This is a genomic window from Candidatus Pseudoscillospira sp. SGI.172 (assembly GCF_050313575.1).
In the GTDB taxonomy this organism is placed as follows: Bacteria; Bacillota; Clostridia; order Oscillospirales; family Oscillospiraceae; genus Vermiculatibacterium.
In genome coordinates this window covers 1-57369 of sequence record NZ_JBNPLQ010000017.1, presented here as the reverse complement: position 1 = coordinate 57369, position 57369 = coordinate 1, and the positions used below count along the sequence as shown (strand labels likewise).

The window sequence follows — 57369 nt, the reverse complement described above, 5'->3', positions numbered from 1 at the left end:
CGGCCGCAGAATACAACGTCCCCCTTCTCCAGCCCAAGCTTGTGAATGGCCGCAGCCAAAATTTGAGACGTAGCGAAGGTATCGGATCCGCCAAACTCACGGGCAGAAACCAGTACAGCCTCATCCGCCCCCATGGCCAGCATCTCCCGAAGCATTCCCTCGGCGGGGGGCGGCCCCATGGTGATCACCACGACCTTGCAGCCGGTATCGTCCTTAAGCTGGAGCGCCGCTTCCAGCGCATTCATGTCATCCGGGTTGGAAATGGTTGGCATAGAAGCCCGGTTCAGCGTCCCATCAGGATTGACCGCCACTTTACCGGATGTATCCGGAACCTGCTTTACACAAACAATTGCTTTCATTCTCTTCTCCTCCCTTATTTCCCAATCACAGCACGGGAAATGACCACCTTGTGGATCTCAGAGGTGCCTTCGTAGATCTCGGTGATCTTGGCGTCCCGGTACATCCGTTCCAGCGGATAATCCTTCATGTAGCCATAACCGCCGTGGATCTGCATCGCCAGGTTGGTGACAAAGCGGGCGTTTTCAGAGGCATTGAGCTTACACATGGCCGCCTCTTTGCTGAAAGGCTTTCCTGCCTCCTCCAGATACGCCGCATAATAGACAAGCCACTTGGCGGCCTCGGTCTTCGTGGCCATATCGGCAATGTACCACTGAATGCCCTGAAGTACGGCAATGGGCTTGCCAAACTGCACGCGCTCATGTACGTATTTTACAGACAAGTCGATTGCGCCCTCGGCAATTCCAATCGCTTGCGCACCCACGCCGATACGGGCTCCGTCCAGCGCCGCCATAGCGATATTGAAGCCCTTCCCTTCCGCACCCAGAAGGTTTTCCGCCGGAACGCGGCAGTCCTCGAAGATGAGCTCCGCTGTCTCAGATCCGCCCAAACCCATTTTTTCTTCAATCTTACCGATGCTGAAGCCGGGAGTGCCCTTCTCCACCAGGATGGCGGACATTCCCTTGAGCCCCTTGGCAGGGTTGGTCAGTGCGAAGATGATAAACACTTCGGCTCGGCTGCCACCAGAAATAAAGCATTTCGTGCCGTTGAGCACGTATTCATTGGTCTCCTTGTCCAGTATCGCTGTGGTGGAGGCAGAGCCGGCGTCAGAGCCGGCATTGGGCTCCGTCAGAGCAAAGGCGCCCAGGCAGCCCCCCTCGGTAAGCTTGCGCAGGTACTTTTCCTTCTGTGCCTCCGTTCCCAGATGGTAAATTGTCTGGGGGCAGATCAGATGAATGGAGAGGATGGCTGCGGAGGCCAGACAGTGTCTGGCAAACTCAGATACCGCGATGACCTTCTCCACCGGCCCGCCGCCGGATCCACCGTACGCCTCCGGAACTCCGATTCCGGTCAAGCCGACGGCCGCCATTTTTTTAAAATTCTCTTCCGGGAAGGAATGCGTGCGGTCCACTTCAGCAGCTACCGGCTCAAGCTCGTTTTCAGCAAACTGCCGACACATTTTTTGGAACATTTCCTGCTCTCGGGTGAGAGAAAAATCCATAAGTCAAACTTCCTTTCTTGCACGTTTTATCTTCTGCAGTAAGCAGCCAGCCGGGATAGGGGCAGAGAGAGACTCTCCCTCCGCCCCATCCCGCCACGCCCGCGTTCCATCTATTTATTTGAATGCAGTCACTACGCCGCTGTCCAGAAATCCGGCGATCTGATCGTCGGTATAGCCGTACTCCTTCAGCACTTCTACGGTATGCTCACCGATTTTAGGCGCCTGGCGGTCCACTGTGGGAGCGATATCCTCAATGCAGGTCGGCTCGCTCAGGGCAAAACGGATGGGGGTCATGGGCTGCTTTGTCACCGTTCCGTCATTGTTCTTGACCGGCACAAGGTACAGGTTCTCCAGGGCCTGGGGATCATCCAGCACCTCTTTGATATGCTGGACACAGTCATAGGCGATATCCGCGCGGGCGAACATGCCGCGGATTTCATCCATGGTGTGCTTGCCAAATTCAGCGCTGAGGATCTCGACCATTTCAGCGCTGTGGGCCTTAGAGGCGGCGGCGGTACAGTATCTGGGATCTCCCACCAGATCATCCCGTCCCAGTTCCTTCATCAAGGCGTCATTGTAGCGGTCCGGCTCCAGGATGCTCATATAGAACCACTTGTTATCAGAACTCCGGAACGTATCCATGACAGGGGAGCCTGGGTTCAGGCGGGTTTTGGGATACTCATCGCCATACTGGGTGGAGACCATCCCGGCGCTCTCGCTCCAAATAGCCTGAGCGAAGAGCGAAACCATGACCTTGCAGCCTTTTCCCGTTTTGGCCTTTTGATAAAGAGCCGCGGCAATACCGCCGGAAAGAGAGCAGGAGGTGGTGGCATCGCCAAAGCCAATGAGGGGATTGACGGGAGAGGTATCTTTTTCCGTAATGTCGATCATGGCGCCGGAGCGGGCCCAGAAAGCCACTGTGTCGAAACCGGCGTTATCCTTGGCCGGTCCAAAGTCGCCAAAGCCGTTGATCTGCGCCCAAACAATGTGGGGATGCTTTTCACTCAGGGACTTGTAATCCAGGCCCAGCCGCTTGAGCGCGCCAGTGCGGTAGCTGGTGAGAAACACATCGGCTGTCTCCAGCATCTTGTCCAGGATTGCAGTGCCCTCCGCACTCTTCAGGTTAAGGGATATCCCGCGTTTGTTGGCATTATAAGCGGTATAGAAGGGGTTGCAGTCAGGCTCGGTCGGGGTAGACATGGTAGCTCCGGTGCTGCGGCCGGGATCTCCAAAGCTGGGCTCCACCTTAATGACATCGGCACCCCAGTCAGCCAGAATTTTTGCTGTGCCGGGGCCCGCAATAAAATAAGTAAGGTCAATGACTTTTACGCCTTTCAGGGGCTGAAACATAAGAAATTACCTCCATTAATGTTTGTCTTTGCCAAAGAAATCACTGTGATTGCAGGAAACGTCAAAAGCGGATCTCCCGTCAATTAGGGCAATGCCGGGAACAACGTAAAGAGAAGTACGCCGACCAGGGAGCCCAGGAATGGAATCACCACCGTCAGGGCAAAGGTCAGCCCGTAAGAGGCCTTGTGGGTCTCGTTGCACAGGCCGTTGGTGACAGTGACGATGTAGCCGTTGTGGGGCAGCGAGTCAAGAGCGGAGGAAGAGAGTGCCATCACACGGTGAATGATGCTGGGTGCAATCCCCATCTGGGTATATACCGGCCCGAGGATGGGCACGGCGATGCCCAGGCCTCCGGAAGCAGAGCCGCAGATACCGGCAATGACCGTAGTGCCGATCACCAGGCCCAGCAGCTTGGGGCCTGGAATATTCACCATGGCGTCCGTGATGGTGGAGAACACAGGGCTGTTGGATGCCACACCGCCGAAACCGTTGACGGCACAGGTATTGGTGATGGACAGCAGCGCCATGGCAGCGCCGTCGGCAAAGTGCCTGGGCAGATCTTTGAGCACGATGTGCTTGTGCATCAGGAGAATCGCAGACACGGCGCCCGCAAACACGCCCACCTCAACAGGAGCCACGACCACCCCGTTCACTTTGATGTTCACCAGGCAGATCGTAACGATCAGGGGCACCAGTGCCAGCACGGGATTGGGCAGGGCTTCATCAGTCTCCTCACTGAAGTCATCCACACTCTTGGCCACAAAGTGCTCGCCATTACTCTTTGCCTTTTTCAGCCAGAAGCGCAGATAGATAATGCCGACTACAAGCATAAAGCCGCAGGCGATGAAGCCATTGACCGCACCGGCCATATAGGTCGTGCCCAGGTTGGTGGAGGGAACGGCATTGTGGATCTGGACTGCGCCGGGGGCAATCATGGCAAAGGTGGAGCAGCCAAAACACAGCGCGCCCGGAATCCCCCGGCGGGGAAGATCGGCAGCCCGGAATACCTGGAGGGCAATGGGGAACACGCAGAAGGAACATACGAAAGCGGAGACGCCGCCATAGCACAGCACGCCGCAGGCCAGAGGGACGGAGACGAAGGCCCATTCGGTGCCCATAATTTTGATGATGTACTTGGCGATGGCCTTGGCACCGCCGGTAATTTCCATAGCTTTGGCCATCAAAGTGCCGGTGAGGAAGACAAGATAATAATTCTTGAAAAAGTTTGTAAAGCCGGTCATGAAATGCACTTTATAGGCATCGTAAACATTCATCTGGCTGGTAAGGGCCACCACCAGGGTACAAACAAACACCGTCAGATAGATGTTGACGCCCTTCATGATCATGTACATCAGCAGACAGAACGCTGCAATGATCCCGATAATACCCAATGCCGTCATTGGATTTCCTCCTACTTTTTTGTAATTGCCTTTTCAGGCAGAAATGTATGGGAGAGAGACCTATGGACACAGACGCGATGAGATTACCTGTTTTGGAAATTCGCCGGACGCTTTTCCAGGAAAGCGGTGGTACCTTCCTTAGCATCGTCAGAGGCAAACGCCAATGCGCTCAAGTCATTCTCCAGCTCCAGCGCATTCATCAGATCCAAGTTGACGCCCCGGGTAATGGCCACCTTGGCATAACGCACAGCGATCGGGGCTTTCCCAATAATTGTGGTCAACATGGCTTTCGCCTCGTACATCAGATCCTCAGCGGGAACCACCTTGTTGACCAGTCCGATTGCTTTGGCCTCCTCCGGCTTTACGTTGCGAGCCGTGAAAATAAGTTCCTTGGCAAGCCCTGTACCGACCAGGCGGCTCAGACGCTGCGTTCCGCCAAAGCAGGGGATCAGGCCCAGGTTGACCTCGGGCTGGCCAAAAACAGCCTTTTCAGAGGCAATCCGAATGTCACAGCTCATGCTCAGTTCACAGCCGCCGCCCAGGGCATAGCCATTGACCGCCGCAATCACAGGCTTTTCCAAGCCTTCAATGCGATTGAACACTCCCTGCGCTTTTGCAGCATAAGCACGTCCCTCTTCCGGACCATAGCCGCACATCTGGCTAATGTCGGCCCCGGCCACAAACGCTTTCCCTTCGCCGGTGATAATGACGCCCCGAATCTCCGGGTCCGCGGCAAAAGCGCTGATCGCGGCGCTGAGCTCATCCAGTGTCTGATCGTTCAGGGCATTCATTGCTTTGGGGCGGGCCATCGTGACAATGGCCATCATCCCCTCCTGCTCAATACGAATGTTCTGCACAGAAGATGCCAGGGTCTTAAGCGCTTCGTTCATTACAATACCTCCCATAATTTGCGGCCCCGTGAAGGCCCTAAAATTCCCCATGCTAAATCCGGGATAACACGCAGCAGGACATCCCAAATTTCCTGCTGCTAAAACAGTTGCATGACTTGTGCCAAATTTGTATTTCCACTCCGCCAACATTTTGTGCACAGTGTAAAAATATGACTTATTTTGCCGAAAGCGGTTTTGTTTTTTCCCTTTTTAGGCAGAATTCTTTGTTAAATTTTTATCGAAAATATTTTTAACCGGATAGTAGCCTGTCCTATTTTCTTCAAAATTGCAAGATTCCTCCCCGCCAGTCGTCTTAAAACGTATATTAATTCTCCTTTTTGAGACACTTATTCTTCACAATAATCATAAAATTTTAGAAAAGACATTGCGAGCAGGCAAAAAAATGGTACAATAGCACTATATAAAATATCCTGCTTTGAGACATAATAAATATATAAAGGAAATTGGAATCATGGATGAAAAGATGTACAAATACATCTACGAGGAACTGCTGCGCCTCTCTGATGACGGATTTATTGTCGTAACCCCAGATGGAAAAGTAGCCGACATCAATGAAAATTACTGTCGCTTTTTGGGTAAGGAACGGGACCATATCATTGGGCAAAATGTATTCTCCATCATCTCCAACTCCCATATGGTCGACCTGATCCGCTCCGGGGGCCGGGATGAGTGCGATGTTCACCGCTACACCAGAGGAGATACTCACGACCCCGCAGATAAGTTTGTGGTAGTCAGCCGCTCCTGTGTCTTTAACGATCAACAGGAAGCCATTTGCAGTGTCGCCCAAGTGAAGTTCAGCCAACAGACTATGGATTCCATGCAAAAGCTCATGCAGCAATACGCCGAACTGGAGACCTTTAAAACCAACTATTGCGAACACTACACCAAGGCCAACTCCTTCGAGCGGATTTTAGGAGAAAGCCAGTCGCTGATCAATGTCAAGCATTTAGGGATAAAGGCCGCCCAGACCAATTTTCCGGTCCTTTTGACGGGTGAGAGCGGCACCGGAAAAGAGCTTTTTGCCCGGGCCATTCACAACGCCAGCAATCGCAGCGGCAAGCCCATTGTAAGCATTAACTGCGCCGCCATTCCTGCCGAGCTTATTGAAAGCGAACTTTTTGGCTACAAGGAGGGCGCCTTTACCGGTGCCAGGCGAGGCGGCCAGCAGGGCAAGTTTCTCCAGGCCGACCACGGAACTATCTTTCTTGACGAAATCGGAGATATGCCTCTGAATATGCAGTCCAAGCTGCTGCGAGTCCTTCAGGAAAAGGAAGTGGATCCTATTGGCGGAAGCTCTCCCGTCCCTGTCGACATTCGGGTCATTGCCGCCACTCGAAAAAATCTTCAGCAGATGGTGGAAAACGGGCAGTTCCGCGAAGATCTTTTTTACCGCATCTGTGTAGTCAATATTGAGCTGCCCCCTCTCCGAGACCGGCGCGAGGATATCATGACCCTGTCTAATTACTTCCTAAACAAGATCAATTCGGAATACAATACGACCGTGGCCCTCTCCAAAGATGTAAAAAGTTGCTTCCTGAAGTACAACTGGCCGGGAAATATTCGCGAGTTGGACAATGTAATCAAAAGCGCTTACGCGTCCTGTGACGGATTGTTTATTTGCTTGGAAAACTTACCCGCCAAAATGATTTCCCGACAGGTTTTTCAAGCACAGCAGGGAAAAACGCTCAAGCAGATGGTGGATGGTTATGAGACCTCTATTATCAAAGAGTTTTTACGCAAACACAACTGGAATATTCAGAGCACCGCCGAGGAACTGGGAATCCATCGAAGCCTTCTCTATAAAAAAATGGAGAAATACTCTATCCGCCCCAGGAAAATATTGGAATAGCGAATTCCTGTCGAAGAAATACAAATTTTTTCGGGCAACACTTCATGACGGATCTCCCTAAGATCATGCAGTTTTTATTTGTATTTTGCCGATATTTATGTTTGAAATACTTGGATCTCCCCCGCATAATAAGTGTCAAAAAGGCCGACACCCACAACAAAGTGAGTGTCGGCCTTTTTTACGCATCAGGCGCTTTTTGTTGACGATTGTCGTAAGTTTATGGCAACCCCGCCGGTCAGCTTTTTCCAATCCCAACAAGTTCAGCGGTTTGCGGGTATCTCTTAATACATGCCGCCCATGTCGGGAGCGGCGGGCGCGGGCGCGGGCGGCTCGGGCTTGTCGGCCACCAGAGCCTCGGTGGTCAGCAGCACAGCGGCAATGGAAGCGGCGTTCTCCAGCGCGGAGCGGGTCACCTTGGTGGGATCCACAATACCGGTCTTCATCATGTCGCAGTAAGTCTCGGTATAGGCGTCGTAGCCATAGCCGGCCTTGCCGGACTCCTTGACCTTCTCCAGCACCACGGAGCCGTCCACGCCGGCGTTGGCGGCGATCTGACGGGCGGGCTCGGTCAAAGCAGCGGCAATGATCTGCACGCCGGTCTTCTCATCGCCCTCGACGGTCTTGAGCAGCTTCTCCACGGCGGGAATGGCGTTGACATAGGCGGTGCCGCCGCCGGCCACGATGCCTTCCTCAACGGCGGCGCGGGTGGCGTTCAGGGCATCCTCAATGCGGAGCTTCTTCTCCTTCATCTCGGTCTCAGTGGCGGCGCCCACACGGAGGACGGCCACGCCGCCGGCCATCTTGGCCAGCCGCTCCTGCAGCTTCTCCCGGTCATAGTCGGAAGTGGTCTCGGCCACCTGGGCCTTGATCTGGGCCACACGGGCCTTGATGTCGTCGGGCTTGCCGGCGCCGCCGACGATGATGGTGTTCTCCTTGGTGACCTTCACCTGCTTGGCATGGCCCAGCAGATCCATGGTGGCCGCCTTCAGCTCCAGGCCGACCTCCTCGCTGACAACAGTGCCGCCGGTGAGGGTAGCGATATCCTGCAGCATCTCCTTGCGGCGGTCGCCGTAACCGGGAGCCTTGACGCACACCACATTCAGGGTGCCGCGGAGCTTGTTGACAATAAGGGTGTTCAGGGCCTCGCCCTCCACGTCCTCGGCGATGACCAGCAGCTTCTTGCCGGACTGCACCACCTGCTCCAGAAGGGGCAGCAAATCCTGGACGGAGGAGATCTTCTTATCGGTGATGAGGATGATGGGATCGTCCAGGACGGCCTCCATCTTCTCGGTGTCGGTGACCATATAGGGAGTGACGTAGCCGCGGTCGAACTGCATGCCCTCGACCACCTCGGAATAGGTCTCGGCGGTCTTGGACTCCTCCACGGTGATGACGCCGTCGGCGCCCACCTTCTCCATGGCCTCGGCGATGAGCTTGCCGATGGTCTCATCGCCGGAGGAGATGGCGCCCACGCGGGCGATGTCCTCGGTGCCCTTGACCTTCTTGGAGTTCTTCTTGATCTCGGCGATGGCGGCGTCAGCGGCAGCCTTGATGCCCTTCTTCATGACCATGGGGTTGGCCCCGGCGGCCAGGTTCTTCAGGCCCTCGCGGACAATGGCCTGGGTGAGCAGAGTGGCGGTGGTGGTGCCGTCGCCGGCCACGTCGTTGGTCTTGGTGGCGACTTCCTTCACCAGCTGAGCGCCCATGTTCTCCATGGGATCGGCCAGCTCGATCTCCTTGGCGATAGTCACGCCGTCGTTGGTGATGAGGGGAGAGCCGTACTTCTTATCCAGCACCACGTTGCGGCCCTTGGGCCCCATAGTGATCTTGACAGTATTGGCCAGCTGGTCCACGCCCCGCTGCAGGGCACGGCGGGCATCCTCGCCGTAAGAAATGAGTTTGGACATAAACGGATTACCTCCATATCAGTGATGTTATTTTAGCAGGGGAGAAAAACTCTATCAAAGTTTTTTCTTTCTTTTTCAAAAGAAAGAAAGTTACTCGACCACGGCCAGGATGTCGCTCTGACGCACGATGGTGTACTCCTCGCCGTCCACCTTGACCTCGGTGCCGGAATACTTGCTGGTGATGACCTTCTGGCCCTTCTTAACAGTCATCTTCACTTCCTTGCCGTCCACCAGTCCGCCGGGGCCCACTTCGATGATCTCGGCCACTTCCGGCTTCTCCTTGGCGCTGCCGGTCAGGATCAGGCCGCTCTTGGTCTTCTCCTCGGCTTCCATCATCTTGATGATCACGCGATCTCCCAAAGGCATGAGTTTCATTTTGGGTTCCTCCTTATGTTATTTTTCCATTAACACATTCAGCGTGTTAGCACTCATTTCATCTGAGTGCTAACACGCTTATTATAATAGCCTCGCCCGTTCGATTTGGCAAGTCTTGTTTTTTTAATTTTTCTTTTATTTCTCCCGTTTTTTGAATTTATACGAAGATATCTTAATCAAAGTCTTTCGCACTTCTATTTTCTAATTTTATCTTTACTTTTCAGAAAATGCCCCCGTCAAATTATTAGCAGTCTGTGAACTTTCACGCCAATATGTCCCCAGAGGATAGAAGAAGTTCACTTTTTGCTCAGAGAGCCTGATGGTAAAGCTCCGGCCCCGAAGCACTTCCCCGTCCACCACAGCCACCAGTTCCTCCTCTCCGAAAAAGACGACCCGATCCCCGTGCCAGGCTCGAATGAGCTCCGGACACTCCCGGTAGCGTCCGGCCGCATACCGGCCCACATACCGGGCAAAGGTGCGCCGATCCACGTCCTCCACCAGCAGCATGTCCAGCACCCCGTCGTCGGGCTGGGCCTCGGGCACCGGGCAGAAGCCTCCGCCGTAGTGCCGGCCGTTGCAGATGCATAGAATGGCGGTGGGTCCGCTGTACCGGATGGGGCCCATCTCCACCGTCATAGGCCGGGTGATGCCACGGAAAACATTGACGACGAGGGAGAGAAGATAGGCCCCCACACCGTTGACCAGAGGCAGGCGCTTATAGCGGTGGACTTCGGCGGCCACCCGGGCATCCACACCGGCACAGACCACATCCAGTCCCAGCAGCCCGTTGCAGTCCATCAGGTCCATAGAGGACTGAGGTCCAACCCGGAGCGCAGCGATATCGGCAAAACGCCGCCGCCCCTCCTCGCCAAAGATGCGCAGAAAGTCATTTCCCGTGCCCACCGGCACATTGGTCACCGCCGCCCACGGCCGCCCCGCCGCGGCGTTCACCACTTCGTTGAGAGTCCCGTCCCCTCCGCAGGCATAGAGCCGCACCGGCTCTCCGGAGGCCGCCGCCTCTTCCGCCAGACGGCGGGCGTCCCCTCTCCCGGCAGTGAAGAACACCTCACACTCCCCCGCCGGGAAGGCGGCTGAGATCCGCTCCAGGAGCCGGCGCTCGCTGCCGCGCTTGCCCGCCACGGGGTTGATGAGAAAGACGTGCCGCACGCTCAAAAGAGGTCCACCCGTTGTTCCGGCCGGGCCAGACGGGCGGCCAGTGCGGCGGCTTCCGCTCGGGTGACGGCGGCGTCCGGCCGGAAGGTGAACGCACCGTCCACCCCTGTGAGGATCCCCTTGGTGTAAAGCCCCAGAATGGCCCCGGCGGCGGGATCAGAGGCGGAGATATCTTTTACGGCGGCTCGAACCAGAATGGAGTTGTTGCGCTGAGGCAGACTCTTGGCAAGGCCCGTGGCGGCAAAGACCTGAGCCAGTTCCCTGCGGGTGATGGGCCTGGTATAGCTGTCGAACTGCCCGGCGCGGACGATCCCGCTGGCCTCGCAGTAATTCACCGCTGCGCTGTACCAGAACTTGCCCGTATGGACCGTGGTGTGGAAGTCGTCTCCCAGAAAGCGGCTGTCCATGTTGGCGGCAATCTGAATAGCCTCAGCCACGGTGACCGCCCGGTCCGGCTCAAACGTTCCGCCCCCCGGCCCGGACATGATCCCGGTATTGTAGGCCAGGTCCACCCAGAGGGAAAACCAGTCCTTCCCCTGCACATCCTGGAAGGAGGGCAGCTTTCCGCGGGTCAGAGGGAATTGGCTCCCCTCCACCCCCAGTTCGGCCAGATAGGAGGGAAGTTGGAAAATGGGCATGGTGGTCCGTTTCCCGTCCCGGGCCGTAAGCTGGAGCACATCCACGCCGCCGCTTCGGCCCAGCTCCACCCCGGCGTAGACCAGAGGGTAGACCTCATTGGTCTTTTTCCCGGTGGAGTCGGTGTAGGGCAGGACGCTCACCACGCCCCAGGCTCCCCCCTTCTGGGCGAAGTACAGCCCGCAGTCCACAGGCATCAGGGTGTCGTACTCCAGCTGAATGAGGTACTGCCCGTCGGGGCGGATCACCCCCAGCTTGCCCCCCTGATTCACCGCCGCCATCCCCAGGGCAAAGGAGACCACGGAATCATATTGCAGAGGGATGGCCACACCGCCGTCCCCGCCGGCAAATCCCCACTTGCCGTCCTCCTCCGCCTGAGCCAGGCCCTCACTGTATCCGTGGATCTGAAGGGCGTCCGCATCGGGTAGGCAGGACAGCATCAGCCCGGTGCACAGTACCAGCGCCGCCAGCCGTCTCCTCATTTTCTCTCCCCCCGCTTCCCCAAATATTGAAACAGATCGCATTTGAGCATTCCGTTATAGAGCTTTCGCTTTTTGTCGGCCTGAACTCCGAAGGTGCGCTCAAACTCGGTGTGGGAGGACAGGAGATAAAGGCTCCAGCCCTGTGGCATTCCCCGCCAGGCCTTCCCGAAGCCCGCATAGAGCTCCTCGGCCTCCCCCTTATCCATGATGCGCTCGCCATAGGGCGGGTTGGTCACCACCCGTCCGGCAGGGACATCCCGGTGGAAGGTCAGAGCGTCGGCGACCTCAAAACGGACCAGGTCCTCCACCCCCGCCAGCTGGGCGTTGTGCCGGGCGATGGACACCGCCTGTGGGTCCACATCCCCCCCCCATATGTCATACTCCCCCTGATATTCGGCGGACATGGCCCGGTCGGCCTCGTCCAGCCAGATCTCCCGGGGCAGGAATCCCCACTTCTGGGCGGAAAAGCTCCGGTCCAGACCGGGGGCCTGGTTTCTGGCGATGAGGGCAGCCTCGATGGCAATGGTGCCCGAGCCGCAGAAGGGATCGCAGAAGGGATCCCGCCCCCGGTAGCGGGAGAGCATCACCATGGCCGCAGCCAGGGTCTCCCGCAGCGGGGCCGCCACTCCCACCGCCCGGTAGCCCCGCTTGTGGAGGCCCGGGCCGGTCGTGTCCAAATAGAGCTCGGCCACATCCTTCATCACGGAGAACTGGAGCTGATAGACCTCTCCCGTCTCGGGGAGGGTCTCCAGGCCGTAGTGCTCCCCCAGCCGCCTCGCCACCGCCTTTTTGAGGATGGACTGGCAGGCGGACATTGCGAAGAGCCTGGAATCCAGGCAGAAGCCCTTCACAGGGAAGGCCCCGTCCCGGGGGATGAACTGCTCCCAGGGCAGCGCCCGGGCCCCCTCGAAAAGCTCGTCAAAGGTCTCCGCCGGGAAGCGACCCACCCGGAGAAGCACCCGCTCGCCGGTGCGCAGGTTCAAATTGGCCCGGGCCAGTCCCTCCGGCCCGGACTCGAAGAGCACCCGGCCGTTTTCCGCCCGGACGTTCCCCAGCTCCAGCCGGCGCAGCTCGTCGGCGCACAGCCCCTCCAGGCCAAACACGGTGGGGACTGAAAAAGTATACTGTTCCACGGATGTTCCTCCTTCGGCTCCGGCGTGTCCGCGCCCTCGGAGCACCTCCGCCGGGTTCGTCCCGGCAGTCCTTCGGTTTTAAAATGCTTTCCCATTTTTTACATTATACCGAACAAAACAACGTTTGGCAAACAGTTCATGATTATTTTACTTTTCATTCTCCCAAGAATATGGTAGACTGAAATTTAAGAAAGGAGCTGATCGCTATGCCCTGGCTTCCCAGCGCCGTCTGGCTGGCTCTGCTCGTTGTGTTCGGCCTGGTGGAGGCGGCCACCGTGGGTCTGGTCTCCATTTGGTTCGCCGCCGGTTCCCTGGCGGCTCTGCTGTCCACCATTTTTACGGACAATATCTGGGTCCAGATCGCCATCTTTCTGGCGATCTCCGCCGCCGCGCTGGCCGTGGTGCGTCCCCTGGCCCGCAAGTATCTCACCCCCAGGCAGGTGGCCACCAACGCCGACCGGGTCATCGGCCGCGAGGCCGTAGTCACCGAGGAGATCGACAACCTCAAGGGCTGCGGTGCGGTGTCCGTGGGCGGCGTCACCTGGACCGCCCGCTCCGACTCGGGGGAGATCATCCCCGCCGGTGAGACTGTCAAGGCCCTTCGGATTGAGGGGGTCAAGCTCTTTGTGGCTTCCGTCCCCACAGGAAAGGAGTAAAACCATGCTGAAAAACATCATTCCAATTGTTCTGGTCATTCTGGTCCTGGTGCTGCTGGCCGTCAACATCCGGGTGGTCCAACAGTCCCGCGCCTACGTCATCGAGCGCCTGGGCGCCTTCCACAGCGTGTGGGGCGTGGGCGTCCACTTCAAGATCCCCTTTGTGGAGCGGGTGGCCAAGGCCGTCTCTCTCAAGGAGCAGGTGGTGGATTTTGCCCCCCAACCTGTCATCACCAAGGATAACGTCACCATGCAGATCGACACGGTGCTCTACTTCGCCATCACTGACCCCAAGCTGTACGCCTACGGCGTGGAGCAGCCCATGTCCGCCATTGAAAACCTGACCGCCACCACCCTCCGAAACATCATCGGCGAGCTGGAGCTGGATCAGACCCTCACCAGCCGGGACATCATCAACTCCAAGATGCGCGCTCTGCTGGACGAGGCCACCGACCCCTGGGGCATCAAGGTCAACCGCGTGGAGCTCAAGAACATCATCCCGCCCCGTGAGATCCAGGACGCCATGGAGCGCCAGATGAAGGCCGAGCGGGAGCGCCGGGAATCCATTCTTCAGGCCGAGGGCCAAAAGGCCAGCCAGATCCTGGTGGCCGAGGGTGAGAAACAGTCCGCCATTCTGAGGGCCGAAGCCGCCAAGGAGGCCGCCATCAAGAAGGCCGAGGGTGAGAAGGAAGCCCGCATCATGGCCGCCGAGGCCGAGGCCCGGGCCATCCTCCAGGTCCAGGAGGCCACCGCCCAGGCCCTGAAGCTCCTCAACGAGGCTGCCCCCTCCGATCAGGTCGTCAAGCTCAAGGCCCTGGAGGCCTTCACTGCCGCCGCCGACGGCAAGGCCACCAAGCTCATCATCCCCTCCGAGATCCAAGGTCTGGCCGGTCTGGCTGCCAGCGCCAAGGAGGTCTTTACTGATCTCCCAAAGGCTCCGTAAATGAAAAGCAGCCGCCCGGGGCACCCTGACAACAGGATGCCCCGGGCGTTTTCCTTTGATCGTCCTTTCCCGGGAGCAAGTGCCTGTTTTTCCGGAAAACCGTATAAAAAACGTCCCCTGCCGCCCCCTTTGAGGCCCCTTCCGCTCTTGTTTTTTTCCTATGGGTCTGATATAATAATCTCTCTATCCAATTCTGTTTTGACCCCCGGGGAGGTGTCCGCCATGCACAAAAAGGGTCTGTCCCATCTGCTGGAACCCAGCTTCCGGCTGTATTTCATCTTCCTGGCCGCCTTCGCCGCAGCCACCGCCATCTCGGGCAGCTTTGGTCTGGCGGCGGTGGAGGGCGTGGTGGTGTTCCTCCTGTTTCTTTATTTCCGCCGCAGCAGCAGCCTGCGCCGCCGGGAGATCCTGGGCTATATTGAGAATATCACCTGCAATATGGATGTGGCCGCCAAGGACACCATGGTCAACGCCCCCCTCCCAATGGTCATTTTCCGTCCCGACACCGAGGAGGTCATCTGGTCCAACGACCGTTTTCTCCAGATCAGCGGGGAGCGGGACCACCTCTTCGACCGGAAGATCACCGACGCGGTGCCCGACTTCGACCCCCGGTGGCTCATGGAGGGCAAAACCCAGTGCCCCACCGAGGTGCGGGTGTCCGACCTGCGCTTTTTGGTGTTCGGCCACCTGGTCCGCACCGATGACAAGGACGAGCGGCGCTATCTGGCCACCACCTATTGGGTGGACGTCACTGCCTTCTCCGACCTGAGAGATGAATTCTATGCCACCCGTCCCGTGGTGGCCATTCTCAACCTGGACAACTACGAGGAGGTCTTTAAGGGCGTCAGCGACAACGTCAAGACCGCCATGCTTTCCGATATCAACCGGCGGCTGGACGAGTGGGCCGCCCCCACCGAGGGGCTGCTGTGCCGCTACGACCGGGACCACTACCTCTTCCTCTTTGACGAGCGCTACCTGCCCGCCTTTTTGGAGAAAAAGTTCGACGTGCTGGACCAGATCCACGAGGTGGTCAATCCCAACGGACTGCCCGCCACCCTCTCCATCGGCGTGGGGCGGGACGCCGACACTTACGCCGGGCTTTTCCAGTACGCCTCTCTGGCGGTGGAGATGGCCCTCTCCCGGGGCGGCGACCAGGCGGTGGTGAAGAACCGCTTCAATTTCGACTTTTACGGCGGCCGGGCCAAGGAGACAGAAAAGCACACCAAGGTGAAAAGCCGCGTCATGGCCAACGCTCTGGCCGAGCTCATCGGGGACGCCTCCCAGGTCTTTGTCATGGGCCACAAATTTCCTGATCTGGACTGCATGGGCCCCGCCGTGGGGATCCTGGCCATCGCCCGCAAGCGGGGCGTCCCCGCCCACATCGTCCGGGACCCGGATCCCAATCCGGCAGACAAGCTGGTCCAGGAGCTGACCCTGCTCCCGGAATACGAAAACGCCTTTCTCTCCCCCGCCGACGCCCTCATTCAGGCCGACGCCAGCTCCCTGCTGGTGGTGGTGGACACCAACCGCCCCGAGCAGGTCCTCGCCCGGGATCTGCTGGAGTCGGTGAACAAGGTGGCGGTCATCGACCACCACCGCCGGGCGGCCAGCTACATTGAAGGGGCCGCCCTCAACTTCCACGAGCCCTACGCATCCTCCGCCTCCGAGCTGGTGACCGAGCTGCTCCAGTACATCATGGAGCCGTCCGACCTCATCCGCGGAGAGGCTGAGGCCCTGATGGCCGGCATTGTGCTGGACAGCAAGAACTTCACCATCCGCACCGGCAGCCGCACCTTCGACGCGGCGGCCTTCCTCCGCCGGGCGGGGGCCGACACCACCGAGGTCCGGCGTTTCTTCAAAAGCGACCTCACCCACACCATCTCCCGTTACGGCATCCTCAAGGAGGCCAAAATGTACCGGGGCGACATGGCCATCGCGGCGCTGGACCACCCGGTGGACCGGGTCACCGCCGCCCAGGCCGCCGACGAGCTGCTCAGCGTCTCGGGGGTCGCCGCCTCCTTCGTTCTCTTCCCCGACGCCGACCGGGTCATCCTGTCGGCCCGCAGCCTGGGCGATACCAATGTGCAGGTCATCCTGGAGCCCCTGGGGGGCGGCGGCAACGCCGCCGTGGCCGGGGCCCAGATCCCCAAGAAGTCGGTGGCGGAGGTGCAGGACGCTCTGCTGGCCTCCATCGACAAATACTGCGAAGACGAGTGAGCGGGCGTTGCGCCCAGTCTCCCCCGATCATACCGAGATACTATCAGCAAAGGAGTACAATACCATGAAAGTGATTCTTCAGCAGGACGTCAAAGGCCAGGGCAAGAAAGGCCAGCTCATTGAGGCCAGTGACGGCTACGCCCGCAACTTCCTCCTCCCCCGGAAACTGGCGGTGGCCGCCACCAACGAAAACCTCAACACCATGAAGCAGCAGGAGAAGGCCAAGCGCGCCCAGGAGGCCGCCGAGCGGGCCGCCGCCCTGGAGATCGCCGAGCAGCTCAAGAGCTGCATGGTCAAGATCCCCGCCAAGGCCGGCAACGGCGGCCGCCTCTTCGGCTCCGTCACCTCCAAGGAAGTCTCCGAGACTTTGAAGGCCCAGTGCGGCATCGACATCGCCAAGACCAAGATCGTCATGGACGAGCCCATCAAGGCCTTCGGCACCTATCAGCTCAAGTGCAAGCTGGGCTACGAGGTCTCCGGCACCGTCAACGTGGTGGTCACCGAGAGCAACTGAGCAATCTTACGGGATGCGGCGGGGCCTGACCCCCCGGCTCCCCATTTCACGGAGGTGTTCCCATGGACGAGCTGCTCTCCCGCCAGATGCCCCACTCGGTGGAGGCGGAACAGGCGGTGCTGGGCTCCATTCTCATTGACGAGGGCTGTGTGCCCCAGGTCATCGAGGCGCTGAAGCCGGAGGACTTCTATCTGCGGCAGAACCGGGAGATCTACGAGACGATCTGCTCCATGTTCAACTATTCCGAAATCATCGATCCGGTGACCGTGCTGGACAAGATGAAGCAGAGCGGCGTCTACGACGAGAACACCTCCTACGACTACATCCGACAGCTCATGGTCATCACTCCCACCTCCGCCAACGTCAGCGAGTATGTGAGCATCGTCAAAGACAAATCCCTGCTCCGCCGTGTGGCCGAGACCGCCGGGGCCATCACCGCTCTGATCCAGGAGGGCACCGCCACCGCCCAGGAGGCTCTGGAGGCCGCCGAGCAGCGCATCTACGCCATCCGGCAGGGCCGCGCCGCCCAGGGGCTGGAGCACATCTCCTCGGTGCTGCTGGGGGTGTACGACCGGCTCAACGAGCTGGCCGCCAGCGGGGACGCGGTGCCCGGGCTCTCCACCGGCCTGCCCGACGTGGACGCCGCCATCTCAGGCCTCAACAAATCCGACCTCATCCTCCTGGCCGCCCGCCCCGGCATGGGCAAGACCTCCATGGCCCTGAACATCCTCCTCCACGCCGGAAAGTTCTCCGGCAAGGCGGTGGTGTTCTTCTCCCTGGAAATGAGCCGGGAGCAGCTGGCCATGCGCCTGATCTCGGGGGAGTCCTTCGTGGACAACAAAAAGCTGGTCACCGGCCAGCTGTCCGAGGACGACTGGACCAAAATCGCCGCCGCCTCGGCCGCCCTCAACCAGACCCAGATCCTCATCGACGACAACCCCATGCTGTCGGTGGCCGATATGAACGCCAAGTGCCGCCGGGTGGATAACCTGGGTCTGGTGGTCATAGACTATCTCCAGCTCATGACCTCCGCCGGCGGCCCCACCCGTATGAGCGACAACCGCCAGCAGGTGGTCTCCGACATCTCCCGGAGCCTGAAGATCATGGCCAAAGAGCTCAATGTCCCCGTCCTGTGCCTCAGCCAGCTCTCCCGGGCCAACGAGTCCCGGGCCAACAAGCGGCCCATGCTCTCCGATCTGCGGGAATCGGGCGCCATCGAGCAGGACGCCGACATCGTCATGTTCCTCTACCGGGAGGGCTATTACGACGAGGATACCGAGGACCACAACCTGGCCGAGTGCATCATCGCCAAGAACCGCCACGGCGAGACCGGCACGGTGGAGCTGCAGTGGCTGCCCGAGTACACCACCTTCGCCTCCATCGACCGCAGACACACCGAATACTGACGGGCGGGGCGGATTTTATTCCGCCCCCCGCCGCTTTCTTTTTGTAAGGAGCTCCCATGCTGGAAGAAGCCGTCAAGCTCACAACAGAATACGCTATGCTGCCCCCCGGCGGAACGGTGCTCTGCGCCGTCTCCGGCGGGGCGGATTCCATGTGCCTGCTCCACTGGCTCTCCCGCCGGGAGGGCATCACCCTCCACGCCGCCCACTTCGACCACCGGCTGCGGGGGGCAGAATCCGAGGGGGACGCCGCCTTTGTCCGGGGCTGGTGCGCCCAGGCAGGGATCCCCTTCCATCTGGGGCAGGCCGACGTCGCCGCCGAGGCCGCCCGCCGGGGGCAGGGCATTGAAGAGACCGCCCGGGAACTGCGGTACGCCTTTTTGGAGGAAACCGCGGCGGAAACGGGCGCGGCGGTCATCGCCACCGCCCACAATGCCGACGACAACGCCGAGACCCTTCTGCTCCGTCTGGCCCGGGGCTCCGGGCTCCAGGGCCTCACCGGCATCCCGCCCCGCCGGGGCAAAGTGGTCCGGCCCCTGCTCACCACCCCCCGGGCGGAAATTCTGGCCTATCTGGAGGCCGAGCACCTCCCCCACCGGGAGGACTCCTCCAATTCCGACGAAGCTTACGCCCGCAACCGTGTCCGTGCCCAGGTCATGCCGGTCCTCCGCTCCCTCAACCCCCGATTTCCCGAAACATGTGCGGCCTCTCTGCGCTCTTTGCGGGCCGACAATGACTATTTGAACGCCCAGGCGGCTATGATGGATCGGTACGCCCGCTGGGCGGAGGATGATCTGGTCATCGAAGCCCACTACATCGCCGACCTCCCCGCGGCCTTGGCCCCCCGGGCCGTCCGGCGGCTCCTGGAGCGGATGGGGGACGGCGCGATGGACTGCTCGGCAGCCCATCTCAACGGCATCGTGGAGCTCTGCCGGGGAGACGATCCCTCCGCCGTCCTCTGCCTGCCCCACGGGCGGCTGGCCCAGCGGATCTACCGGGACCTCCTGCTCACCACCCAGACCGCCCCCCTGCCCCCGCTGACCCCCACCCCGCTGAATTTTCAAGGTGAGACCGCCCCGGAAAACAGCCGGTACACCTGTCGGTGTGAACGGGCGGTCTGTCCCCAAGAGCCCAAAGCCGGGATATGGTACTTCCGCTCCGACGCTTTGGGGCCAGACGCGCTTCTCCGCCCCCGGCAGCCGGGGGACGCCCTCTCCCTCCCCGGCCGGGACGGGACCAAAACCGTGAAAAAGTGGCTCATCGACGCCAAGGTCCCCCGGCGCTTCCGGGAACAGCTCCCGGTGCTGGCCGACGGGGACGGCCCCGCCGCTCTGGCCGGCTTCGGGCCGGAGGAACGCAGGCTGGCCCGGCCGGGTGAAGATTCCTGGGCAATCACATTTTTCCAAACAAAGACAGAAAAGGATGACGAGTTATGCTGAAAGACGACATTGAACGGGTCCTCATCTCTGAGGAGACTCTGCAAAAGCGGGTGGCCGAGCTGGGCGCGCAGATCAGCGCCGACTACGCCGGAAAGGAGCCCGTTCTGGTCAGCGTGCTCCGGGGCTCCTACATCTTCATGGCCGACCTCACCCGGCACATCGACGCCTTCTGCCGGGTGGACTTCATGGCGGTCTCCTCCTACGGCGCGGGCACCGTCTCCTCCGGCCAGGTCAACATCATCAAGGACCTGTCCGACTCCATCGAGGGCAAGGACGTCATCGTGGTGGAGGACATCCTGGACAGCGGCAACACCCTGCACTACCTCTTCCAACTTCTCCAGGCCCGGCACCCGGCCTCCATCAAGCTGGCCACTCTGCTGGATAAGCCCTCCCGCCGCACCAAGCCCATCACTGCAGACTACGTGGGCTTCGAGGTTCCCGACGAATTTGTGGTAGGCTACGGTCTGGACTACGACGAGCTTTACCGCAATCTCCCCTACATCGGTGTGCTGAAGCCCCGGGTGTACGGGAAAAATCTGATCTCCGACTGATCCCTGAATTGCTTCCGGAAAGGACGTGGCTCCCTCTTGAACAAAAAAATCAGCCCCAGGGACGTGGGCTTCCTCAGCCTCATCCTCATCATCCTCATGGTGACTGTCTTTGCCCTCAAGGGCATGGACGCGCCCCCCACGCCCTCCTCCGCCGAGATCCGCACGCTCCTTGAGCAGCAGCAGGTGGAGACGGTCAAGGTCAAGGACAACACCCTCACCATGACCCTCAAGGAACCGTGGAACGGCTCCACCACGGTCTCGGCGCGGCTGTACAGCGCCGAGATGTTCCACGATGAGTTCAACGACCTGTTGGTGGCCCAGCAGCGGGCGGGCATCCTGGCCGACTACGACTATCAACAGGACACTGTATTGCCCTGGTGGGTCTCCTTCCTGCCCTGGCTGGTCATCCTGGGCCTGTTCGGGCTACTGTGGTACAACATGATGGTGCGTCAGGCCGGGGGCGGCGTGGGCGGCGAGAAGCCGGGCCGGTTCAGCCGCGCCCGCACCAAGACCGTGGAGGCCGAAGGAAAGAAGATCACCTTCGCCGACGTGGCGGGTGCGGACGAGGAGAAGGCCGAGCTCCAGGAGGTGGTGGACTTTCTCCGGGAGCCCAAGCGCTACCTGGATCTGGGGGCCCGCATCCCAAAGGGCATCCTCCTGGTGGGCCCTCCCGGCACCGGCAAGACCCTGCTGGCCAAGGCCGTGGCCGGTGAGGCAGGCGTCAATTTTCTCTCCATCTCCGGCTCTGATTTCGTCGAGCTCTATGTGGGCGTGGGCGCCAGCCGGGTGCGCGACCTCTTTGATCAGGCGAAAAAGGACTCCCCCGCCATCGTCTTTATCGATGAGATCGACGCCGTGGGCCGTCAAAGAGGCGCAGGCCTGGGCGGCGGCCACGACGAGCGGGAGCAGACCCTCAACCAGCTGCTGGTGGAGATGGACGGCTTCGGCTCCAACGAGGGCGTTGTTGTCCTGGCCGCCACCAACCGGGTGGACATTCTGGATCCCGCCCTGCTGCGTCCCGGCCGGTTTGACCGGCAGGTCTATGTGGGCGCGCCCGATGTGAAGGGCCGGGAGGAGATCCTGAAGATCCACGCCCGCAACAAGCCGCTGGCTGAGGACGTAAACCTGGGCACTCTGGCCAAGGCCACCGCCAGCTTTACCGGCGCGGATCTGGAAAATCTTATGAATGAGGCCGCCCTCCGGGCCGCCCGTCTCCATCAGCCCTTCATCACCATGTCCGATCTGCAGGAGTCGGTCATCAAGGTGCTGGCCGGACCGGAAAAGAAAAGCCGGGTGGTCATCCAGCGGGAACGGGAGCTCACCGCCTACCACGAGGCCGGCCACGCTCTGGTCATCCACGCCCTGGACACCCAGGACCCCGTGCATCAGATCACCATCGTTCCCCGTGGCATGGCGGGCGGCATGACCATCCACCTGCCCCGGGAGGACAAGAGCTTCCAGTCCCGGCGGGAACTCACCGACCGCATCGCCGTGTGCCTGGGCGGGCGGTGCGCCGAGCAGCTGGTGCTGGGCGACATCTCCACCGGCGCGGGGAGCGACCTCCAGCAGGCCAGCTCCATCGCCCGGAAGATGGTCATGCGCTACGGCATGAGCGACCGGCTGGGCAACGTGGTCTTTGACTCGGGACACGACGAGGTCTTTATCGGCCGCGACATGGCTCAGGCCAAGAGCTACTCCGAGGAGGTGGCCGCCGTCATCGACGAGGAGGTCAAGCGCCTTCTGGACGCGGCCTACGCCACCTGCGAGACCATTCTCACCCGGGACCGGGCCTACCTGGAGCAGGTGGCCCAGTACCTGCTGGAGCACGAGAACATGGACGCCGAGACCTTCGAGGCCCTGTTCGCCCCGGCAGAGTCCTGATTTTATCCGTCCCTTCCGTCGGAAAGGAGGTCCCTCTCTTGAAAAAGCGTCTGACTGCGCTGCTGTGCGCCGCGGCGATCCTGTTTGCCGCCGTGCTCCCCCGGGCGGCGGCCTCCACACCCACCATCTATCTTCTGGCCGCCAACGACAAAATGTGCGACCTCCCCGGCGGGCTGCTCCCCGTTGCGGTGAACGGCGTCATCTACGTGCCATACAGCCTCTTTGACAAATCGGCCACCGGAGTGGATCTGGGTGTCTACTACGGCCTGGCCCCCGACCGGGGCCCCATCCTCTCCCTCTATTCCCTGTCCGGCCGGCTTGTTTTTACCGTGAACATGGGCCAGTGCGTGGACGGGCAGGACAATCCCATGAACTTCCGGGCCGTCACGCGCAACGGGGCGGTCTACGTCCCAGCCGCCGCCGTGTGCAATTTCTTCGGCCTGCAGTACTCCTTTCTGCCCACAGTGGACCGGGGCACCCTGATCCGCATCACCAACGGCTCCCAGTCCCTCAGCGACAGCGTGTTCCTCAGTTCGGCCACTTTGAGCATGACCTATCGCTATAACAACATTCTCAAAAGCATGGAACCGGTGGTCGGTCCCACCTCCGCGCCGGTTTCCACGCCCGCCGTTCCCTCTGCCAGCTCCGCCCCCGGGGAAAAGGACAACAAGTCCGGCGTATGGGTCTATCTGTCAGTGGATGCCTCTCAGGCGGAAGAGAGCCTGCTCGCCGCTCTCTCCGGCACCTCGGGACACGCCCTGCTGCTCTTCTCCCCTGACCGTCTCTCCGCCCAAAGCGGGCTGATCCGGCAGGCGGTGGCATCCGGCTTCTCCATCGGGCTGAAAGTGGAGGGCACAGAGAAAGAGGTGCAGGAGCAGTTGGCCCGGGGCAACGAACTGCTTACCCACATTGCCCGCATCCGCACCCGCATCGTCTCCGCACCCGCCAGCCTCACCAAGACATTGGATGCGGCCGGCTGGTCCTGCTGGACAGTCAATGTCACCGGCTCCAATGCCTCTACCCTGTTGAGGAGTCTGGACAGCAAACGCACCGTGGCCCGGCTCGCGCTGCCCGCCACACCCTCGGTGATCTCCCGGGTCCTCGCTCAGGTGAGAACCGACGGCTACACCCTCCGCCAACCTTTGGAGACGGAATTATGAAACGAACTTATTATCTGGATCATGCCGCCACTTCCTTCCCAAAGGCCCCCGGCGTGGGAAAGGCCATGGCGGACTATATTGACACTGTGGGCCGGAACGTGGGGCGGGGAAGCTATGCCCCCGCTCAGGAGGCGGCCGGTGTGGTCTGGGAGACCCGGGAACAGCTCTGCCGCCTGATGGGCGGTCCCGCGCCTCAAAACGTGGTGTTCACCTCCGGCGCCACTGCCGGGTTGAATCTCCTGTTGAAGGGGCTCCTCCGCCCCGGAGACCGGGTCCTCACCTCCCCCATGGAGCACAATGCCGTCCTGCGCCCCCTCCGCCAGCTGGAGACCTTGGGCGTGACAGCGGAGGAGCTGCCCTGCGACCAGGCCGGCCGGCTCCTGATTGACGCGCTGCCCGCCCTCCTCCCCGGAGCCCGGGCCGTGGTGCTCACCCACGCCTCCAACCTCACCGGCGGGCTGATGCCCCTGGCCTCCGTAGGGACCCTCTGCCGGACCGCAGGGGTCTTTTTCCTGGTGGACGCCGCCCAGAGCGCCGGACATGTGCCCATCGACATGGCCGCCATGGGCATCGATGGGCTCTCTCTCCCCGGCCACAAGGGCCTGCTGGGTCCTCAGGGGATCGGCGCTGTGCTCCTTACCGACGCTCTGGCACAGGCACTGGATCCCCTGATTGCCGGGGGGACCGGCAGTCTGTCGGAATCTCTGGAAATGCCCCCTTTCCTCCCGGACCGGCTGGAGGCGGGCACCCTGAATCTGCCTGGCATTTACGGGCTGCACACCGCCCTGGCCTATTTCGAGCCCCGCGCCGCCGCCCTCATGGATCGCCAGCGGCGGCTGGGCGGACACCTCTGGGCCCGGCTCAGTGAGCTGACGGAGGACGGTCTCACCGTCCCCGGCCCCGGGCCCGGGGAACGGGTAGGGGTGGTGTCAGTGGATTTCCAGGGCCGGGACAACGGAGAGATGGCCTTCCTGCTGGAGCGGGACTACGGTATCCAGACCCGCAGCGGCCTCCACTGCGCCCCGGCGGCCCACCGGCACCTGGGCACCTTCCCCCGGGGGATGGTCCGCTTCTCCGTGGGGCCCGAGACCACCTTTGAAGAACTCGACTACGTGCAGGGAGCAGTCTACGAACTGCTCTTCTCAAATTGAGACAGACAGGAGAGATTACCATGTCCAATTCGATCAAGCGCACCCTCAACTCTCAGAAGCGCATCGCTCTGATCGCCCACGACAATATGAAGGGGGAGATCATGGAGTGGTGCGAGGCCAATAAAGAGATCCTCAGCCGCCACTTTCTCTGCGGCACCGGCACCACAGCCCGAATGATCGCCCAGCGCACCGGTCTTCCGGTGTTCGGCTACAACTCCGGCCCTCTGGGCGGCGACCAGGAAGTGGGTGCCCAGATCGTCCAGGGCAAGATCGACATGGTGATCTTCTTCTCCGATCCCCTTACTGCCCAGCCCCACGACCCGGACGTGAAGGCGCTGCTGCGCATCGCCCAGGTATACGATATCCCCATGGCCAACAACCGTTCCACAGCGGATTTTCTCATTTCCTCCCCCTATCTGAACACAGAGTATACCCACTATGTCTCCGACTTCAAGGAGGCGGTCAAGGAGCGGGCCGCTACGCTGTAGGCAACGGATCAAAAAAATGCGGACCGGCAAATGCCGGTCCGCATTTTTTTGATCCGCTAAAACAGTCCTGTAATCTTTCCGTTTTCATCCACGTCGATATTCTCCGCGGCTGGAACCTTCGGCAGCCCCGGCATGGTCATGATATCCCCGGTGAGGGCCACCACAAACCCCGCGCCCGCCGACACCTTTGCCTTGCGCACGGTGATGCGGAACCCCGTGGGAGCACCCAGGAGGTTCTGATCGTCTGAGAGGGAATACTGGGTCTTGGCCATGCACACTGGAAGTGCCCCGAAGCCCAGCTCGGTGAGCTTCTCCAGTTCCTTGGCCGCGGCGGGGGCAAAGTTCACCCCATCCGCCCCGTAGACCTTCCGGGCCACCGCCCCGATCTTCTCCTTAAGGGACATCTCATCGGAATAGGCAAACTGGAAGTGGTTCTCTCCCTCCTCGATGACCCGCAGGACCTCCCGGCCCAGTTCCTCGCCGCCTTCGCCGCCCTTGCCCCAGACCTGGGAGAGGGCCACCCGCACGCCGTAGGTCTCGCAGGCCTTCCGGATCATGGCGATCTCGGCATCGGTGTCGCAGTCAAACTGGTTGATGGCCACCACGGCGGGGAGCCCATAGACCCGGGTGATGTTCTCCACATGCTTGAGCAGGTTGGGAAGGCCCTTCTCCAGCGCCGCCAGATCTTCCCGGGCCAGCTCGGCCTTGGGGCAGCCGCCGTGATGCTTGAGGGCGCGGACGGTGGCCACGATGACCACGGCATCCGGGCGCAGGCCCGCCGCCCGGCATTTGATGTCCAAGAACTTCTCCGCGCCCAAGTCGGCGCCGAAGCCAGCCTCGGTGACCACATAGTCGGCCAACCGCAGGGCCGCGTCTGTGGCGGAGATCGAATTACAGCCGTGGGCGATGTTGGCGAAGGGCCCGCCGTGGATGAAAGCCGGAGTCCCCTCCAGCGTCTGCACCAGATTGGGCTTCAGCGCGTCCTTCAGAAGGGCGGCCATGGCTCCCTCCGCCTTCAGGTCGTGGGCGGTGACCGGCTTTCCGGCGCGGGTGTAGGCCACCACCATCCGACCCAGGCGCTCCTTGAGGTCCATGAGCCCAGTGGAGAGGCAGAACACCGCCATGACCTCGCTGGCCACCGTGATGTCGAAGCCGTCCTCCCTGGGCATGCCCTGCATTCGACCGCCCAGACCGTCGATCACATTGCGCAGCTGCCGGTCGTTCATGTCCACGCAGCGCTTCCAGGTGATGTTCTTCACGTCGATGTCCAGGGCGTTGCCCTGCTGGATGTGGTTGTCCAGCATCGCCGCCAGCAGGTTGTTGGCCGCGCCGATGGCGTGGAAGTCGCCGGTGAAATGGAGGTTGATGTCCTCCATGGGCACCACCTGGGCGTAACCGCCGCCTGCCGCGCCGCCCTTAACGCCGAACACAGGGCCGAGGGAGGGCTCCCGCAGCGCCAGGCAGGTCTGCTTGCCCAGCCGCTGGAGGGCGTCGGCCAGGCCAACGGAGGTGGTGGTCTTGCCCTCCCCCGCGGGAGTGGGGTTGATGGCGGTGACCAGGATCAGCCGTCCCTTCCGGGGCATAGCCCGATAGGCGTCCGGCTCCACCTTGGCCTTATCGTAGCCGTAAGGGATGAGCTGTTCCGACGTCAGGGAAAGCTTGGCGGCAATCTCCGGAATGGGGCGCAGCTTTGCGCTCTGGGCGATCTGAATATCGGTCTGCATGGGCATCTCTTCCTTTCTTTCTATCGCGGGCTGATCCTTTTAATATGCAGGCTCCCGCCGGGGAGCCGGGGATTACATTCTGCGCATGCCCTCCCAGACCGCCATGGGCACACAGCTGGGCAGAAGCTTGCTCCCCAGGCGCATGGCCAGGGGGATGGGACCGCCGGTGATGACAGCCAGGCCCAGCCGGTTCATGCTCATGGACCAGGCTGCCACCGACTCCGGCCTGACCGCAAAGGGGGTGTGGCGCACCGCCTCCGGGTGGGAGGTGTTCCGGGCCACCTCCATGAATTCCGTCTTAATCCAGTAGGGACACACCGCCGACACCAGGATGCCCCGGCCCGCCAGCTCCCAGCGGAGCGCGCGGGTATAGCGAAGCAGGAAGGCCTTGGTGGCCGCGTAGAGATTCATCCCCGGCAGCGGCTGAAATCCGGCGCAGGAGCAGACCTCCAGCACCCGGCTCCCCCGGTCCAGATAGGGCAGGCACACCCGCGTCAGCTCCACCGCCGCCCGGCAGTTGAGGGAGATCATGTCGTCGGTCTCCGCCGCCGTCAGGTCCTCCGCCCGGCCGAATTTGCCGAAGCCCGCGGCGCAGATCAAAATCTCCACCCGGGCCTGTTCCTCTTCCAGCGCTCCTCGGAGCTCCTCCGTGCTCTCCCGCCGGGTCAGATCCAGCGGGAAGATCCGGCACCGGACGTTCAACTCTTCCGCCAGGCGGTTCAGCCGATCCTCCCGCCGGGCCACCAGCCACAGCTCGTCCAACTTCATCGTCTTGTCGATCTGGCGCGCGTAGGCCCTTCCCAGACCGGAGGAGGCCCCTGTCACGATCCCAATCCGCATCAAAAACACCTCCGGGACCAAATGGTCCGTCCAATTATCATACCACCCAGTATGGAATTAGTTGTATTCTACCACCCCGTTTCAGGCGGTACAAGGGAAAAAAGGCGTCAAAAATGCCCATGCCCGCAACTTTGTTGAAGGGATTGCCTTTTCCCCTTCTCTGGGGTACAATATTGAGTGATTATGACTGAAAAGGTGGCATCTCTTTGAAACGACCGCTTGCCCTCTCTCTGGCTGTGCTCCTCCTGCTCTCCGGCTGCTCCAGCACGGAAGAGAGCACCACAATTTTCGCCATGGACACCGTCATGACCCTCACCGCCTACGGCTCCCACGCCCGGGAAGGGCTGTCCGCCGCCGAGGCGGAGATCAATCGCCTGGAAAAAACGCTCTCCGTGACGCGGGAGGACAGTGAGGTATGGGCCATCGACCACAGCGCAGGCGCGCCTGTAACCGTGGGGACGGACACCGCCGCCCTGCTGAACGCCGCCGCCGCGCTGGGCGACCGCACCGGCGGCGCGCTGGACGTGACGCTCTATCCCGTGGTCAAGGCCTGGGGATTCACCACAGGCGATTACCGGATCCCGGACGCGGAAGAGCTGGCAGACCTGCTCACCCGGGTGGATGACCATGCCGTCCATATGGACGGGGATACCGTCACACTTCCGGCGGGGATGGAGCTGGACTTCGGCGCACTGGCCAAGGGCTACGCCGGAGAGCAGTGCGCCTCGCTTTTGAAGGAGGCGGGGGTGACCTCCGCCATCTTGAATCTGGGGGGGAACGTCCAGACAGTGGGGGCAAAGCCCGACGGCTCCCCCTGGCGGGTGGCCGTCCAGGACCCTGAGGGTGAGAGTGAGGACTATGTGGGCTGGCTGGAGCTCACTGACGAGGCCGCAGTCACCTCGGGAGGCTATCAGCGCTACTTTGAGGAAAACGGCGTCCGCTACTGGCACATCATCGACCCGGACACCGGTGCGCCGGCCCGGAGCGGCCTTCTCTCCGCCACCATCGTGGGGAAGAGCGGAACGGCGTGCGACGGCCTATCCACCGGCCTCTTCGTTCTGGGGCCGGAGAAGGCACTGGACTGCTGGCGGCAGAGCGACGATTTCGAAGCGGTCCTCATCGGGGAGGATCACACCGTTCAAATCACCGCCGGACTGGCCGACCGCTTCACGCTGCGGGAGGATTCCGGCTATACCTTACGGATCGTGGAGGAATGACTTTGAAAAAAACGCTGTCCAATCGTTTCTGGCTCATCCTGCTGGGCGTGATCGTGGCTGGCTCCGCCCTGGCCGCCTGGCTTCTGCTCTCCCGGGTGCCTACCGGCTCCATAGCCGCCATCTATCTGGACGGTGAGCTGGTGGAGCGCATCGACCTCGCCGCCGTCACCGAGTCCTACACCCGCACCTACACGGGAAAAAGCGGCATCACCGACGTGGTGGAGGTGGCCCGGGGAAAGATTCGGGTGAAGGAGGCCGACTGCCCCGACCAGGTGTGTGTCCACCAAGGCTGGATCGAGACCGGCGTCGTCCCGGTGGTGTGCCTGCCCAATGCTCTGGTCATCCAGATCGAGGACGGCTCTGCCGAGCCGGAGATCGACGGAGCGGTGGGGTGAGCGGATGAAACAGACGAAGCGACTGACCCTCTGCGCCCTCCTCACCGCCATTGCCCTCACCATATTTGTGGCCGAGGCCCAGATCCCGCCTGTGGTCCCCGTGCCGGGCATGAAGCTGGGTCTTGCCAACATCGTGACGGTGTACGCCATGTTTGCCCTGGGCCCGGGGGACACCTTGATGATCCTGCTATGCCGCATTTTTCTGGGCAGCCTCTTTGCCGGGGGCTCCACCTTCCTCTACTCCCTGGCAGGGGGACTGCTCTGCTACCTGTCCATGCTGCTGTTTCGGAAGATCCTTACGGAAAAACAGCTCTGGGTATGCGGCGCCATTGGGGCCATCTTCCACAACCTGGGGCAGATGGGCGCAGCCATTCTCATTGCCCGCACGCCCCAGCTCGTCCTCTATCTGCCCGTGCTCCTCATCACCGGCGTGATCGCCGGGGCCTTTACCGGTCTGGGGGCCCAGCTTCTGCTGGCCCGCCTGGGCAGGCGGATCCCCTGACGTCCCCTCATCTTCATCAAAAAGCGCCGCCCCTGCCTTGGCAGGGGCGGCGCTCTGTTCGTTTACTGCTCGCGGTTGAAGATGTTGAAGATGGACTGCCAGGTGTCGTCGTCGTCTGCGGGCTTTTTCTCGCCCTCGCCCTTCTTGTCTCCCCCCACCTTTTCGCCAGCTTTGGTAAAGGCCTTGTCGGCGGCGTTGGCCTTCTGGGTCGCCTCATCATAGCCGGTGGCAATGACGGTGACCTGAATTTCGTCCTCCAGGGACTCGTCAAAGGCCGCGCCGAAGATAATGAGTGCCTCGGGATGGGCGGCCTGCCGCACCAGCTCGGCGGCGGTCTCCACCTCTTCCAGCCCGATGTCCATGGAACCGGTAATATTGACCAGCACGCCCCGGGCACCGTTGATGGAGGTCTCCAGCAGGGGACTGGAGATGGCCATTTTGGCGGCCTCCTCGGCCTTGGTCTTGCCTGCGCCCCGGCCCACGCCCATGTGAGCCATTCCGGCAGACTGCATCACAGCGGTAACGTCGGCAAAGTCCAGGTTGATGAAGCCGGTGTTCTTGATGAGGTCGGAGATGGACTGCACCGCCTGACGCAGCACGTCGTCGGCGATCTCGAAGGCGTTGGCGAAGGTGATTTTCTGATCGGTGGCGAACTTCAGCCGCTCATTGGGGATGATGACCAGGGAGTCCACCTTGGTCTTGAGTTCCTCGATGCCAGCCTCGGCCTGCTGCATCCGGCGACGGCCCTCAAAGTTGAAGGGCTTGGTGACCACGCCCACCGTGAGGAGGCCGGCTTCCTTGGCGATGTCGGCCACGATGGGGGCCGCGCCGGTGCCGGTGCCGCCGCCCATACCGGCGGTGATGAACACCATGTCGGTGTCCTCCAGCGCCTTGGCGATCTGAGACCGGCTCTCCTCAGCGGACTTGCGACCCACTTCCGGGTTCGACCCCGCGCCTTGGCCGCCGGTGAGCTTTTCGCCGATTTGGATCTTCTGATTGGCGCTGGAAATGGCCAGCGCCTGCTTGTCTGTATTGACAGAGATGAAATCTACGCTCTTCACGCCCGACTTCACCATTCGGTTCACCACATTATTGCCGCCGCCGCCCACTCCGATCACTTTGATATTGACGACAGACTCCGGACCTGTATCCAATCCAAACGGCATAACTGCTCCTCCTAAAACCATCTTATCGTTATGTAAGGGGGAAAAACGACCTCATTTTGTGTCGAATTCCCCGCTGGGTTCTACATCTTGCTTTATTTTATCCTTCTTTGGCTTCGAGGTCAATAGCTCTCTGCGGATTTCCCCAAAGTTTTGGAACATTCGGGTGCCAAACACCACCACAGCAGCCAAATACATGGGAATTCCCATGCGCTCACCCAGCGCGGTGAGGAACACCGCGATGGCGGCGTTTCCGATGGTGCCCGACAAAAAGATGGGCAGATGGAATTCCCCCTTGAGCCGGGAACGCATCCCACCCAGAGCCGAGTCCAGGGCGGCCAGCAGCCCCACCCCCACATAGAGGGTCATGCTCGCCGGAAAGTGCAGGGGGATGAGGAACCCCAGCAGCAGCCCGGCCGTCAGTCCGATCAGCTCCAGCACTCAGCCCACCCCCTCTTCCTGCGGCGGAAGGCTCTCCGCCGGTTTGGCGTACCGGTACTCCACCGCCCCCTGGTACTTGGGGATGGTAAGCTGGGTACTGGTGTTGACCTGGACGCTGATCTTCCACTGCCCCAGAATGTCCACTACGCCGTTTCGCATGGTGAGGGCATTGTAAAGCGTAGCGGGATCTCCGATGGCAAAGATGACATAGGGGGCGGCATACCGCCGTCCGTTCACCGTCACCACCGCACCGGTACAGCGGATCTCGCTGGTGGCCAGAAGCCGCTCCCCGTTGAGGGAGATGGCCTCCGCTCCCGCCGAACGCAGCTCGTTGATCACCGACAGTAGGTCGGAGTCGTGGATGATGTAGTCGGCCTCCTCTCCCGTAGCGTTGACCGCGGTAGAGTCGGACATGACCACGCTCACGCCCGGGCCGGTGACCTCTACCAGTCCGGCGGTGATCTCCAGCTTATCCAGCTCTGCCTTCAGGGCCTCCCCCCGGGTGCTGCCGTCTGCCGTCTGCTGGCGGTAAAGAGACAGCTCCTCCTGCGTCTGTTTGAGTTGCTTTTGCAGAGCATCAGACTTGTCCAATTCCTGATTGTAGAGCTCCTGCAGCGTCTCCAGACGGCTGGTGTCGGAAGCCGCAGCCTGGGTGTTGACCCACACGCTCCTCAACTGTGAGGCCAGCAGAAATCCGACAATGGCAAACACCAGCGCCACCGACATGCTCCCCGCGCTCTTAGGCCGCCGGGGACTCCGCTGCTCCGGCGTCTCCTGTGTCTGTTCCTGCTTCGGGCTGAGATGCACCATCTGTGCCGCCTCCTTCCTGTTCGTTTCCGGTCTGTTCGGCGGGAGTCCACCGGCTGGTGAGCAGACGGGCCTGTTCGTCGCCGTAGGTCAGATCCAGCGTCCCCGTCACGGCCTCCCCCCGCTGTGCAAAGGTTTCCATGACCCGCTGAAGGGAAAAGACCCGCTTGTCAAAATCGCCTGTCATCGGCACCGCCACCGTCAGTCCCTCGCCGTATCCGAAGTAAATGACGTTGGAGGCCGTCAGATCGATAAATTCCGTGAGGTTCCCCGACATCCCCCGTTCCGCCAGAGCGGACAGCAGAGCGCGCAGGCTCTCCACCTTGAGGGGGGCCTCCTCCGTCTCCTGATCCACAGCCACCCGACTGCCCAGCGACGGGGCGATGGGCGTGAGGCCCAGCACCTGGGGCAGGCTGCCCCGGAGCGAGGCGTCCCCCTGCTCCAGCAGCTTGCCGTCGGCATCCAGCAGCCACCAGCTCTCCTCCGCCTGGACAGCAGCCACCGCTGAGGTCTCGGTGATCCGCAGCTCCAGGGTGTCGGGCAGCCGGCGGACCGGCGACACCTTTTCCACATAGGGCAGCCGCCTCAGGATGCTCTGGGCGGTCTTGGGCTTGTTGATGAGGCATAGGTTGTCCCCGATTTGGACTCCGGAAGCCTCCGCCACCTCTTCGGCGGTGTAGCGGCTGTTGCCCACCACAGTCACCTGATTGACCCGGAAAAAAGCCACACTGCCTGCCAGAATGGCGGCGAAGATGATCAAAAATGACAACAGCGGATAGAGGAAGCCGAAGCGTCCTCTCCTCCGCCGGTGTCGATTTCGTTTTTTTCTCGCCGCCATATCCGGGTGTTCCTCTCTTCCACGGCTTCATGTCCGCACGGGGGCTCACAGGCCGCCTTTTTCTGTATTGTACCATGCAAAAAGAAAGAAATCGTTAAGAATCCCTGAATTCTTCCTCTGTCACGCTGGCTCCCAGGGCTCTCAGGTCGGCGGGCAGGTCGGCGTAACCCCTCCGGACGTGCCGCAGCCCGGAGAGGATCGTCTCTCCCTCCGCCCCCAGTGCGGCCACTGCCAGTGCCGCACCGCCCCGGAGATCGGCGGCGGTCACCTGCGCTCCGAACAGTCTCGGAACGCCGTAGACCACGGCCACTTTTCCCTCCACCCGGATGTCGGCCCCCATTCGAACCAGCTCATCCACATGGCGGTATCGGCTGTCGAAGATATTCTCGGCAAACACGGTGGCGCCCTCCGCCGTACACAACGCCGCCATCATAATGGCCTGGGCGTCGGTTGGGAAACCGGGGTAGGGCGCCGTGCGGATGGGGCGCACCGCCCGCAGGCGTTCCGGAGCCCGGATGGCAATGATATTCGGAGCACTCTCGATCTTGCAGCCCGCCTCGGAGAGAACGGCTGTGACGGTGGACAGATGCCGCCAGTCCACACCGGTGATCCTGGCCTCTCCCCCGGCGGCCGCCACCGCGGAAAGCCAGGTGGCCGCCGCGATGCGGTCGCCGATGACGGTGTGCTCCCCGCCGTGGAGCGGCCGCCCGCCCCGGATGGTAATGACCGAACTGCCTGCGCCCTGCACCTCAGCGCCCAAGGCGTTCAAAAAATTCTGGAGATCCACGATCTCGGGCTCCCGGGCGGCATTGGTGATGGAGGTGATCCCCTCCGCCCGCACGGCGGCCAGCATGATGTTCTCAGTGGCCCCCACGCTGGGCAGAGCAAGGGTGATGTCCGCTCCGGTGAGCGCGCCCCGGCAGGAAAGCCGCCCGCCCCGCTCATCGATCTCCGCCCCAAGGGCCCGCAGGGCGGACAGGTGAAGATCGATGGGCCGGGGACCCAGCTCGCAGCCGCCCGGATAGGACAGTTCAGCCCGGCCCATGCGCCCCAGAATCGCCCCCAGGAAGATCACCGAGGAGCGCATCTCCCGCATCAAGTCGTCCGGGATCTCCCACTCGGTGGGCGCGGCGGCTGAAACGGTCACCGTCTCCCCTTCCCGCTCCGCACGGCACCCCAGCCGGCGGAGGATCTCCAGTGTGTATTCCACATCGGTCAGCCTTGGACAGTTGTGGATCACACTCTCACCCGGCGAGAGAAGGGTGGCCGCCAAAATCGGCAAAACGCTGTTTTTGGCCCCCTGCGTCCGGACGGTCCCGGTCAGGGGATGCCCCCCCTCGATTCTGAAAACGCTCATTGTTCGCCCTCCCTGCGGATTTCCTTTGGGCCATCCTATGCGGAAGGGGCCCATTGGGTACCGGACGGGGCACACAGGGGATCAGAGCAGGGTCTGAAGGGTGGCGTAGATCTTCTCGTTGGCGTCCGGAATGGCCAGTGCGGAGAGGGCCCTGGCCATGTGCTCCCGGCGGATCCCATCCCGCAGAAGGGCGGAGGCCTCCTCATAGAGCCGCCGTCCCGAACATTCCTTCTCAGGGAGAAGCAACGCGCCTCCGGCGTCGGCCAGCACCTTGGCGTTCTTGGTCTGGTGGTCGGCGGTGACATTGGGGGAGGGCACCAGGATGGCCGGTTTGGCGATGGCCGCCAACTCGGAGATGGTGGAGGCCCCCGAGCGGCAGAGGACCAGATCGGCCGCCGCCATCACCAGCGGCATGTCATAGATATACTCCCGCACCTCCACCCCGGGGTGGCAGGCCTTGCACACGTCGGTGTCGGCCAGGGCCCGGGTCACAGAGGCGAAATCCCGCCCCGCGCCGTGGATATGGCGGAAGGGCTGGGCGTTGGCACACTCCAGGCGGATGAACTCACCCATGTAGCCGTTCATCACCTCAGCCCCCAGGCTCCCCCAGTAAGACAGAAGGAGGGGCCGGTCGTCGGTAAAGCCCAGCTTCTCCCGCGCCTCCATGCGGGTGTACCGGAAGAAATCCCCCCGTACCGGGGTGCCGGTGACCACCACCTTCTCCGGGTGTTCATAGTGGTCGCGGCTCTCCTCAAACCCCACCATCACCACCGACGCCACCTTGGAGAGCGCCTTGGTAGTGAGGCCGGGGACGGCGTTGGACTCATGGACAGCGGTGGGGATGCCCCGCTTGGCGGCGGCCTTCACCACCGGGAAGCTGGCATAGCCCCCGGTGCCCACCACCAGATCTGGCCGAAAATCATCCAGAATAGCCTTGGCCTGCTTGTCGGCGCGGCCCATGTTGAACACCGTCTTAACGTTGTGACCGATGGCGGCGGGAGTCACGGACCGGCGGAAGTTGGTGATGGTCACCGTTTTGAGCTCAAAGCCCTCCTTGGGGACCAGCCGGGTCTCCATGCCCCCGTCTGCCCCCACGAAGAGGATACGGCAGCCCGGCTCCCGCTCTTGAAACATCCGGGCCAGAGCCACGGCGGGATTGATATGTCCAGCCGTACCGCCGCAGGTGAATAAAACGTTCATTCAAAATCCCCCTAAAAAAGAAGCGTGGCCTTCTACGGAAGTTTTTCTGCCCGCTTTCTGTTTCAAAAAGAAGTACGGTCTTTTACGGAAGTTTTCTTACCCGCTTTCTGTTCAAAAAGAAGCGCGGCCTTTTACGAAAGTTTTCCTGCCCGCTTTCTGTTTCAAAAAGAAGCGCGGCCCTCTATGAAAGTTTTCTTTGCCTACTTTCTTTTGAAAAAGAAAGTAGGTCAGCCCTGCTTGGGGGCGGGAATCTGCCGGGAGACCGCCAGCACAATGCCCATCTCAATGAGTTGGATCATGAGCGCCGTACCTCCATAACTGAAGAAAGGCAGAGAAATGCCGGTGGTGGGCAGAAAATTGGTGACCACCGAGATGTTCAGGAACACCTGTGCCGCCATCAGCGTAGTGACGCCCACTGCCAGCAGGGAGCCGAACCGGTCCCGGGCGTGGAGGGCGATCCAGTAGCCCCGGACGATGAGCATGACGAAGAGGAGCAGGATGAGCCCCGCCCCAATGAGTCCCAACTCCTCGCAAACGATGGAGAAGATGAAGTCATTCTCCGGCTCCGGGATGAAAAGCTGCTTCTGCCGGCTCTGTCCGAAGCCAACTCCGAACAGCCCTCCGGACCCGATGGCATAGAGGGATTGAATGATCTGATATCCGCCGTCCTTGGGATAGGCCCAGGGGTCTTTCCACACCAGAATACGGGTGGACTGATAACCCGTCATAGTCAGAGCCAGCAAGCCCCCCACCGCAGCCCCGCCCAGGGCAAACCATCCCAGCCGCACACCGCCGGCAAAGAGAATGGCGGCGGCCGGGATCAGGATGAGGATGGTGCCCGACATGTGGGGCTCGAGCTTCATGAGCAGCATGATGACCAGCAGGATCACGCCGTATGGCACCAGCTCGGTGAACCCCCACCCATCCGCCTTTTGCAGCAGGGTCCCGGACAACGTTCGGGTGTTGAATTTCTTTTTCTTCTCACTTCCCCGCTTGGACATCCGGGCGGAGAAGTAGAGGATGACACCCAGCTTGGCAAACTCGGAGGGTTGGAAGGCAGGTATCGGGCCGATCGAGCGGATCCACCGCTTGACGCCGTCCGACCGGTTGGTGTGGATGCCCGGCACCAGCACCAGCACCAGCAGAACCAGGGCAAAGCCCAGCACAAACACCGACATCCATCGGAAGGACTGGTAGTTGATCTTGGAGGTGACATACAACAGCCCCAGCCCGGCCGCCGCGAAGATCCCCTGTCGAATGAAATAATAGGTGGCGGCGTGACCTTCGTTGAGGGCGGTGGCGTAGGAGGCGGAGAACACCATAATGACGCCGATCCCGGTGAGAAGCACCACCAGCATGAGGAAGGGCAGATCCATGGGCCCCCGGGCCAGCTGCTCTTCCATGGTGAGGTCGCGTTTCAGTTTTGGCATGAATTTCCCCTCCTGTTCCGGGCATCTCCGCAGCTTGCGGGCTTAAATGAGATACCGGCCCGCCACACCGAACCAGGCCAGAACGCAGAACACCGCGGAAACCGCGGTGAACACCGCCACGACCTTTTTCTCGTTCCACCCGCACATCTCAAAGTGGTGGTGGAGAGGGGCCATTTTAAAGATGCGCTTGCCGTGGGTGGCCTTGAAGTAGGTCACCTGTATAATGTCAGATAAGGTCTCCGCAATATAGACCACACCCACCAGGATCAGGATAAGCGGCATATCGGCGGCAAAGGCCAGCCCGCAGACCGCGCCGCCCAGAAAGAGAGAGCCGGTGTCCCCCATGAACACCTTGGCAGGGTACCGGTTATAGAGGAGAAAGCCCAGCAGTCCGCCCAGCAGGGCGGCGGAAAAGACCGTCAGCTCCCCCTCGTTCCACCGGGCGGTGACCGCCACGAAGAAGAGGGCCACCGGCACCGTCACGGAGGAGGAAAGACCGTCCACGCCGTCGGTGATATTGACGGCGTTGACCGTGCCCACCATGACGAAGGCGGCAAAAACCATATACACCGGCCAGGGCAGGGGGATGCTCACCTGAGCAAAGGGAAGATAAAGATTGGGCGAGAGGTAGCCCTCATAGCGGAGCAGCACCGTCATCAAAATGGCGGCGGCCAGCTGAAGAAGGAACTTCCAGCCCGCGGTGAGGCCGGTATTCTGGTGGTGGACCACCTTCATGTAGTCGTCGAGAAAGCCGATCACGCCAAAGACCAGGGCGAAGAAAAACACATAGACCGCCCCCCGGTCTCCGTTGGCCACATGGCTCCAGCCCAGGACGCCCACAGTGACGGCGATGGCCAGGATAAACATGAGCCCGCCCATGGTGGGGGTCCCCTGTTTGGCCATATGCCAGGTGGGGCCGTCTTCCTTGATGGACTGCCCGGCCTTCAGCCGCCGGAGCATGGGAATGAGCAGCTTCCCGAACAGGGCCGTGAGCACAAAGCTCACCCCTGCCACGATGAGGACCGCCGCGAAAGTTTCCATTCTCGATGTCATCTTTTGAACCTCCAGCTCTTTTGTGGACGGAAAGCGCGGCCGCCTCTGTCCCATGCCGCAGTACCTTGACCTGCAAGCGGGTATTATATCACGTCAGCCGCGCGATCACAACTGTCAGGAGAAACAAGCCGCGACCTCTTCCCGCTCGTCCAGATGGTGCTTTTCCCCGTTCACTTCCTGATATGTCTCATGACCTTTTCCGGCCAGCACCAGGGTGTCCCCCTCCCCGAGCAGGGCCACGGCAGCCCGGATGGCCTTTCGCCGGTCCGGCTCCACCAGCCGGGGCGTGTCAAATCCCTCCATCCCTTTCAGGATGTCATCAATGATGGCTGTGGGGTCCTCCGTGCGGGGATTGTCGGAGGTGACCACCACAAAATCTGCCAGACTGGCCGCCAGCGCTCCCATAATGGGCCGTTTGCCCCGGTCCCGGTCGCCGCCGCAGCCGAAGAGGCAGATAAGCCTTCCCTGGGCAAAGTCCCGCAGGGCGGTGAGGGCGTTTTCCAGTGCGTCTGGGGTGTGCGCGTAGTCAATGAGGACAGTCCCCGGCCCGGGGGTGGGAACCACCTCCATCCGCCCCTTGACCCCGGGGGCCTTCGCCAGCGCGGCGGACGCCCTGCCCAGGGGGATCCCAAGAGCGTGGGCACAGCCCAGGGCGCACAGGGCGTTGTAGACGGTAAAGCCGCCCGGAATGCCCAGCTTCACCCGGGAAATCTCCTCCCGGGTCACCGCCTCGAACTCTACCCGATCCGAGAAGAGGCGCAGGTTCTTGGCGGTGAGGTCGGCCTCGTCCCGCCGCTCAGAGTAGGTGAACACCGGACAGGGCGCTTCAGCGGCGTAGGAGCGTCCCGCCTCGTCATCCAGATTCAAAACCGCCGTGCCGCACTGCCGGAAGAGGCGGCCTTTGGCCTTCTTGTACGCCTCCATGGTCTTGTGAAAGTCCAGATGGTCCTGGGTGAGGTTCGTAAACGCCCCCACGGCGAAGGGGATGCCGTCCACCCGGTGGAGGCACAGCGCGTGGGAGGAGACCTCCATCACCACATGGGTGCAGCCGCTGTCCGCCATCCGGCGGAGCCAGCGCTGGACCTCCCAGCTTTCCGGGGTGGTGCGCTCGGCGGGGCAGACCTCGTCGCCCACCCGGTTTTCGTTGGTGCCGATAAGCCCTGCCTTCGTCCCCAGTGCCTCTTCGATCATGGCTTTTAAAAGGCTGGTGGTGGTGGTCTTGCCGTTGGTGCCGGTGACGCCGACCACGGTCAGTTCCCGGGCCGGATGCCCGAACCAGTTGGCCGAGAGGATCGCCAGAGCTTCCCGGCTGTCCGGAACGGTGAGCCGCCCCGCTCCCGCCTCCTCACAGACGATGGCGGCCGCCCCTTTTTCCAGGGCCTCGGCGATGTAGCGGTGACCGTCTGTCTTATAGCCCCGCAGGGCCACAAAGAGCTCGCCGGGGCGGAGCGTGCGGGTGTCATAGCTGAGTCCTTTGATTTCCACATCCTCCGGCGCGGGCCCGGCATAGCCGACCCCCTCCAGCAGTGTCTTCAGCTGCATCGCGACCACCCTTTCCATCCACACTTTGCGTTTGGTTCCCCGTCAATCCACCATGGTGTTGTCGGCAAACAGGCACTCCACCACGGTCCCCCGTTCCACCGAGGTCCCCACATTGATGGACTGGCTGGCCGCCACCGCGTTGGCGGACATGTAGCTGCTGGAGCCTCCCACTTTGAGATACAGGCCGTGCTGACTCAGGATCTCCCTGGCCTGCGCAGCGGTCTTGCCCCGCACATCGGGGACAGTCACCAGATCCGTGGGCTTCTCCGCGCCCAGGTAGAGGACCACCTCACTGCCGCTGGGAATGGAGGCCCCTCCCACCGGGATCTGGGCAGTGACGGTATCTCCCTCTCCCACCATGCGGACCGTAAAGCCCGCGCCGGCGGCCGACTCCCGGCCCACCTGGGCGGTCTGGCCCACCAGGTTGGGCACGGTGACGTCCACCATGCTCTTCTCAGTCTCGGTATAGTTCTTCTCCACCCCCATGTAGTCCAGAATATTGGACAACAGCTCGCCGGCCATCAGAGCGGCCATATTGCCGCCGCTGATGTAGTAGCCCTTGGCGGTGAAGTTGCTTCCGGCACTCACCGGTTTGGGATTGTCATACATGAGAAGGATGACCACCTGAGGGTCGTCCGCGGGGGCAAAGCCCAGGAAGGAGACGATGGTGTGGTCGATGCCTCTCCGGCTGTCCAGGGTCTCAGAGGAACCGGTCTTGCCGCCGATGCGGTAGCCGGGCACATAGGCCCGCTTTCCGGTGCCGCCGTTCACCACGCCCTCCAGAATGGTCCGGCAGCGCTGGGAGGTCTCGGCGCTGACAACCTGACGGACTTCCGTGGGCTGATTCTGCCGGACCACGTTCCCCTCCGGGTCGGTGATGGACTTCATGACATAGGGCTGCATCAGGTGTCCGCCGTTGATCACAGCGGAAGCCGCCGTGATGAGCTGGATGGGCGTGACTTGAAGGCCCTGCCCGAAGGAGGCGGTCGCCAGATTGGTGATGCCGTTGGCGCTGGTGAATTTATCCCGGGGCCAGATCAGGTTGGGGACGGGGCTGAGCTGGGACTCCCCCTGCATATCAATGCCCGTGGGGCCCAGAAAGCCGAAATCCTCCAGATAGTTGTAGAACTTCTCCGCCCCCAGCTTCTGTCCGATGGCGATAAAGGCCGGGTTGCAGGAGTTGGCCACCGCCTGGGCCAGATTTTGGTCGCCGTGGCCGGGCGCCTTTTTGGAACAGCTGATCCGCCGGTCCGCCACAACAGCGTAGCCGGGGCAGTAAAAATGGCTGTTCTCATTCACCGCGCCCTCTTCCAGGGCGGCGGCCAGCACCACCGACTTAAAGGTGGAGCCCGGCTCATAGGTGTCATTGATGGCCTTGTTGCGCCACTGCTGGTTCTGCATCTGGCTCAGGGCGGCGGCATATGCCTCCTCGCCGGCACTGGGGTCGTTTTTCACCGTCTCCAGGTATTGATTGAGTACCGGATCAGTGACGGTCCAGGGGGAGTTGAGATCATAGGTGGGAGAGTTGGCCCAGGCCAAGATCTCTCCGGTCTTGGGATTCATGGCGATGGCAAAACCGCCGTTGCGCACGTCGAACATCTCGATGCCCTTTTCCAGGATCCGCTCACAGTAGTACTGGATGGTGGAATCCAGCGTCAGGCCCAGATTATTGCCATCGGTGGCGTCGTAGTAGTCCTGGAAGGAATACTTCATCTCGGTGCCGTCGCCCTTCTTGGCGGTGACGACCCGTCCGGTCTGGCCCGCCAGTTCCTCTTCGTATAGGGCCTCCATCCCGTAGGCGCCGGTGTTCTCCAGATTGGGGTTCACCCACCCGATGACCTGGGACGCCAAGGAGCCGCAGGGGTAATACCGCTTGGTGGTGGGGCTGAGATAGACGCTGTTGGACAGGTGATGGTCCAGCACGAACTGACGCACCTGGTCCGCCGTCTCCTTCTCCACCCGTTTGGCGGCCACCTCATAGTAGCTGTCCTTGCTCAGGCTTTTGAGGAGCTTCTCCGTGTCGACGCCCAGGATCTCAGACAGTCCCGCCGCCACGTCCCCAGCCTCCGGCCGGGCGTAGGTCGCCTTTTCCGGCGCGGAGGCGTATTTTTTGTCCCAGTTTTTCTGCACAGAGGCAAAATCCTTGGGAGAGACGATGATATCGTACACCGTGGCGCTCACAGCCAGGACCTTTCCGTTGGCGTCCGTGATCTTGCCCCGGTTGGCAGCCACAGAGTTGTCCATGGTCTGCTGGTCGATGGCCTTTTGCTCATACATGTCGTGATCCCGGATCTGGATGGCATAGAGCCGCCCAAACAGCGGAAGGAACGCCGCCACGCCAAATACAGCCAGCAGAATCAGTGTCCGGGTCAAAACGATCCGGTTTGCCCGGTGGTCAGGCGTTCTGGAGACCGGGTCCTGCTTTCTGCCTTTCATATGCCATTCCCCTTTCATCAGTGAAGGGCGTAAGAAAAAATTCTTTTTCTTACGCCCTTGGATTTCTCTTTATAGCAGGGTCTTCACGCAATACTATGAGCTTCCCCCTCAAAAATATGCCAGAACGTTTTCCACGATCTGCCGCACGCCGTCCAGGAAATGGCCGGTGGTCTCCTGACCGTGGTCGTAGACCACCACGCTGTCCGGCTCAGTGAGATCTACATACACCATCTGTCCGTCCTGAGGCCGGCCCATGGAACCATCCGCCGTAACGGAGTTTTCGATGGCACCCAGATCATAGGCCAGTTCATAGCGGGCTCGCAGGGTGGCCTCTTCCCCCTTCAGGCGGGTCATCTCGTTGCTCAGCCCCACCACCTCACCGGAGAGGCCGGCCAGCTGTACATAGCTCATCAGGATCAGCACCGCCAGAACGGCCACCGCAGCAAAGCCGCTGACGGCAAAGAGAGAGACGTGTCCCGCCTCCCGCACCTGGACCTTGGGCCGGACCGCCGCCTGACGGCGGGGACGAACCTGGGGACGGGGCTGCAGGACTTCCTCCCGTTCCAGTTTCCGGGCGGCAGAGCCGTCATAGGCATAGCCAAAATTGCGATAGGGATCATAGGTTTTCCGCCTGACAGCACTGGCCATGGTCATTCACTCCGTTCTCCGTGTTGTTTTAAACACGTACTTTTTCCGCGATTCGCAGCTTCGCGCTGCGCGATCTCGGATTCTCCTCCAATTCGGTCTCACCGGGAAGGATGGGTTTGCGGTTCACCAGCCGAATGGCCGGTTTCTTGCCGCACACGCACACCGGGAAGTCCGGCGGGCAGGTACAGCCCTTGGCCAGGGCCGCATATCCCGTTTTCACGATCCGATCCTCCAGGGAGTGGAAGGTGATGATGCACAGCCGCCCTTCGGGGGCCAGCCGCGGCACCGCCTGACTGATGACCCGCTCGGCTGCGGTCAGTTCGTCGTTGACGGCAATGCGCACCGCCTGGAAGGTCCGCTTGGCCGGGTGCTGTTTCTCCCGCAAGGCTTGGGCGGGCATGGCCGACCGGATGACCTCCACCAGCTGGAGAGTCGTCTCAATGGGGGCTTGTCCCCGAGCCCGGACGATGGCTCCCGCGATGGCGGAGGCATACCGCTCCTCCCCATATTGGTAGAGGATGCGCCGCAGCTCCTCCTGGGGCCACTCATTTACCACCGTCCGGGCCGTCAGGGGTTGGGTCTGATCCATCCGCATATCCAGCGGAGCGTCATGCATGTAGGAAAATCCCCGGCTGGGGTCGTCCAGCTGCGGGGAGGAAACCCCGAAGTCAAAAAGCATCCCGTCGGCAGGGGGAGTCCCCGCCCCGGCCAGGAGTTCGTCCAAATCGTTAAAGTTGCCGTGGATGAGAGTTACCTTCTCCCGCCAGGGAGCCAGCTTCTCTTCCGCCGCGTCCAGCGCGGCCTGATCCCGGTCGATGCAGTAGAGATGTCCCGTGGTGAGCCGCTGTACGATCTCAGCGGAATGGCCGGCCCGACCCAGCGTCCCGTCCACGTACACCCCGTCGGGCCGAATATTCAGTCCCTCGATACACTCGTCCAGCAGGACCGGACGGTGGGAAAACTGCTCACTCATCAGAAGCCCAGTGCCTCCATACACGCCGACATCTTCTCCGGCGTCATCTCTTCCTCTTCCTGCGCCTGCCAGCGCTGGGCGCTCCAGATCTCGGCCCGGTCGTTGACGCCGATGATGACAACATCCCTGTCAAGATCCGCATACCTGCGCAGCTTCTGGGGCACCACAATGCGTCCCTGGCTGTCCAGCTCACACTTGCTGGCATTGGCAAACAGAGGCCGCATGGCTTTGGACTGGCTCATGGGAAGGGAGGCAAATTTCTCCGTGAAGCGGTCCCATGTGCCCTGCGGGTAGATGGCAAGGCACGCGTCCACCCCCATGGCCAGGTAAAAGGAGACGCCGAGCTCCTCCCGGAGCTTAGCGGGAATAAACAGCCGGCCCTTGGCGTCGATGGAATGCTCGTAGGTGCCGGTCATCTCTCTTCCCCCACTTCCATGTTTTTTTATGGTCTTTTACTCCATTTCGCTCCACTCGTGTTTTTAGTATAAAGGCTTTGCTCTTAAATTGCAATAGTGAAGCAGAATTTTTCCCTTGAAATCTCTCGGCTTTTCCGATAAAAGCCCTCGTTTTTTCGACAAAAACATTTGTTCTACGGCAATCTTTTTACAGCCGCTTTGTCCGGACGGCTCTGGTGAAACACAAAAAGAGATCTGATTTCCAATGAAATCAGATCTCTTTTTGGTGGAGATATGCGGGATCGAACCGCAGACCTCTTGAATGCCATTCAAGCGCTCTCCCAGCTGAGCTATACCCCCATATGAACTTTTAATCGGTCTAACCCGTACCGAACAGATAGTATCATACCAGAGGTTATGCCCTTTGTCAACAGAAAATCTGTATTTTTTGTGCTTTATTTTTCTTTTGCCTATCTTGCAAACATGCGGGGCACTGGGAAAAGTTTTCCCGGTACCCCGCACTGCCTGCGATTTAAAATAACCCTGCCAGAGCCTGACAGCCTAAGAAGAGCACAAATGCACTCACGGCAGGGGCCAACCTCCCGGCGGGGGTGGCGGACAGGCGCCGGGACATGGAGCCGTAGAGGAACGCCCCGCCGCCGTAAACAGCGGCCCCGGCCAAAAACAGCTTCCAGACCGTCTCTCCATCTGCCAGCCCGGCACACCAGGGCAGGAGAGCAAAGGTGGCTCCGCCCAGCAGAACAGCAAGTACCCAGGGGCGGTCACTCTTCGGGGCCAGATAACACTCTGCCGTCAAGGCTATGAGGGACAGCAGCGCCAGCATGGGCAAATCCAGCCCGGGCAGGATCACCGCCGGAGCGAAGGTGCGCAGCAGCACGGCGATCAGGCAGGCCCCGCCCACCACGGCAGCCAGAAGCGTATTCCCCAAAAGATTTTTTCCCTTCATTCCCAATCCCCCCATTCCGTCGCGCCGGAGGATACATCCGCACCGGTGACAAAGGCTGCGGCGGAATTGATCCCCTTGGTGATGGCTTTGGAGGTGACGGTGGCCCCGGTGAGTGCATCCACATTCTCACCCACTGCGGCATCCCCGGCGGTTCCCAAAAACTGGGCCAGGAAGCCGGTATCCGAGGCGGCGCGGCCTCCCAGACCGAAGGTCTCCTCCATCTGGCGCACCACCGCGCCGGTCACCGCGCCGGAGGCGTCCACCCCCACCAGGAGGCGGATCTCCCCCACATAGCCGTCGGTGACGGTCTCCACCACATAGCCGGTCTCTCCGGCATAGACAGCGGTGATATTCTCGTCCTCCCCGCCATACTCCTCGGGGGTAAAGCTGGAGCTGCCGGGAAGAAGGGCGGCCATCATGGCCGTCTGCTCCGCCTCGGCATTGGACCGGGCGACGCCCGCCAGGCCAAACCTGGCTCCCGCCAGAAGGGCGGCGGCCGCAGCCAGCGCGGCCAGGGGTTTTGCATATTCTCTCATGCCGCGCCTCCTTTCCCTGTTCCAAAGCGCCTGGGGGCGGTAAAGCGGTCGATGGCCCAGACGGCGGCGTTCATCAGCAGGATCGCATAGGTAACACCCTCGGGGAAAAGTCCGAAGTAGCGGAACACCACGGTGAGCGCTCCGCAGCCCGCCCCATAGAAAAGCTGTCCCATGGGCGTGACGGGTGAGGTGGTGTAATCGGTAGCCATAAAGACCGCGCCCAGGATCACGCCGCCGCTCAGAAGGCTGTAAAGCATCCACAGCACGGGGGAGTCTCCCTTGGAAAACACCAGCGTCAACACCGCCACCGTCCCCAGATAAGTCAGGGGGATCCGGGGGGAGATGACCCGGCGGAAAACCAGCCAGGCCCCGCCGATCAGGAGGGCCAGAGCGGAGGCTTCCCCAATGGAGCCGCCCACCCGGCCCAGGAAGAGATCGGCGAGGGAGACCTCGGGCAGGGCGGGCATCTGCATGTGGTGCAGAGGGGTGGCGGCAGTCACCGCATCGGCCGCGGAGCCGAAGAGGGGCAGCGCCTGCCCCAGGGCGGCATAACGGGTGATGGCGGCCGGCCAGAGGAGCATCAGAAAGGCGCGGCCCGCCAGGGCGGGGTTGAAAATGTTCTGTCCGATCCCACCGCACAGGCCCTTCACTGCCGCCACGGCAAACACGCCGCCCACCGCAGCCGCCCAATAGGGCACGGTGGCCGGAAGAGTGAGCGCCAGCAGCACGCCCGTAACGGCGGCGGAACCGTCGGGCAGGGTGTTGTGCTGGTGGGTGAGCACCCGGAAGAGCCACTCGGAGAGGAGGCAGGCCGCCGTAGCCACAGCGGTCACCAGGAGGGCGCGCAGCCCATACACCAGCGTCCCCGCCGCCAGAGCGGGGAGCAGCGCCAGCAGCACATGGCCCATGATGGAGCCGGTGCTCTCCTTTCCCCGGATGTGGGGAGAGGACGTCACAGTCAGTTTCACGGCTTTTTCGCCTCCTTCAGAGCCTGTTTTCCCGCCCGGAACTGCTCTACGAGAGGCAGCTTGCCCGGGCAGACATATGCGCAGCAGCCGCACTCGATGCAGTCCGACAGGTGCAGGCGCTCCAGCTCTGCCCGGTCACCCAGCTTCCCGAATCGGAAGAGGTAGAGCGGCTGGAGGGACATGGGGCAGGCGGTCAGGCACTTGCCGCAGCGGATGCAGTGGGGGTGGGCACTCTCGCCGTTCTGAGCCCGGGACAGGCAGAGCACTGCGTTTGTCCCCTTCCCCACCGGAGCGGTCAGGTCGATCTGGGCCACGCCCATCATCGGTCCGCCGGAGAGCACCTTCCACACGTCGTCGGTCAGCCCTCCGGAGGCGGCCACCGCCGATTCAAAGGACGCGCCGATCCGAACGATCCAGTTCTGCGGCTTGCGGACCCCCTCGCCGGTGACGGTGACGATCCGCCGGGTCACCGGCTCCCCCTCGCAGACCGCCTTGTACACCGAGGCGTAGGTGGCGGCGTTGAACACTGCGCAGCCCACATCCCTGGGCAGCTTGCCGGGAGGCACCTGGCGGCCGGTGACCGCCTGGATAAGCTGCTTCTCCGCCCCTTGGGGATAGCGGGTGGGCAGCACCTTCAGCTCAATGCCGGGATATTGGGCCAGCTTGCTCCGCAGCACGGAGATGGCCTCGGTCTTGTTGTCCTCCACCGCCAGAACCGTCCGGCCGGGCTTCAGGACATCCATCAGAACGGCCATCCCGCCCAGCACCTGTTCGGGGTAGGTGCACAGCAGCGCGTCGTCGGCAGTGATATAGGGTTCACACTCGCAGGCGTTGCCCAGAAGGGTGTCCACCGCCCCGATCCCGGAGTTGGCCTTCACATCGGTGGGGAAGGTCGCGCCGCCCATGCCCACGATCCCCGCCCGGCGGATCACGGTGATCAATTCTTCCGGGCTCAGCTCCGCCGGATCCAGGTGCGGCGTCAGCTCCCGGGCGGGGGTGTCCTGAAAGTCGTTTTCGATCACCACCGCCATGCACTCCCCCCCGGACGCGTGGCGGCGGGGTTCCACGGCAACGACAGTGCCGGAGACCGAGGCGTGGACCGGGACGCAGAGGCCCTCTCCGTCCCCGATGGTCTGGCCCATCTTCACGGTGTCCCCCACCTTCACCAGCGGGGTGCAGGCTGCGCCGACGTGTTGGCGCATGGGAATGACCACCTGGCTCGGAATGGGTGCGGGAGCAGGCGTCGAGCCGCCGGAGAGCTCCTTGCGGTCTGCCGGATGGATCCCGCCAAAAAATAAGCGTGGCATGTTCTCACCTCAAAATTTCAAGTTCGGATGGACCGGGAAAAACCGGGGCTGAAAAACTCCTGCCCCTGGGCGTCCACCCACATGGCCTCCGCCCCGTATCGGTCCAGCAGGGCCTGCCCCGCCGCCTGATCCAGCGTGTAGAGCGCGGTGGAAAGCCCGTCGGCCAGACCGGAGTCCGTGCAGAGGATGGTGACAGACCGCCAGTACCCGGCGGGAAAAAGGGTATCCGGGTCGATGATATGGTGGTAGCGGACGCCGTTTACCGTGTAGTAGCGCTGATAGTCCCCGCTGGTGACCACCGAGCCGGTCTCCACCGTCAGGGTGTGGAGGTAGTCCTCCCCGCCGCCGTCCGGGTCCCGGACGCCCACCACCCACGGGGAGTCCCCCACAGGCTTGGGACCGGTGGCGCGGACGTTGCCCCCCACGCTCACCAGCAGTCCGGCGGGGGCGTTCTCACACACCCGTTCCACGGCGTACCCCTTGGCCACCGCCCCCACGTCCAGCCGAAGGGCCGGATCAGTAAACGCCACGGTGGAGGCCGCCTCGTCCAGTACCACCGCGTCAAAGCCGGTATGCTCCGCCGCTGCCCGCAGAGCGTCGGCGTTGGGAAGCGCAGCGTGTTCGGGGTCGTCGATCCCCGCGGTGCGGGCGTCGTGCCACAGGGACAGGACGCTCCCCAGAGTCACATCCACCCGCCCGTCCGTCCCCTTCCAGAGAGTCCGGCAGAAAAGCAGCAGGTCCATGATCCTCCCGTCCACCTTCACAGGCTCCGCTCCGGCGCGGTCATTGACCACCTTGAGGTTGGTCACTCCGGGGTAGTCATTGTAGATGTCGAAGAGCTGGTGGTACTCCAGCAGGTCGTCGTGGAGCGCCTGGGCCTCGGCCCGGAAGGTCTCCTCACTGTCGGCGTAGCCCACAATGGTGGTTACCGTGTCGAACAGGGTAAGAAAGCTGGCCTCGTAGCGCTGGAGCCCGGGAGACTCCGCCGCCGCGGGGGCGGAACAGCCCGCCAGCGCCGTCAGCGCCGCCAGGGCCAGCGCCAGCAGCTGTTTTTTCATGGGATTCTCCCCTTTATTTCCAGATCAGATAAAACAGGAGGAGGGCCTTGGCCCTCCTCCTGTGTGCGGCATCACTGAGCGGCCTTTTCGATGAGGGTCTGGAACTCGCCGATGCCGATGGTCACGGAAGCGGCCAGATCCGCGTCGGCGGCGTCCCCGTCTTCGGTGACGGCAATGCCGGCGACCTCGTCCACGGTCTTACCGGTGACATACGCGCAGAAAGCGGCAGCCTGCTCGTTCCATTCTTTGCCGATCCCGGATTTCTTCTTCATGCCGTATGCGTCGCCCAGCTCGTTCTTGGTGGGCTGCGCGGCGGTGAGGTCGGTGGTGATGGTGCCGGCGGCATTAAAGTTCACGTTGGCCTGCACGGAGTCGATGTAACAGCTGGTGACGGTGTCGCCGTTCAGGGTGACGGCAGCCACGGTGGCGTAAGCCTGGGCCAGACCGTCGGCATCGGCGGAGGCGTCCTTGCTCTTGTCCATGTTGGTGCTGGTGGTCAGAGCCAGCTTGTCGCCCTTCTGAGCGCCCATGTGGGAGGCATTGTTCACCGCGGCCTCGATGCCGCTGACAAAGTCGGCGACCTCCAGGGTGACCGAAGCGGCCAGATCGGCGTCGGTGGCCTGGCCGTCTTCATTGACGGCGATCCCCTTGAGTTCCTCCACAGTCTTGCCCACAGCGTACTGGGCGAAGGCGGCGGCCTGCTCGTTCCACTCCTTGCCGATAGAGGAACCCTTCTTCATCCCGTAGGCCTCTCCCAGCTCGTTCTTGCTGGAAAATTTGGTGGCGGGGTCGGTGACCAGCTTGCCCTGGGCGTCGAAGTCGATCTTGGACTGGATGGCATCGATGACACAGGCGTCGATGACGCCGTCATCTCCCACGGTGACGGCCACCAGGGCCACATTGGCCTGGGCCTGGCCGTTGCCGTCGGCAGAGGCGTCCTTGCTCTTGGCCACGCTGGTGACCATAGACAGGCCGGTCTTGACCGCCTCGGCGGCGACAGCGGTCTCCACGGGAGCCGACTCCGCGGGGGTGGGGGCGGGGGTGCTGGTGGCGGGAGCGCCGCCGCAGCCGGCCAGCAGGGTGGCGGACAGTGTCATGGACAGCGCCGCAAGAGAGAGCTTCTTCATGTTCATTGAGTGATACCTCCATTTATTTTGGTTGATTGGGGATGGTCTATCTGCTTCATTTCAAAATGGATCAGAAATGACAACAGCGCACGCAGGATGATGACGGCTCCCAGGACTGTGAGCTCGTCCAGATTCCGGATCTGGACGGTTTTCAGGATCTCCGCCGCCATTTTGAACTCCAGGCTGACGGCCAGTCCATTGGCCAGCTCGAACTTGACGTCTCCGCCCCGGTGGGTCACCAGCCCCCGCACATAGCGGCCGAAGGCCGCCAGGGCGGAAACCGCCACCACGAAAATTCCCATCAGTTCGCAGATGGGTATGAGCACCGCCAGGATCTGCCCCACAAAGGTCTCCAGCATCGATTCAGCCCTCCCCGCCGCGGCGGCGCATGACTTTGAGCGCGATAAACTGGCTGAGCAGCTCCACCGTACCGGCCACGCCCAGAGCAGTGCTGTCCACGGTGAGGTCGTAACGGGAGGCCTCAGCCCACTTTCCGCCGGTGTACACCCCGTACCGCCTGGCCCATTCCCGGTCCCGGCTCAGCGCCTCCCGCCGGGCCTCTTCCATCGTAAGCCCGCTCTGCCGGGCGATCCGTTCCGCACGGCGGTCCGGCGCTCCGTGGAGGAACACCCGGATCAGCCCCTCCGTACCGGCCAGCAGGTGGTCGGCGCAAAAGCCCGTCACCACACAGCTCCCCCGCGCCGCCAGATTCTTGAGCGGCTCGGGGCACTCCCCGCCCGCAAAAGGGTCGGCGTCACGGCAGGGGACGTTCAGACGCCGGGCCAACTGCCGGGCGATCTCCCGGCCGCCGCAGCCGTACTTATGGCCAATGGTCACAACCACGTCGTCCCCCCCTTTGTGAATTTTCTGACAAACACAGTGTAACGGAATCACCTTAATATCAGATAGATAGAACCTAAATATTCATTAAGGTACCGCCAAAAATCTTTCCTGTGCTGTATGGCCCTTCCTGCCGCCGCCCGCCCTGCAAAAAGGACGCCGGGAAGCAAAGCTTCCCGGCGTCCGGATAACGGCTTTTCTCCTGAATGGCCGGGCCTGGAAAAGAGGTTCATTCCTCTTCGCCCCCTCCTCCCTCCTTGGACAGGGGCAGGGAAACGAGGAAGGCGGCCCCCCGTCCCACGGCGGTCTCCACACTCACCGTCCCCCCATGCTCCTCCACCACCTGACGGACAATGGCAAGACCAAGGCCGGTCCCCTTGCCCGCCTCCTTGGTGGTGTAGAAAGGTTCAAAAATATGGGGCAACGTCTGCTCCGAAATCCCAGGGCCGGTGTCGGACACCCGGAGGAAAACACTGCTCTCATCCGCCCAGGTGGATACCCGCAGGGTCCCGCCGGAGCGTTCCATGGCCTGAAAGGCGTTGAGCACCAGATTGAGGAGCATCTGGGAGAGCTGGAGCTCATTGCCATAGACCCAGAGACAGGAACAGTTAAACTCGGTCCGAACCTCCACTCCGTGGGGCTGAGCGGGGGCGGCCACCTCCAGCACCCGGCGGACCAGCTCGTCGGGGGGCGTGTACTGAAAGGTGAGCGCCGTGTTCTTCCGGGACAGGTCGGACAGGCGGGAGATGATCTCCTTGGCCTTGCGGGAGGCGTTGTAGATCTCCAGCACATTGTCGTAAAGCTCCGCCTCCTCCTGGGGCAGCTTTTCCAGGGTGAGCAGGCTGTACCCCATGATAGGGGTCAGCAGGTTGTTGAACTCATGGGCGATGCTGGAGGTAAGGGTTCCGATGGTCTCCAGCCGCTGGTGGTGAGCCAGTTCCTGGGTCTGGCGGTTGAGCTCCTCCATGGCCTCGTTTTTCTTCCGCAGCACCTCCAGCTCCCGCAGGTCCTCCTCGTTCCGCCGCCGGATCCGCAGAGTGAGACCCACCAGCAGCAGCACCCCCGCCACCACCATGCCGCCATAGGCCAGAAGCCGAATGGCCGCCAGGTGGAGCGGCCCGACCACCCCGTCGTAGTTCACCGACACCCCTATGGCAAAAAAGCCGTTGGTATCCACGGTGGCCGGAATGGCAGCGATCCGGGCGGCATATCTGCTGCCCTGCCGGCAGTCGTATCCCTCATAGAAGGCCGCTCCCTGCACGCCGAGGCGCTGCTGTTCCAGAAGATAGGTCAGTCCCCCAAAGTCGCAGGCGCTCTCGCTCAGCCCCTCCACCGCATCCACCCGGACCGTTCCCTTGGGATTGTGGAGCAGTGTCTGACCCCCGGCGTCCAGCAGGAGGATACGGTCTTCCGTCCCAAAGGTCAGGTCCCCCGCCACCCGCTGATAAAAGGCGGACAGATCCAAAAGGGCGGCAAAGCTCAGGCCGTCCTCCATCTCCCGGACAAAGGCCAGCCGGACTCCGCCATCCCCGTCGATACAGGGGCGGACCCCGATCCCCCCCTCCGTCTTTCCGGCTCCCGCCGGGATGCGGTAACTGCCCTCCCCCTCTGTGGAGAGCAGGACCTCCCCCTCCCGGAGCGCCAGCATGCCGGTGATCAAGCTGTCCTGAAACAGGATATTATCCCGCATCCGCTCCAGAAGCTGTCCGGGTTCCCCGCTCTCCTGCCAAGTCTCCACCGCACTTTGAAAGCCGCGCTGCCGGGTCACATAGATAAGGTTGGAGCGGTACCGGCTCAGGTAGCTGGCCACACTGCGGTCCACGGAGCGGGCCAGGCCAAACATCTGGTCGTCCTGGCCCGTGAGGATAATGGATTCATACTTTTGAAAAACCCGTCCGATCATCACCATCCCCGTCACCACCAAAGCCAGCGTCAATCCCAGCGTCAGGAAAAACCGCCGCCGGCCCGTATGCCCTCTCCCCATGTTCCGCCCCCCTTGTCAAATCCACGATTTTTGTCTATACTAACCATACACGACTCTTTTCAGCCTGTAAAGGGGGAATCTTCATGGCGGACACAGTGCTCATCGTGGATGACGACCGGGCCGTCCTTACCATGCTCTACAAGGTCATCAAAAGCAACGGCATCGACGCCCACACCGCCGTCAGCGGGGAAGAGGCGCTGGAATTGCTGGATCATGAGGTCTACGACCTCATCCTGCTGGACGTGAATCTCCACGGCATGGACGGCTTCGAGGTGGTCCAGGCGGTTCGCCGCCGGGGCCTCAAGACCCCCATCATCATCGTCAGCGGCCGGAAAGAGGACTACGACACCCTCTATGGCCTGGACATCGGCGCTGACGACTATATCACCAAGCCCTTCAACCCCATCACGCTGGGTGCCAAGGTGAAGGCCCTCATCCGCCGCAGCCGGAACCACCTCCCCGGCGCGGACACGGTCCTCGCCGCCGGGCCCTTCCAGTACAACACCAGCACCCTGCGCTTTTACAAGGACGGTGCGGAGATCCCCCTCTCCTCCAAGGAAAACGCCATGATGAAGCTCTTTTTGGACAACGTCAACCGGATCTTCTCCAAGGACATGCTCTATGACCTGATCTGGGGGGAGGCCATCATCGATGAAAACGCCATTATGGTCTATGTCAACCGTCTCCGCCAGAAGATCGAGGAAGATCCCGCCCACCCCCGGTATATCCAGACCGTCCGGGGCCTGGGCTATCGTTTTGTGGTCTAAACTCCAACGAAAGAGGAATCCTGCCCTATGAACACCGCCACACTTGCACCCGTTTTGCTCTCCCTGTGCCTGTTTCTCACCGGCTGTCAGCAGTCTCAGGCCGCCTCCTTTTCTTTGGAGGACGTTCCCGCCTTTTCCGGCGAGCCCTACGTAACGCTCAGCGACAACATCCCTCTCTTTCCCGACGACGACAAGACCCCCGCCTCCTTTGAGCGGTACAGCCAGCAGGACTACTATGGCCGCTGCGGCGCGGCCTACGCCAACGTGGGGCCCGAGACCATGCCCACCGAAGAGCGGGGCTCCATCGGCCAGGTGAAGCCCTCGGGCTGGCACACGGTGAAGTACGACTGCGTGGACGGAAAGTATCTCTACAACCGCTGCCACCTCATCGGCTACCAGCTCACAGCCGAAAACGCCAACGAACTCAATCTCATCACCGGCACCCGCTACCTGAATGTAGACGGGATGCTCCCCTTCGAAAATCAGGTAGCCGGCTATGTCAGGGAAACGGGCAACCATGTGCTCTACCGGGTCACCCCCGTCTATGAGGGCGCCGATCTGGTGGCCCGAGGGGTCCAGATGGAGGCCTGGTCGGTGGAGGATCAGGGGGAGGGCGTATGCTTCAACATCTATGCGTACAACGCCCAGCCCGGGGTGGAGATCGACTATGCCACCGGAGAAAGCTGGCTCTCCGGTGAGGCACCCGCCTCCGCCGCCCCGGCGGAGAGCTCCGCACCGATGGGGGGGAACGCTCCGGAAGAGGAGGCCACTCCGGCAGAGAGCACCTACGTTCTCAACACCAGCAGTAAGAAATTCCACCTTCCCACCTGCTCCGGAGTCTCCGGTATGAGCCCCGCCAACCGGCAGGACTACACCGGCAGCCGGGAGGATCTCATTCAGGCCGGGTATGCTCCCTGCGGGCAGTGTAAGCCCTGAACCACCCTCGCCCAAAATCAGGGCCTCTGATGCGTCTCCTTCAGACACATCAGAGGCCCCGTTTTTGTTTTCATTTATTCCCGCTCAGCCTCGTAGTCTCCGATGACCAGCAAGAACGCCGACGCATACTTCCGCGCCTTGACCTCGCCCACTCCGGAGACCCGCAAAAACTCTGCCACGCTCCGGGGCCGCCGGGCGGCCATGTCGGTGAGGGTGGCGTTGGAGAAAATCACGAAGGGAGGCACGCCCTCCTTTTGGGAGAGCCGGTACCGCAGGTCCTTCAGCGCCTGGAACAATCCGCTCTCCACCGTCCGGGCCGCCTCGTCCGCCGGGGATTTGCGGATAGGCATCTCCAGTTTCCGACCCCGGAACAGGATCTCTCCCGACGTCTTGGTGAGCCGGAGCGCGCCGTGCTCCGGTTCCTTTTCCAGATAGCCCTTTTCCTTTAGAAAGTCGATGTACTCCCTCACCTGCCCCGTCGTCTGTCCCCGCATCAGCCCATAAGTGGACAGCTCATCCAGCCCCAGCTCCAGCACCCGCTTGTTGGCGCTGCCGCTCAGGGTCTGTGCAATGAGAGCCGCGCCCACGTTGTAGCCCAGCCGATCCTCCACCCGCCGGACACAGGAGAGCACCATCTGGGCCTGAGTGGTGACATCGGCAAGCTCATGGTCCCCCAGACAGTTTCCGCAGTCTCCGCAGTGGTCGGAGTGCTCCTGGCCAAAGTAGTCCAGCAGGTAGCCCCGCAGGCATCCGCCGGTGTGGCAGTAGCCCACCATGGCCTCCAGCCGCCGGTGGTCCCGCCGCAGGGCCTCCGCCCGCTCCTCCTCGGTCAGCTCGTCGTTCCCGCTGCCGTTTTCAATGAGGAATTTGGCGGTTTCCACGTCCCGCCCGGAGTAGAGCAGGAAACACTCGGCCCGCTCACCGTCCCGCCCGGCCCGGCCCGCCTCCTGATAATAGGCCTCCAGGCTCTTTGGCATATTGTAGTGGATGACATAGCTCACATTGGACTTGTCGATACCCATGCCGAAGGCGTTGGTGGCCACCATGATGGGGGCACGGTCAAATCGGAAGTCGTCCTGATTCCGCCGCCGCTCCTCTTCGTCCAGCCCCGCATGATACCGGGTGGCGGGGAGACCCCGGTCCCGGAGCTCCTCGCACACCTTCTCCACCCCCGCCCGGGTGGCACAGTAAATGATGCCGCTCTTCCCCATCCGGGGCAGAAGCAGGTCCCGCAGCGCCCCCGATTTGCTCCGGGGACGGCAGACCTCAAAATAGAGATTGGGCCGGTCATAGCCGGTGACCAGGGTCAGCGGTCTCTCCAGTCCCAGCAGGCGCACGATGTCCTCCCGCACCTGACTGGTGGCGGTGGCGGTGAAGGCGGCCACCGCAGGCCGCCGGGGAAGCTTGTCCAGAAATTCCGGGATCTTCAGATAGCTGGGCCGGAAATCCTGTCCCCACTGGGAGACGCAGTGGGCCTCGTCCACCGCCACCAGAGACACCTCCAGCCCCTGGGCCAGTTTGACAATCCCCTCTCCCGCCAACCGTTCGGGGGCCACATAGAGAAGCTGGAACTCCCCCGCCCAGGCCCGGCGGTACACCGTGCGCACCTGCCCGCCGCTGAGAGAGCTGTTGACAAAGGCGGCCCTGATCCCCGCCTCGGTGAGGGCGGCCACCTGATCCTTCATGAGGGAAATGAGGGGGGAGACCACGATCGTCACCCCCGGCAGAAGGAGCGCCGGAAGCTGATAGCACACCGACTTGCCTCCCCCCGTGGGCATGACCCCCAGCACATCCCGGCCCGAGAGAATGCCGTCGATGAGCTTTTCCTGGCCCGGCCGAAAGTTTTCGTGGCCAAAATATTTTTTGAGTGCGTCACGCTTGTTCATCTGCCCGCCCCTTTTCCGCTGCTCCGCCCATTATAGCGGAAAAACCAGCCTTCTGGCAAGCCGGTGTGGAAAAAGAGCGGCGGCTGTGGTATGATAGAGAAAAGGCTGCCGGCGCCTGCCGGGCCCATTCCACTTTCTCCGCCGCCCGGGATCTGTCTGTGGGCGGGCGGCAAAAAGGAGCGTTTTTATGAATTACGAAGAACTTTACGCCGCCCAGGCCGCTTTTTTTGACGCCCCGTGGCTCAAGGGCTGTTCCTTTGCCAACGAGTGGCGCAACGAGTGGCGGCGGGTCCTCCGCGCCGCCGCCCGGGATCCCCAGCCCTATCCTCCCCAGAACCCCGCCGCCGTCTTTCCCATGGAACACACCTTTGAGGACACCGAGTTCACCTTCCACTTCGATATGAAAAAGGTGTGGGACTGGTTTCGGCGGGACGGTGCCCTCAAGGAGCGGCGGGTTTTTCTTCCCCGGGAGCTGACCCGGAATCTGGAAGGCAAGGTGGGCATCCGGGACTCCCAGCTCACCTGGGATGCGGCCCTGCCGGAACCGGAGCTCCCCGACGCGGGGAAAGAGCTTCTGGTCTGCTCCCTGCCGGGCTTTCCTCCTCCCCTGCGGGTGGTGTCTGGAAACCGGCTGGTGGACGGCTCCTTCACCGGCTTTAAAAAGCGGAAGCTGCCCATCTGCCTCATTCAGGCGGAATTCACCCCGGCCTTCCTGGGGGATTCCTTCGAGGCGGCCCTCTACCTCTTCTGGATGGATGTTTGCATCATGATGGAAAACCGGGTCAAGCTGAAGGACAAGGACCTCCAGCCCCTGCTGCACATCTTCCGGGCCAGCTCCATGCTCACCATCAAAGGGCTTAAATAAAGATGCAAAAGCGGCGTAGGGGCCGGACA

Annotated in this window: 53 protein-coding genes and 1 tRNA gene (1 of these 54 only partly in view); 18 read left to right on the top strand and 36 right to left on the bottom strand. The window is 61.8% G+C overall.

The window, feature by feature from the left end:
* The 5 genes from acrB to ACQRD3_RS08105 form a co-directional block, all read right to left on the bottom strand.
* Positions 1–359, bottom strand: the 5' portion of a protein-coding gene (gene acrB / locus ACQRD3_RS08125; RefSeq protein WP_427780897.1) for an acryloyl-CoA reductase electron transfer subunit gamma. The gene continues 442 nt to the left of window position 1, outside the view; the window shows 359 of its 801 coding nt (coding positions 1–359); the start codon lies at positions 357–359; its stop codon lies beyond the left edge, outside the window.
* Positions 360–373: 14 nt separating this feature from the next.
* Positions 374–1519, bottom strand: a complete 1146-nt coding sequence (gene acrC / locus ACQRD3_RS08120; protein ID WP_427780895.1) for an acryloyl-CoA reductase — start codon at positions 1517–1519, stop codon at positions 374–376.
* 114 nt (positions 1520–1633) lie between these two features.
* Positions 1634–2869, bottom strand: coding sequence for a CaiB/BaiF CoA transferase family protein (locus ACQRD3_RS08115; RefSeq protein WP_427780893.1), 1236 nt, complete (start codon positions 2867–2869; stop codon positions 1634–1636).
* 83 nt (positions 2870–2952) lie between these two features.
* Complete coding sequence (locus ACQRD3_RS08110; protein WP_427780891.1) at positions 2953–4269, bottom strand: GntP family permease; 1317 nt, start codon at positions 4267–4269, stop codon at positions 2953–2955.
* Between the two features lie 83 nt (positions 4270–4352).
* Complete coding sequence (locus ACQRD3_RS08105; RefSeq protein ID WP_427780889.1) at positions 4353–5159, bottom strand: enoyl-CoA hydratase-related protein; 807 nt, start codon at positions 5157–5159, stop codon at positions 4353–4355.
* Positions 5160–5631: 472 nt separating this feature from the next.
* Here ACQRD3_RS08105 and ACQRD3_RS08100 point away from each other — a divergent pair, with 472 nt between their 5' ends.
* A complete protein-coding gene (locus ACQRD3_RS08100; protein ID WP_427780888.1) occupies positions 5632–7029 on the top strand; it encodes a sigma-54 interaction domain-containing protein in 1398 nt (465 codons plus the stop codon).
* 281 nt (positions 7030–7310) lie between these two features.
* On the opposite strand, the gene groL is transcribed toward ACQRD3_RS08100, so the two are convergent.
* The 5 genes from groL to ACQRD3_RS08075 form a co-directional block, all read right to left on the bottom strand.
* Entirely contained in the window at positions 7311–8936 is a 1626-nt protein-coding gene (groL, locus tag ACQRD3_RS08095; RefSeq protein WP_080907478.1) for a chaperonin GroEL, read from the bottom strand.
* Positions 8937–9026: 90 nt separating this feature from the next.
* On the bottom strand, positions 9027–9311 hold the full coding sequence (locus tag ACQRD3_RS08090) for a co-chaperone GroES (protein WP_080907477.1): 285 nt from the start codon (positions 9309–9311) through the stop codon (positions 9027–9029).
* Positions 9312–9524: 213 nt separating this feature from the next.
* Entirely contained in the window at positions 9525–10478 is a 954-nt protein-coding gene (locus ACQRD3_RS08085; protein WP_427780903.1) for a diacylglycerol/lipid kinase family protein, read from the bottom strand.
* 2 nt (positions 10479–10480) lie between these two features.
* A complete protein-coding gene (locus ACQRD3_RS08080; protein WP_427780885.1) occupies positions 10481–11602 on the bottom strand; it encodes an S-layer homology domain-containing protein in 1122 nt (373 codons plus the stop codon).
* A complete protein-coding gene (locus ACQRD3_RS08075; RefSeq protein ID WP_080907475.1) occupies positions 11599–12735 on the bottom strand; it encodes a THUMP domain-containing class I SAM-dependent RNA methyltransferase in 1137 nt (378 codons plus the stop codon). Before ACQRD3_RS08075 ends, ACQRD3_RS08080 begins: the two co-directional genes overlap by 4 nt.
* Before the next feature lie 206 nt (positions 12736–12941).
* On the opposite strand from ACQRD3_RS08075, the gene ACQRD3_RS08070 reads away from it, so the two are divergent.
* The 11 genes from ACQRD3_RS08070 to ACQRD3_RS08020 all read left to right on the top strand — a co-directional run bounded on the left by ACQRD3_RS08070 (position 12942) and on the right by ACQRD3_RS08020 (position 25138).
* On the top strand, positions 12942–13391 hold the full coding sequence (locus tag ACQRD3_RS08070; RefSeq protein ID WP_427780882.1) for an NfeD family protein: 450 nt from the start codon (positions 12942–12944) through the stop codon (positions 13389–13391).
* A 4-nt stretch (positions 13392–13395) separates the two neighbouring features.
* On the top strand, positions 13396–14334 hold the full coding sequence (locus tag ACQRD3_RS08065) for a stomatin-like protein (RefSeq protein WP_080907473.1): 939 nt from the start codon (positions 13396–13398) through the stop codon (positions 14332–14334).
* A 222-nt stretch (positions 14335–14556) separates the two neighbouring features.
* Positions 14557–16551, top strand: a complete 1995-nt coding sequence (locus ACQRD3_RS08060; RefSeq protein WP_080907472.1) for a DHH family phosphoesterase — start codon at positions 14557–14559, stop codon at positions 16549–16551.
* Between the two features lie 64 nt (positions 16552–16615).
* Positions 16616–17065, top strand: coding sequence for a 50S ribosomal protein L9 (gene rplI, locus ACQRD3_RS08055; RefSeq protein WP_080907471.1), 450 nt, complete (start codon positions 16616–16618; stop codon positions 17063–17065).
* A 62-nt stretch (positions 17066–17127) separates the two neighbouring features.
* A complete protein-coding gene (gene dnaB, locus ACQRD3_RS08050; protein ID WP_427780879.1) occupies positions 17128–18471 on the top strand; it encodes a replicative DNA helicase in 1344 nt (447 codons plus the stop codon).
* A gap of 56 nt (positions 18472–18527) precedes the next feature.
* A complete protein-coding gene (tilS, locus tag ACQRD3_RS08045) occupies positions 18528–19907 on the top strand; it encodes a tRNA lysidine(34) synthetase TilS (RefSeq protein ID WP_427780877.1) in 1380 nt (459 codons plus the stop codon).
* Positions 19901–20458, top strand: a complete 558-nt coding sequence (gene hpt / locus ACQRD3_RS08040; protein ID WP_427780875.1) for a hypoxanthine phosphoribosyltransferase — start codon at positions 19901–19903, stop codon at positions 20456–20458. Before tilS ends, hpt begins: the two co-directional genes overlap by 7 nt.
* 96 nt (positions 20459–20554) lie before the next feature.
* Positions 20555–22339 carry an ATP-dependent zinc metalloprotease FtsH gene (gene ftsH / locus ACQRD3_RS08035; RefSeq protein ID WP_427780901.1) on the top strand — a complete coding sequence of 595 codons (1785 nt, stop codon included), beginning with the start codon at positions 20555–20557 and terminating at the stop codon, positions 22337–22339.
* 38 nt (positions 22340–22377) lie between these two features.
* The gene (locus ACQRD3_RS08030) at positions 22378–23499 is read left to right on the top strand and encodes a hypothetical protein (protein ID WP_080907468.1); all 1122 of its coding nucleotides are present in this window, start codon (positions 22378–22380) and stop codon (positions 23497–23499) included.
* Positions 23496–24650 (top strand): aminotransferase class V-fold PLP-dependent enzyme, encoded by a 1155-nt coding sequence (locus tag ACQRD3_RS08025; protein WP_427780872.1) that lies wholly within the window; start codon positions 23496–23498, stop codon positions 24648–24650. Before ACQRD3_RS08030 ends, ACQRD3_RS08025 begins: the two co-directional genes overlap by 4 nt.
* 20 nt (positions 24651–24670) lie before the next feature.
* Complete coding sequence (locus ACQRD3_RS08020; RefSeq protein WP_080907466.1) at positions 24671–25138, top strand: methylglyoxal synthase; 468 nt, start codon at positions 24671–24673, stop codon at positions 25136–25138.
* A 56-nt stretch (positions 25139–25194) separates the two neighbouring features.
* Here ACQRD3_RS08020 and ACQRD3_RS08015 read toward each other — a convergent pair whose 3' ends face one another.
* Positions 25195–26868 (bottom strand): formate--tetrahydrofolate ligase, encoded by a 1674-nt coding sequence (locus ACQRD3_RS08015; protein WP_427780870.1) that lies wholly within the window; start codon positions 26866–26868, stop codon positions 25195–25197.
* A gap of 66 nt (positions 26869–26934) precedes the next feature.
* Entirely contained in the window at positions 26935–27702 is a 768-nt protein-coding gene (locus tag ACQRD3_RS08010) for an SDR family NAD(P)-dependent oxidoreductase (protein WP_080907464.1), read from the bottom strand.
* Between the two features lie 206 nt (positions 27703–27908).
* Between ACQRD3_RS08010 and ACQRD3_RS08005 the strand changes: the two genes are divergently transcribed.
* The 3 genes from ACQRD3_RS08005 to ACQRD3_RS07995 are packed head-to-tail and all read left to right on the top strand — an operon-like array spanning position 27909 to position 29816.
* On the top strand, positions 27909–28919 hold the full coding sequence (locus ACQRD3_RS08005; protein WP_080907463.1) for an FAD:protein FMN transferase: 1011 nt from the start codon (positions 27909–27911) through the stop codon (positions 28917–28919).
* Positions 28920–28921: 2 nt separating this feature from the next.
* Positions 28922–29314: a NusG domain II-containing protein gene (locus ACQRD3_RS08000; protein WP_158082938.1), complete on the top strand. Its 393-nt coding sequence runs from the start codon at positions 28922–28924 to the stop codon at positions 29312–29314.
* 4 nt (positions 29315–29318) lie between these two features.
* Positions 29319–29816, top strand: a complete 498-nt coding sequence (locus ACQRD3_RS07995; RefSeq protein WP_198933261.1) for a Gx transporter family protein — start codon at positions 29319–29321, stop codon at positions 29814–29816.
* Positions 29817–29878: 62 nt separating this feature from the next.
* Here ACQRD3_RS07995 and ftsZ read toward each other — a convergent pair whose 3' ends face one another.
* From ftsZ to ACQRD3_RS07880, 23 genes are all read right to left on the bottom strand, one after another.
* The gene (gene ftsZ / locus ACQRD3_RS07990) at positions 29879–30982 is read right to left on the bottom strand and encodes a cell division protein FtsZ (protein ID WP_080907461.1); all 1104 of its coding nucleotides are present in this window, start codon (positions 30980–30982) and stop codon (positions 29879–29881) included.
* 51 nt (positions 30983–31033) lie between these two features.
* Positions 31034–31420, bottom strand: a complete 387-nt coding sequence (locus ACQRD3_RS07985; RefSeq protein WP_427780866.1) for a small basic family protein — start codon at positions 31418–31420, stop codon at positions 31034–31036.
* Positions 31421–32230 (bottom strand): DUF881 domain-containing protein, encoded by an 810-nt coding sequence (locus tag ACQRD3_RS07980; protein ID WP_427780864.1) that lies wholly within the window; start codon positions 32228–32230, stop codon positions 31421–31423.
* A complete protein-coding gene (locus ACQRD3_RS07975; RefSeq protein ID WP_427780862.1) occupies positions 32160–32996 on the bottom strand; it encodes a cell division protein FtsQ/DivIB in 837 nt (278 codons plus the stop codon). The genes ACQRD3_RS07980 and ACQRD3_RS07975 overlap by 71 nt, the downstream gene beginning before the upstream one ends.
* Positions 32997–33159: 163 nt before the next feature.
* Positions 33160–34422, bottom strand: coding sequence for a UDP-N-acetylglucosamine 1-carboxyvinyltransferase (gene murA, locus ACQRD3_RS07970; RefSeq protein WP_080907457.1), 1263 nt, complete (start codon positions 34420–34422; stop codon positions 33160–33162).
* A gap of 81 nt (positions 34423–34503) precedes the next feature.
* On the bottom strand, positions 34504–35622 hold the full coding sequence (gene murG / locus ACQRD3_RS07965) for an undecaprenyldiphospho-muramoylpentapeptide beta-N-acetylglucosaminyltransferase (RefSeq protein ID WP_427780859.1): 1119 nt from the start codon (positions 35620–35622) through the stop codon (positions 34504–34506).
* Positions 35623–35849: 227 nt separating this feature from the next.
* Positions 35850–37052 carry an FtsW/RodA/SpoVE family cell cycle protein gene (locus ACQRD3_RS07960; protein WP_427780857.1) on the bottom strand — a complete coding sequence of 401 codons (1203 nt, stop codon included), beginning with the start codon at positions 37050–37052 and terminating at the stop codon, positions 35850–35852.
* Between the two features lie 42 nt (positions 37053–37094).
* Positions 37095–38105 (bottom strand): phospho-N-acetylmuramoyl-pentapeptide-transferase, encoded by a 1011-nt coding sequence (gene mraY / locus ACQRD3_RS07955; RefSeq protein ID WP_080907455.1) that lies wholly within the window; start codon positions 38103–38105, stop codon positions 37095–37097.
* 114 nt (positions 38106–38219) lie between these two features.
* Positions 38220–39647, bottom strand: a complete 1428-nt coding sequence (locus ACQRD3_RS07950) for a UDP-N-acetylmuramoyl-L-alanyl-D-glutamate--2,6-diaminopimelate ligase (RefSeq protein WP_080907454.1) — start codon at positions 39645–39647, stop codon at positions 38220–38222.
* Positions 39648–39689: 42 nt separating this feature from the next.
* On the bottom strand, positions 39690–42083 hold the full coding sequence (locus tag ACQRD3_RS07945) for a penicillin-binding transpeptidase domain-containing protein (RefSeq protein ID WP_427780855.1): 2394 nt from the start codon (positions 42081–42083) through the stop codon (positions 39690–39692).
* 108 nt (positions 42084–42191) lie between these two features.
* On the bottom strand, positions 42192–42737 hold the full coding sequence (locus tag ACQRD3_RS07940) for a hypothetical protein (RefSeq protein ID WP_143476638.1): 546 nt from the start codon (positions 42735–42737) through the stop codon (positions 42192–42194).
* Between the two features lie 22 nt (positions 42738–42759).
* Positions 42760–43704: a 16S rRNA (cytosine(1402)-N(4))-methyltransferase RsmH gene (gene rsmH, locus ACQRD3_RS07935; protein ID WP_427780853.1), complete on the bottom strand. Its 945-nt coding sequence runs from the start codon at positions 43702–43704 to the stop codon at positions 42760–42762.
* Complete coding sequence (mraZ, locus tag ACQRD3_RS07930) at positions 43704–44120, bottom strand: division/cell wall cluster transcriptional repressor MraZ (protein WP_080907451.1); 417 nt, start codon at positions 44118–44120, stop codon at positions 43704–43706. Before mraZ ends, rsmH begins: the two co-directional genes overlap by 1 nt.
* A gap of 263 nt (positions 44121–44383) precedes the next feature.
* Positions 44384–44459 (bottom strand) — tRNA-Ala (locus tag ACQRD3_RS07925).
* Between the two features lie 172 nt (positions 44460–44631).
* On the bottom strand, positions 44632–45066 hold the full coding sequence (locus ACQRD3_RS07920; protein WP_080907450.1) for a hypothetical protein: 435 nt from the start codon (positions 45064–45066) through the stop codon (positions 44632–44634).
* Complete coding sequence (locus ACQRD3_RS07915) at positions 45063–45602, bottom strand: FMN-binding protein (RefSeq protein WP_427780850.1); 540 nt, start codon at positions 45600–45602, stop codon at positions 45063–45065. Before ACQRD3_RS07915 ends, ACQRD3_RS07920 begins: the two co-directional genes overlap by 4 nt.
* Positions 45599–46570: an RnfABCDGE type electron transport complex subunit D gene (locus ACQRD3_RS07910; RefSeq protein WP_427780848.1), complete on the bottom strand. Its 972-nt coding sequence runs from the start codon at positions 46568–46570 to the stop codon at positions 45599–45601. The genes ACQRD3_RS07915 and ACQRD3_RS07910 overlap by 4 nt, the downstream gene beginning before the upstream one ends.
* Positions 46567–47877 carry an electron transport complex subunit RsxC gene (gene rsxC, locus ACQRD3_RS07905; RefSeq protein WP_427780846.1) on the bottom strand — a complete coding sequence of 437 codons (1311 nt, stop codon included), beginning with the start codon at positions 47875–47877 and terminating at the stop codon, positions 46567–46569. Before rsxC ends, ACQRD3_RS07910 begins: the two co-directional genes overlap by 4 nt.
* Positions 47878–47894: 17 nt before the next feature.
* Complete coding sequence (locus ACQRD3_RS07900; protein ID WP_427780844.1) at positions 47895–48935, bottom strand: FAD:protein FMN transferase; 1041 nt, start codon at positions 48933–48935, stop codon at positions 47895–47897.
* 71 nt (positions 48936–49006) lie between these two features.
* Complete coding sequence (locus ACQRD3_RS07895) at positions 49007–50068, bottom strand: hypothetical protein (protein ID WP_427780842.1); 1062 nt, start codon at positions 50066–50068, stop codon at positions 49007–49009.
* Positions 50065–50421, bottom strand: a complete 357-nt coding sequence (locus tag ACQRD3_RS07890) for a DUF1622 domain-containing protein (RefSeq protein WP_427780840.1) — start codon at positions 50419–50421, stop codon at positions 50065–50067. Before ACQRD3_RS07890 ends, ACQRD3_RS07895 begins: the two co-directional genes overlap by 4 nt.
* A 4-nt stretch (positions 50422–50425) precedes the next feature.
* Entirely contained in the window at positions 50426–50905 is a 480-nt protein-coding gene (locus ACQRD3_RS07885; RefSeq protein WP_427780838.1) for an AAA family ATPase, read from the bottom strand.
* A 226-nt stretch (positions 50906–51131) separates the two neighbouring features.
* Positions 51132–52886, bottom strand: coding sequence for a sensor histidine kinase (locus tag ACQRD3_RS07880; protein WP_427780836.1), 1755 nt, complete (start codon positions 52884–52886; stop codon positions 51132–51134).
* An 83-nt stretch (positions 52887–52969) separates the two neighbouring features.
* Here ACQRD3_RS07880 and ACQRD3_RS07875 point away from each other — a divergent pair, with 83 nt between their 5' ends.
* Both ACQRD3_RS07875 and ACQRD3_RS07870 read left to right on the top strand, forming a co-directional pair.
* The gene (locus ACQRD3_RS07875) at positions 52970–53653 is read left to right on the top strand and encodes a response regulator transcription factor (RefSeq protein WP_427780834.1); all 684 of its coding nucleotides are present in this window, start codon (positions 52970–52972) and stop codon (positions 53651–53653) included.
* Between the two features lie 27 nt (positions 53654–53680).
* On the top strand, positions 53681–54589 hold the full coding sequence (locus ACQRD3_RS07870; protein ID WP_427780832.1) for a DNA/RNA non-specific endonuclease: 909 nt from the start codon (positions 53681–53683) through the stop codon (positions 54587–54589).
* A 74-nt stretch (positions 54590–54663) separates the two neighbouring features.
* Here the strand turns inward: ACQRD3_RS07870 and recQ are convergent, their stop codons facing one another.
* Complete coding sequence (gene recQ, locus ACQRD3_RS07865; RefSeq protein WP_427780830.1) at positions 54664–56475, bottom strand: DNA helicase RecQ; 1812 nt, start codon at positions 56473–56475, stop codon at positions 54664–54666.
* Between the two features lie 187 nt (positions 56476–56662).
* On the opposite strand from recQ, the gene ACQRD3_RS07860 reads away from it, so the two are divergent.
* Positions 56663–57340 carry a hypothetical protein gene (locus ACQRD3_RS07860; RefSeq protein WP_427780828.1) on the top strand — a complete coding sequence of 226 codons (678 nt, stop codon included), beginning with the start codon at positions 56663–56665 and terminating at the stop codon, positions 57338–57340.
* Positions 57341–57369 lie beyond the last annotated feature (29 nt).

Excerpts from the sequence above, each read along its gene's own strand:
- acrC (WP_427780895.1), bottom strand. The coding sequence starts at position 1,519 with ATGGATTTTTCTCTCACCCGAGAGCAGGAAATGTTCCAAAAAATGTGT.
- ACQRD3_RS08115 (WP_427780893.1), bottom strand. The coding sequence starts at position 2,869 with ATGTTTCAGCCCCTGAAAGGCGTAAAAGTCATTGACCTTACTTATTTT.
- ACQRD3_RS08110 (WP_427780891.1), bottom strand. The coding sequence starts at position 4,269 with ATGACGGCATTGGGTATTATCGGGATCATTGCAGCGTTCTGTCTGCTG.
- ACQRD3_RS08105 (WP_427780889.1), bottom strand. The coding sequence starts at position 5,159 with ATGAACGAAGCGCTTAAGACCCTGGCATCTTCTGTGCAGAACATTCGT.
- ACQRD3_RS08100 (WP_427780888.1), top strand. The coding sequence starts at position 5,632 with ATGGATGAAAAGATGTACAAATACATCTACGAGGAACTGCTGCGCCTC.
- groL (WP_080907478.1), bottom strand. The coding sequence starts at position 8,936 with ATGTCCAAACTCATTTCTTACGGCGAGGATGCCCGCCGTGCCCTGCAG.
- ACQRD3_RS08090 (WP_080907477.1), bottom strand. The coding sequence starts at position 9,311 with ATGAAACTCATGCCTTTGGGAGATCGCGTGATCATCAAGATGATGGAA.
- ACQRD3_RS08080 (WP_427780885.1), bottom strand. The coding sequence starts at position 11,602 with ATGAGGAGACGGCTGGCGGCGCTGGTACTGTGCACCGGGCTGATGCTG.
- ACQRD3_RS08070 (WP_427780882.1), top strand. The coding sequence starts at position 12,942 with ATGCCCTGGCTTCCCAGCGCCGTCTGGCTGGCTCTGCTCGTTGTGTTC.
- ACQRD3_RS08065 (WP_080907473.1), top strand. The coding sequence starts at position 13,396 with ATGCTGAAAAACATCATTCCAATTGTTCTGGTCATTCTGGTCCTGGTG.
- ACQRD3_RS08060 (WP_080907472.1), top strand. The coding sequence starts at position 14,557 with ATGCACAAAAAGGGTCTGTCCCATCTGCTGGAACCCAGCTTCCGGCTG.
- rplI (WP_080907471.1), top strand. The coding sequence starts at position 16,616 with ATGAAAGTGATTCTTCAGCAGGACGTCAAAGGCCAGGGCAAGAAAGGC.
- dnaB (WP_427780879.1), top strand. The coding sequence starts at position 17,128 with ATGGACGAGCTGCTCTCCCGCCAGATGCCCCACTCGGTGGAGGCGGAA.
- tilS (WP_427780877.1), top strand. The coding sequence starts at position 18,528 with ATGCTGGAAGAAGCCGTCAAGCTCACAACAGAATACGCTATGCTGCCC.
- hpt (WP_427780875.1), top strand. The coding sequence starts at position 19,901 with ATGCTGAAAGACGACATTGAACGGGTCCTCATCTCTGAGGAGACTCTG.
- ftsH (WP_427780901.1), top strand. The coding sequence starts at position 20,555 with ATGGTGACTGTCTTTGCCCTCAAGGGCATGGACGCGCCCCCCACGCCC.
- ACQRD3_RS08025 (WP_427780872.1), top strand. The coding sequence starts at position 23,496 with ATGAAACGAACTTATTATCTGGATCATGCCGCCACTTCCTTCCCAAAG.
- ACQRD3_RS08020 (WP_080907466.1), top strand. The coding sequence starts at position 24,671 with ATGTCCAATTCGATCAAGCGCACCCTCAACTCTCAGAAGCGCATCGCT.
- ACQRD3_RS08015 (WP_427780870.1), bottom strand. The coding sequence starts at position 26,868 with ATGCCCATGCAGACCGATATTCAGATCGCCCAGAGCGCAAAGCTGCGC.
- ACQRD3_RS08010 (WP_080907464.1), bottom strand. The coding sequence starts at position 27,702 with ATGCGGATTGGGATCGTGACAGGGGCCTCCTCCGGTCTGGGAAGGGCC.
- ACQRD3_RS07995 (WP_198933261.1), top strand. The coding sequence starts at position 29,319 with ATGAAACAGACGAAGCGACTGACCCTCTGCGCCCTCCTCACCGCCATT.
- ftsZ (WP_080907461.1), bottom strand. The coding sequence starts at position 30,982 with ATGCCGTTTGGATTGGATACAGGTCCGGAGTCTGTCGTCAATATCAAA.
- ACQRD3_RS07980 (WP_427780864.1), bottom strand. The coding sequence starts at position 32,230 with ATGGTGCATCTCAGCCCGAAGCAGGAACAGACACAGGAGACGCCGGAG.
- murA (WP_080907457.1), bottom strand. The coding sequence starts at position 34,422 with ATGAGCGTTTTCAGAATCGAGGGGGGGCATCCCCTGACCGGGACCGTC.
- murG (WP_427780859.1), bottom strand. The coding sequence starts at position 35,622 with ATGAACGTTTTATTCACCTGCGGCGGTACGGCTGGACATATCAATCCC.
- ACQRD3_RS07960 (WP_427780857.1), bottom strand. The coding sequence starts at position 37,052 with ATGCCAAAACTGAAACGCGACCTCACCATGGAAGAGCAGCTGGCCCGG.
- mraY (WP_080907455.1), bottom strand. The coding sequence starts at position 38,105 with ATGACATCGAGAATGGAAACTTTCGCGGCGGTCCTCATCGTGGCAGGG.
- ACQRD3_RS07950 (WP_080907454.1), bottom strand. The coding sequence starts at position 39,647 with ATGCAGCTGAAGACACTGCTGGAGGGGGTCGGCTATGCCGGGCCCGCG.
- ACQRD3_RS07945 (WP_427780855.1), bottom strand. The coding sequence starts at position 42,083 with ATGAAAGGCAGAAAGCAGGACCCGGTCTCCAGAACGCCTGACCACCGG.
- ACQRD3_RS07940 (WP_143476638.1), bottom strand. The coding sequence starts at position 42,737 with ATGACCATGGCCAGTGCTGTCAGGCGGAAAACCTATGATCCCTATCGC.
- rsmH (WP_427780853.1), bottom strand. The coding sequence starts at position 43,704 with ATGAGTGAGCAGTTTTCCCACCGTCCGGTCCTGCTGGACGAGTGTATC.
- mraZ (WP_080907451.1), bottom strand. The coding sequence starts at position 44,120 with ATGACCGGCACCTACGAGCATTCCATCGACGCCAAGGGCCGGCTGTTT.
- ACQRD3_RS07920 (WP_080907450.1), bottom strand. The coding sequence starts at position 45,066 with ATGAAGGGAAAAAATCTTTTGGGGAATACGCTTCTGGCTGCCGTGGTG.
- ACQRD3_RS07915 (WP_427780850.1), bottom strand. The coding sequence starts at position 45,602 with ATGAGAGAATATGCAAAACCCCTGGCCGCGCTGGCTGCGGCCGCCGCC.
- rsxC (WP_427780846.1), bottom strand. The coding sequence starts at position 47,877 with ATGCCACGCTTATTTTTTGGCGGGATCCATCCGGCAGACCGCAAGGAG.
- ACQRD3_RS07900 (WP_427780844.1), bottom strand. The coding sequence starts at position 48,935 with ATGAAAAAACAGCTGCTGGCGCTGGCCCTGGCGGCGCTGACGGCGCTG.
- ACQRD3_RS07895 (WP_427780842.1), bottom strand. The coding sequence starts at position 50,068 with ATGAACATGAAGAAGCTCTCTCTTGCGGCGCTGTCCATGACACTGTCC.
- ACQRD3_RS07890 (WP_427780840.1), bottom strand. The coding sequence starts at position 50,421 with ATGCTGGAGACCTTTGTGGGGCAGATCCTGGCGGTGCTCATACCCATC.
- ACQRD3_RS07880 (WP_427780836.1), bottom strand. The coding sequence starts at position 52,886 with ATGGGGAGAGGGCATACGGGCCGGCGGCGGTTTTTCCTGACGCTGGGA.
- ACQRD3_RS07875 (WP_427780834.1), top strand. The coding sequence starts at position 52,970 with ATGGCGGACACAGTGCTCATCGTGGATGACGACCGGGCCGTCCTTACC.
- ACQRD3_RS07870 (WP_427780832.1), top strand. The coding sequence starts at position 53,681 with ATGAACACCGCCACACTTGCACCCGTTTTGCTCTCCCTGTGCCTGTTT.
- recQ (WP_427780830.1), bottom strand. The coding sequence starts at position 56,475 with ATGAACAAGCGTGACGCACTCAAAAAATATTTTGGCCACGAAAACTTT.
- ACQRD3_RS07860 (WP_427780828.1), top strand. The coding sequence starts at position 56,663 with ATGAATTACGAAGAACTTTACGCCGCCCAGGCCGCTTTTTTTGACGCC.